Origin of the sequence: Pseudomonas sp. 09C 129, assembly GCF_002843625.1 — a bacterium.
Lineage (GTDB): Bacteria > Pseudomonadota > Gammaproteobacteria > Pseudomonadales > Pseudomonadaceae > Aquipseudomonas > Aquipseudomonas chlororaphis.
In genome coordinates this window covers 4790720-4847198 of record NZ_CP025261.1, presented here as the reverse complement: position 1 = coordinate 4847198, position 56479 = coordinate 4790720, and the positions used below count along the sequence as shown (strand labels likewise).

49 protein-coding genes and 1 pseudogene (1 of these 50 only partly in view) are annotated in these 56479 nt (G+C 63.9%); 28 read left to right on the top strand and 22 right to left on the bottom strand.

All coding sequences use genetic code 11. From position 1 onward, the window contains the following. The first annotated feature begins 47 nt into the window (after nt 1-47). From CXQ81_RS21595 to CXQ81_RS21570, 6 genes are all read left to right on the top strand, one after another. Complete coding sequence (locus CXQ81_RS21595) at nt 48-587, top strand: spore coat U domain-containing protein (RefSeq protein WP_101338505.1); 540 nt, start codon at nt 48-50, stop codon at nt 585-587. 20 nt (nt 588-607) lie between these two features. Next, complete coding sequence (locus CXQ81_RS21590; RefSeq protein WP_092421881.1) at nt 608-1141, top strand: spore coat U domain-containing protein; 534 nt, start codon at nt 608-610, stop codon at nt 1139-1141. A 4-nt stretch (nt 1142-1145) separates the two neighbouring features. Continuing rightward, entirely contained in the window at nt 1146-1646 is a 501-nt protein-coding gene (locus CXQ81_RS21585; protein WP_101338504.1) for a spore coat U domain-containing protein, read from the top strand. A gap of 27 nt (nt 1647-1673) precedes the next feature. Continuing rightward, complete coding sequence (locus CXQ81_RS21580) at nt 1674-2465, top strand: molecular chaperone (RefSeq protein WP_101338503.1); 792 nt, start codon at nt 1674-1676, stop codon at nt 2463-2465. 127 nt (nt 2466-2592) lie between these two features. Further along, on the top strand, nt 2593-4950 hold the full coding sequence (locus tag CXQ81_RS21575) for a fimbria/pilus outer membrane usher protein (protein WP_101338502.1): 2358 nt from the start codon (nt 2593-2595) through the stop codon (nt 4948-4950). A 32-nt stretch (nt 4951-4982) separates the two neighbouring features. After that, nucleotides 4983-5972 carry a spore coat U domain-containing protein gene (locus tag CXQ81_RS21570; protein ID WP_007923592.1) on the top strand — a complete coding sequence of 330 codons (990 nt, stop codon included), beginning with the start codon at nt 4983-4985 and terminating at the stop codon, nt 5970-5972. A 208-nt stretch (nt 5973-6180) separates the two neighbouring features. Here CXQ81_RS21570 and CXQ81_RS21565 read toward each other — a convergent pair whose 3' ends face one another. Both CXQ81_RS21565 and CXQ81_RS21560 read right to left on the bottom strand, forming a co-directional pair. Continuing rightward, a complete protein-coding gene (locus CXQ81_RS21565) occupies nt 6181-6933 on the bottom strand; it encodes an anti-sigma factor (protein WP_101338501.1) in 753 nt (250 codons plus the stop codon). Beyond that, a complete protein-coding gene (locus CXQ81_RS21560; RefSeq protein ID WP_007929687.1) occupies nt 6930-7436 on the bottom strand; it encodes an RNA polymerase sigma factor in 507 nt (168 codons plus the stop codon). The genes CXQ81_RS21565 and CXQ81_RS21560 overlap by 4 nt, the downstream gene beginning before the upstream one ends. A 177-nt stretch (nt 7437-7613) precedes the next feature. On the opposite strand from CXQ81_RS21560, the gene CXQ81_RS21555 reads away from it, so the two are divergent. After that, nucleotides 7614-8699: a catalase family peroxidase gene (locus tag CXQ81_RS21555; RefSeq protein WP_101338500.1), complete on the top strand. Its 1086-nt coding sequence runs from the start codon at nt 7614-7616 to the stop codon at nt 8697-8699. Continuing rightward, nucleotides 8696-9235 (top strand): cytochrome b, encoded by a 540-nt coding sequence (locus tag CXQ81_RS21550; protein WP_101338499.1) that lies wholly within the window; start codon nt 8696-8698, stop codon nt 9233-9235. Before CXQ81_RS21555 ends, CXQ81_RS21550 begins: the two co-directional genes overlap by 4 nt. 43 nt (nt 9236-9278) lie before the next feature. Here CXQ81_RS21550 and CXQ81_RS21545 read toward each other — a convergent pair whose 3' ends face one another. After that, nucleotides 9279-10490 (bottom strand): MFS transporter, encoded by a 1212-nt coding sequence (locus CXQ81_RS21545; RefSeq protein WP_101338498.1) that lies wholly within the window; start codon nt 10488-10490, stop codon nt 9279-9281. Nucleotides 10491-10587: 97 nt separating this feature from the next. Between CXQ81_RS21545 and CXQ81_RS21540 the strand changes: the two genes are divergently transcribed. Next, nucleotides 10588-11034 carry a helix-turn-helix domain-containing protein gene (locus CXQ81_RS21540; RefSeq protein ID WP_053261870.1) on the top strand — a complete coding sequence of 149 codons (447 nt, stop codon included), beginning with the start codon at nt 10588-10590 and terminating at the stop codon, nt 11032-11034. A gap of 39 nt (nt 11035-11073) precedes the next feature. Here CXQ81_RS21540 and CXQ81_RS21535 read toward each other — a convergent pair whose 3' ends face one another. Next, nucleotides 11074-12225: a M14-type cytosolic carboxypeptidase gene (locus CXQ81_RS21535; protein ID WP_101338497.1), complete on the bottom strand. Its 1152-nt coding sequence runs from the start codon at nt 12223-12225 to the stop codon at nt 11074-11076. 509 nt (nt 12226-12734) lie between these two features. Further along, on the bottom strand, nt 12735-13076 hold the full coding sequence (locus CXQ81_RS21525; protein WP_007929666.1) for a DUF6124 family protein: 342 nt from the start codon (nt 13074-13076) through the stop codon (nt 12735-12737). Nucleotides 13077-13207: 131 nt separating this feature from the next. Between CXQ81_RS21525 and CXQ81_RS21520 the strand changes: the two genes are divergently transcribed. Continuing rightward, a complete protein-coding gene (locus tag CXQ81_RS21520) occupies nt 13208-13873 on the top strand; it encodes a LexA family transcriptional regulator (RefSeq protein WP_087091641.1) in 666 nt (221 codons plus the stop codon). A gap of 56 nt (nt 13874-13929) precedes the next feature. On the opposite strand, the gene CXQ81_RS21515 is transcribed toward CXQ81_RS21520, so the two are convergent. From CXQ81_RS21515 to CXQ81_RS21500, 4 genes are all read right to left on the bottom strand, one after another. Next, nucleotides 13930-15876 carry an acetyl/propionyl/methylcrotonyl-CoA carboxylase subunit alpha gene (locus CXQ81_RS21515; protein ID WP_101338496.1) on the bottom strand — a complete coding sequence of 649 codons (1947 nt, stop codon included), beginning with the start codon at nt 15874-15876 and terminating at the stop codon, nt 13930-13932. Next, nucleotides 15876-16691 carry a gamma-carboxygeranoyl-CoA hydratase gene (locus tag CXQ81_RS21510; protein WP_101338495.1) on the bottom strand — a complete coding sequence of 272 codons (816 nt, stop codon included), beginning with the start codon at nt 16689-16691 and terminating at the stop codon, nt 15876-15878. The genes CXQ81_RS21515 and CXQ81_RS21510 overlap by 1 nt, the downstream gene beginning before the upstream one ends. A 17-nt stretch (nt 16692-16708) precedes the next feature. Beyond that, nucleotides 16709-18313 (bottom strand): carboxyl transferase domain-containing protein, encoded by a 1605-nt coding sequence (locus CXQ81_RS21505; protein ID WP_101338494.1) that lies wholly within the window; start codon nt 18311-18313, stop codon nt 16709-16711. 106 nt (nt 18314-18419) lie between these two features. Beyond that, a complete protein-coding gene (locus CXQ81_RS21500) occupies nt 18420-19583 on the bottom strand; it encodes an isovaleryl-CoA dehydrogenase (RefSeq protein ID WP_085534106.1) in 1164 nt (387 codons plus the stop codon). Nucleotides 19584-19836: 253 nt separating this feature from the next. Between CXQ81_RS21500 and CXQ81_RS21495 the strand changes: the two genes are divergently transcribed. Continuing rightward, nucleotides 19837-21531 carry an AMP-binding protein gene (locus tag CXQ81_RS21495; RefSeq protein WP_062825311.1) on the top strand — a complete coding sequence of 565 codons (1695 nt, stop codon included), beginning with the start codon at nt 19837-19839 and terminating at the stop codon, nt 21529-21531. A 661-nt stretch (nt 21532-22192) separates the two neighbouring features. Here CXQ81_RS21495 and CXQ81_RS21485 read toward each other — a convergent pair. From CXQ81_RS21485 to CXQ81_RS21475, 3 genes are all read right to left on the bottom strand, one after another. Continuing rightward, the gene (locus tag CXQ81_RS21485; RefSeq protein WP_038577780.1) at nt 22193-23092 is read right to left on the bottom strand and encodes a hydroxymethylglutaryl-CoA lyase; all 900 of its coding nucleotides are present in this window, start codon (nt 23090-23092) and stop codon (nt 22193-22195) included. 156 nt (nt 23093-23248) lie between these two features. Continuing rightward, on the bottom strand, nt 23249-23653 hold the full coding sequence (locus CXQ81_RS21480) for a MerR family DNA-binding transcriptional regulator (protein ID WP_007929654.1): 405 nt from the start codon (nt 23651-23653) through the stop codon (nt 23249-23251). A 168-nt stretch (nt 23654-23821) separates the two neighbouring features. Then, nucleotides 23822-24748, bottom strand: coding sequence for a LysR family transcriptional regulator (locus CXQ81_RS21475; protein ID WP_007929650.1), 927 nt, complete (start codon nt 24746-24748; stop codon nt 23822-23824). Nucleotides 24749-24941: 193 nt separating this feature from the next. Between CXQ81_RS21475 and CXQ81_RS21470 the strand changes: the two genes are divergently transcribed. After that, nucleotides 24942-26171: an acyl-CoA dehydrogenase gene (locus CXQ81_RS21470; protein ID WP_007929649.1), complete on the top strand. Its 1230-nt coding sequence runs from the start codon at nt 24942-24944 to the stop codon at nt 26169-26171. Nucleotides 26172-26263: 92 nt separating this feature from the next. Here the strand turns inward: CXQ81_RS21470 and CXQ81_RS21465 are convergent, their stop codons facing one another. Further along, complete coding sequence (locus CXQ81_RS21465; RefSeq protein ID WP_101338492.1) at nt 26264-27646, bottom strand: substrate-binding domain-containing protein; 1383 nt, start codon at nt 27644-27646, stop codon at nt 26264-26266. 250 nt (nt 27647-27896) lie between these two features. On the opposite strand from CXQ81_RS21465, the gene CXQ81_RS21460 reads away from it, so the two are divergent. Then, nucleotides 27897-28223: a YegP family protein gene (locus CXQ81_RS21460; protein WP_007929647.1), complete on the top strand. Its 327-nt coding sequence runs from the start codon at nt 27897-27899 to the stop codon at nt 28221-28223. A 55-nt stretch (nt 28224-28278) separates the two neighbouring features. On the opposite strand, the gene xthA is transcribed toward CXQ81_RS21460, so the two are convergent. Further along, nucleotides 28279-29091, bottom strand: coding sequence for an exodeoxyribonuclease III (gene xthA, locus CXQ81_RS21455; RefSeq protein WP_087091635.1), 813 nt, complete (start codon nt 29089-29091; stop codon nt 28279-28281). A gap of 202 nt (nt 29092-29293) precedes the next feature. Here xthA and CXQ81_RS21450 point away from each other — a divergent pair, with 202 nt between their 5' ends. The 7 genes from CXQ81_RS21450 to CXQ81_RS21420 all read left to right on the top strand — a co-directional run bounded on the left by CXQ81_RS21450 (nt 29294) and on the right by CXQ81_RS21420 (nt 40372). Then, nucleotides 29294-29944: an N-acetyltransferase gene (locus CXQ81_RS21450; RefSeq protein ID WP_007929645.1), complete on the top strand. Its 651-nt coding sequence runs from the start codon at nt 29294-29296 to the stop codon at nt 29942-29944. Between the two features lie 63 nt (nt 29945-30007). Continuing rightward, nucleotides 30008-31735 (top strand): autotransporter assembly complex family protein, encoded by a 1728-nt coding sequence (locus tag CXQ81_RS21445; protein ID WP_037035517.1) that lies wholly within the window; start codon nt 30008-30010, stop codon nt 31733-31735. Continuing rightward, a complete protein-coding gene (locus CXQ81_RS21440; protein WP_101338491.1) occupies nt 31732-35406 on the top strand; it encodes a translocation/assembly module TamB domain-containing protein in 3675 nt (1224 codons plus the stop codon). Before CXQ81_RS21445 ends, CXQ81_RS21440 begins: the two co-directional genes overlap by 4 nt. 209 nt (nt 35407-35615) lie before the next feature. Beyond that, nucleotides 35616-36089 carry a MarR family winged helix-turn-helix transcriptional regulator gene (locus tag CXQ81_RS21435; protein ID WP_007929642.1) on the top strand — a complete coding sequence of 158 codons (474 nt, stop codon included), beginning with the start codon at nt 35616-35618 and terminating at the stop codon, nt 36087-36089. Then, on the top strand, nt 36090-37559 hold the full coding sequence (locus tag CXQ81_RS21430; RefSeq protein WP_101338490.1) for an efflux transporter outer membrane subunit: 1470 nt from the start codon (nt 36090-36092) through the stop codon (nt 37557-37559). Between the two features lie 15 nt (nt 37560-37574). Continuing rightward, complete coding sequence (locus CXQ81_RS21425; RefSeq protein WP_101338489.1) at nt 37575-38777, top strand: efflux RND transporter periplasmic adaptor subunit; 1203 nt, start codon at nt 37575-37577, stop codon at nt 38775-38777. A 65-nt stretch (nt 38778-38842) separates the two neighbouring features. Then, on the top strand, nt 38843-40372 hold the full coding sequence (locus tag CXQ81_RS21420; RefSeq protein WP_101338488.1) for a DHA2 family efflux MFS transporter permease subunit: 1530 nt from the start codon (nt 38843-38845) through the stop codon (nt 40370-40372). Between the two features lie 144 nt (nt 40373-40516). Here the strand turns inward: CXQ81_RS21420 and lpxH are convergent, their stop codons facing one another. Continuing rightward, nucleotides 40517-41266 (bottom strand): UDP-2,3-diacylglucosamine diphosphatase, encoded by a 750-nt coding sequence (gene lpxH, locus CXQ81_RS21415; protein ID WP_007929635.1) that lies wholly within the window; start codon nt 41264-41266, stop codon nt 40517-40519. After that, nucleotides 41263-41766 carry a peptidylprolyl isomerase gene (locus CXQ81_RS21410; protein WP_009044603.1) on the bottom strand — a complete coding sequence of 168 codons (504 nt, stop codon included), beginning with the start codon at nt 41764-41766 and terminating at the stop codon, nt 41263-41265. The genes lpxH and CXQ81_RS21410 overlap by 4 nt, the downstream gene beginning before the upstream one ends. Before the next feature lie 277 nt (nt 41767-42043). On the opposite strand from CXQ81_RS21410, the gene CXQ81_RS21405 reads away from it, so the two are divergent. Further along, the gene (locus CXQ81_RS21405; RefSeq protein WP_101338487.1) at nt 42044-43741 is read left to right on the top strand and encodes a glutamine--tRNA ligase/YqeY domain fusion protein; all 1698 of its coding nucleotides are present in this window, start codon (nt 42044-42046) and stop codon (nt 43739-43741) included. An 18-nt stretch (nt 43742-43759) separates the two neighbouring features. Further along, nucleotides 43760-45142, top strand: a complete 1383-nt coding sequence (gene cysS / locus CXQ81_RS21400; protein ID WP_053261852.1) for a cysteine--tRNA ligase — start codon at nt 43760-43762, stop codon at nt 45140-45142. A gap of 72 nt (nt 45143-45214) precedes the next feature. On the opposite strand, the gene CXQ81_RS21395 is transcribed toward cysS, so the two are convergent. The 3 genes from CXQ81_RS21395 to CXQ81_RS21385 are packed head-to-tail and all read right to left on the bottom strand — an operon-like array spanning nt 45215 to nt 47758. Next, nucleotides 45215-45592 (bottom strand): type II toxin-antitoxin system VapC family toxin, encoded by a 378-nt coding sequence (locus tag CXQ81_RS21395; RefSeq protein ID WP_007929631.1) that lies wholly within the window; start codon nt 45590-45592, stop codon nt 45215-45217. Beyond that, nucleotides 45589-45882 (bottom strand): type II toxin-antitoxin system Phd/YefM family antitoxin, encoded by a 294-nt coding sequence (locus tag CXQ81_RS21390; protein ID WP_256593410.1) that lies wholly within the window; start codon nt 45880-45882, stop codon nt 45589-45591. The genes CXQ81_RS21395 and CXQ81_RS21390 overlap by 4 nt, the downstream gene beginning before the upstream one ends. A gap of 25 nt (nt 45883-45907) precedes the next feature. After that, complete coding sequence (locus CXQ81_RS21385; RefSeq protein ID WP_101338486.1) at nt 45908-47758, bottom strand: sigma-54-dependent Fis family transcriptional regulator; 1851 nt, start codon at nt 47756-47758, stop codon at nt 45908-45910. Nucleotides 47759-48052: 294 nt separating this feature from the next. Here CXQ81_RS21385 and CXQ81_RS21380 point away from each other — a divergent pair, with 294 nt between their 5' ends. The 6 genes from CXQ81_RS21380 to CXQ81_RS21355 are packed head-to-tail and all read left to right on the top strand — an operon-like array spanning nt 48053 to nt 54013. Then, a complete protein-coding gene (locus CXQ81_RS21380; RefSeq protein WP_007929624.1) occupies nt 48053-49147 on the top strand; it encodes an ABC transporter ATP-binding protein in 1095 nt (364 codons plus the stop codon). After that, entirely contained in the window at nt 49147-50262 is a 1116-nt protein-coding gene (locus CXQ81_RS21375) for an ABC transporter ATP-binding protein (RefSeq protein WP_101338485.1), read from the top strand. Before CXQ81_RS21380 ends, CXQ81_RS21375 begins: the two co-directional genes overlap by 1 nt. Then, nucleotides 50259-51125, top strand: coding sequence for a carbohydrate ABC transporter permease (locus CXQ81_RS21370; protein ID WP_007929620.1), 867 nt, complete (start codon nt 50259-50261; stop codon nt 51123-51125). Before CXQ81_RS21375 ends, CXQ81_RS21370 begins: the two co-directional genes overlap by 4 nt. 11 nt (nt 51126-51136) lie before the next feature. Next, entirely contained in the window at nt 51137-51937 is an 801-nt protein-coding gene (locus CXQ81_RS21365; RefSeq protein ID WP_007929618.1) for a carbohydrate ABC transporter permease, read from the top strand. 10 nt (nt 51938-51947) lie between these two features. Next, nucleotides 51948-52220 carry a DUF2160 domain-containing protein gene (locus tag CXQ81_RS21360; protein ID WP_009044596.1) on the top strand — a complete coding sequence of 91 codons (273 nt, stop codon included), beginning with the start codon at nt 51948-51950 and terminating at the stop codon, nt 52218-52220. 50 nt (nt 52221-52270) lie between these two features. Then, on the top strand, nt 52271-54013 hold the full coding sequence (locus CXQ81_RS21355) for an ABC transporter substrate-binding protein (protein ID WP_101338484.1): 1743 nt from the start codon (nt 52271-52273) through the stop codon (nt 54011-54013). A gap of 178 nt (nt 54014-54191) precedes the next feature. Here the strand turns inward: CXQ81_RS21355 and CXQ81_RS21350 are convergent. From CXQ81_RS21350 to nuoM, 3 genes and pseudogenes are all read right to left on the bottom strand, one after another. Next, nucleotides 54192-54275: pseudogene (locus tag CXQ81_RS21350) on the bottom strand (transcriptional regulator); the annotation flags it as partial. Between the two features lie 188 nt (nt 54276-54463). Beyond that, nucleotides 54464-55927: an NADH-quinone oxidoreductase subunit NuoN gene (nuoN, locus tag CXQ81_RS21345; RefSeq protein ID WP_007929613.1), complete on the bottom strand. Its 1464-nt coding sequence runs from the start codon at nt 55925-55927 to the stop codon at nt 54464-54466. A 7-nt stretch (nt 55928-55934) separates the two neighbouring features. Then, nucleotides 55935-56479 carry the final stretch of an NADH-quinone oxidoreductase subunit M gene (gene nuoM / locus CXQ81_RS21340; protein WP_101338483.1) on the bottom strand. 988 nt of this gene lie beyond the right edge of the window, so the window shows 545 of its 1533 coding nt (coding positions 989-1533); its start codon lies beyond the right edge, outside the window; it ends in the stop codon at nt 55935-55937.

Genomic DNA, 56479 nt, shown 5'->3' with positions numbered 1-56479 from the left:
CCAAGGGCGGTCAAGGTGAGAGAGCCCATGGCTCCAGGAGGGCGGCGATGACGATCAGAAGCTGGACGCTGGCCGCCCTGGGTTCGTTGCTCCTGCCGGCTGGTGACACGCAAGCGGCGATCAGCGGGCAGATACACGCGCGGCTGACCATCATCGCCGGCTGTGAAGTGACCAATGGTGCGATCCGCACGCCCGAGAATCCGGTCGACGACTTCGGCCTGCTGGATTTCGGCCAGCATGGCCCGACCTGGAGTGCGCCCCTGAGAGCCAATGTCAGCGGTAGCGGCAGCGGGCGCCTGGAGGTGGCCTGCAACCCTTCGGTGACCGGTTTCACCGTGACCATCGACGGCGGCCGCAATGGCGACGGCAACACCCGGCGCCTGAGCAATGGTCGCCAGACCATTGCCTATCGGCTGTTCCTCGATGCCTCCGGCAGCGACAGCTACAGCATCGGTCAGCAACGCAATTTCGCCGTTACCAGTGGGGCCCAGGTACCGATCCCGGTGTTTGGCTCGGTGGTCGCGAATAGCCATGCGCTGCCGGCGGGGGTCTACACCGACACCCTGACGGTGACGCTGGATTGGTAAACCCAAAGAGGACGAATGTCATGCACATGCTTGTATCCCGGATCGCCTTGTCGCTGCTTGGACTGGCCATGTTTTCCGTGGCCCAGGCCGCGACGGTCACCGGCCAGATCACGTCCAGCCTGATTCTCACCAGCAGTTGCCAGGTCAATGGCGCGGGCGGCAGCAGCGGCCTGAACTTCGGCGCCCTGAACTTCGGCACCACCGACAGCCTGTTCACCCAGGCTACGGCCCAGGTACTCGGTGGCGGCGGCGGGGCCTTGTCGATCCTCTGCTCCAGTGGCACCAGCCCGGTGGTGACGGTCCGCGCGGGCACCCATGACGGCCAGTCCGCCGGCGGCACCCGGGCCCTGGCCGATGGCAGCGGCAACTTCGTGCCTTACGACTTGTACACCGACTCCGGGCACACGCAGCTCCTGGCCATCGACGATGCCATCAACCTGGCCACCAGCACCGGCGTGGCGCAGACCGTCAATATCTACGGCAAGGCGCTCGGCAAGGCTGGCCTGCCGGCGGGCACCTACACCGATACCGTCGCCGTCGAACTGACCTTCTGACGCCATGACCCGTCACGCGTGCGCGGCGCTGGTACTGCTCGGTGCCAGCAGCCTGCCGCTGCCCCTGGCGGCGGTGACCAGCCAGAGCTTCCAGGTCAGCGCCACGGTGGTCGCCGGGTGCCTGGTGGTGGGTGGCGTGAGCAATTACGGCAACCTGAACTTCGGCAGCCAGTCGGCGTTGTCCACCAGCACGCTGCAGGTCGCCCTGGCGAACAGCGTGCAACTGCAATGCACGCCGGGGGTGAGCCTGAACATGAGCGTCGACGGCGGCCAGTACAACAGCAGCGGACGACACATGCAGCTCGATGGCGGCAGTGCGCGGGTGGCTTATCAGCTGTTTCGCGACGCGGCATTCAGCCAGAGCCTGGGCATCGGCCAGAGCGTGGCGGTGGCCTATAGCGACGCGAACAACATCAGCCTGCCGATCTACGGCCAGGTGCAATTACCAGGTAATCAGCCTGGGGGGACGTACAGCGATGTGCTGCAGGTGCAGCTGTCGTGGTGATGGGGCAAGACCATAAGGAGTAGCGGTATGTATTCGACTTCCCGGCGGTTGCAGGTCGTTGGTTGTGCCGTGCTGGCCATGGCGTTGCTGGGGGCGGTTCAGGCAAGGGCCGCCAGCTCGGTGCTGATCTGGCCGATCGACCCGGTGCTGGAGGCCGACCAGCAGGCCAGCGCGCTGTGGCTGGAAAACCGCGGCACGGAAACCGCGAACCTGCAGATCCGGGTCTTTGCCTGGAGCCAGAGCGGCTTCGAGGACCAGTACCAGAACCAGAGGGAGGTGATCGGCAGCCCGCCGGTGGCGAAGATCGCGCCCGGGCAGAGGCAACTGGTCCGCCTGACCCGGACCCGCGAAGTCCCGCCCGGCCAGGAGCTGGCCTACCGGATCATCATCGATGAAATCCCCTTGGCGCAGCCGCCGATCCCCGAAGGCGAGGGCAAGACGGCGGCGGCCATCCGTTTCCAGATGCGTTATTCGGTGCCGCTGTTCGCCTACGGTGCCGGGCTCTGGAGCAAGGAAGACAGCACTCGCCAGCGTGATCCGAAAAGCGCCGGCGTGCCCCAGCTGAGCTGGCGCAAGGTGGCGGTGGATGGCCGCAATTACGTCGAGGTACGCAACCAGGGCGCGGTGCATGCGCGCCTGACCGACGTGGCGCTCAAGCAGGCGGGGCAGACCCGGTCGCTGGTGGAAGGGCTGCTGGGCTACGTGCTGCCGGGGGCGATCATGCGTTGGCCGGTGCCCGCCGCGCCAACCGCGGACGCGGCGTTGCAGGTGCGGGTCAATGGCGCGCCGCAGGTGCAGAACGTTGCGCCGGCCCGCTGAGGCCATCTACCGCTGCGGGCAGACAAGGTTGCGGGGCTGTCCGGCGATCGGCGATTCAGGCTGACCGGTAGCGGCAGTCACTGCAAGCCATGGAAGAAAGGTGTCCATCGATGGGCGTAACGCTTCAATGAACCTCGGCGCGGCTCGTCGTTTCTGGCGCCCGGGGTGGGCGGTGAGCGGGCTGTGTTGCTGGGTGTTCGCCTCCGGCAGCCTGGGTGGCGAACTGCCGCCGCCGCCCAGCGGCATGGAAGCGATCAGCGATGCCCAACTGTTTCTGGAACTGGTGGTCAATCAGATGAATACCGGGCGAGTGATCGCCGTCGAGCAACGTGCCGGACGCCTGTTCGTACCGGCCCAGGCCCTGCGGGAAAGCGGGATGAAATTGCCCGAAGGGCTCGACGCCCAGGTCGCCCTCGACAGCCTGCAAGGGCTGCACAGCGACTACGACAGCCAGGGCCAGCGGCTGTTGCTGGAGGTGCCGCCGGACTGGCTGCCGGAGCAATTGATCGGCAGCCGCCAGGCCTATCCACGAACCCCGGCGCTGAGCAGTTTCGGCGCCTTGCTCAATTACGATCTGTACCTCAACGACACCGACGATGCCGGCACTTACCTGGCGGCCTGGAACGAGGTGCGGCTGTTCGACGGCTGGGGCACCCTGTCCAACACCGGCCAGTACCGGCGGACCTTTTCCGGCCTGGGCGAGGGCGTGCTGAACAATGGCTACCGGCGCTATGACACCACCTGGCGTTACTCCGACGACGAGCGGTTGCTGACCTACGAGGCCGGCGACCTGGTCAGTGGCGCCTTGCCCTGGAGCAACTCGGTGCGCCTGGGCGGTGTGCAACTGTCGCGCGATTTTGCCGTGCGCCCGGACCTGGTGACCTACCCCTTGCCGCAGTTCGCCGGGGAGGCGGCGGTGCCGTCCTCGGTGGACCTGTTTATCAACGGCTACAAGTCCAGCAGCGCCGACCTGCAGCCGGGGCCCTACACCCTGACCAATATCCCGTTCATCAACGGTGCCGGCGAAGCCGTGGTGGTGACCACCGATGCCCTGGGGCGACAGGTGTCCACCACCGTGCCGTTCTATGTCACCAGCAGCCTGCTGCAAAAAGGCCTGAGCGATTTCTCGGTGGCCGCCGGGACCCTGCGCCGCGACTACACGCTGCGGGATTTCAGCTACGGCCCCGGCGTCACTTCCGGCAGCCTGCGCTACGGCCTGAGCGACAACCTGACCCTGGAAGGCCACGCCGAGGCGGCGCAGTCCCTGACCCTCGGCGGTTTCGGTGGCAACCTGCGCCTGGGCAATTTCGGTGTGCTCAACAGCGCCATCAGCCAGAGCCGCTTCGACGGCCAGGGTGGGCAGCAGGTCAGTCTCGGTTATCAGTACAGCAGCCGGCGCTACAGCCTGTCCTACCAGCGCATGCAGCGCCGCGACGGCTACGCCGACCTGACGGTGGTGGACAGCCCCTACGCCAGCCTCAGCCAGCGCAGTGAGCAACTGACCCTGAGCCTCAACCTCGAGCGCTACGGCAGCCTCGGTGTTGGCTATTTCGATGTGCGCGCCACGGACGATTCGCGCACCCGCCTGCTCAACCTGACCTGGAGCAAGCCGCTGTGGCGCAGCAGCAGTTTCTACCTGTCGGCCAACCGCGAGATCGGCGACAGCAACTGGGCGGTCCAGGCCCAGCTGGTGATTCCGTTCGACCTTCACGGCAGCCTGAGCCTGAGCAGCGAGCGCAGCAAGGACGGGCAGGACCGACAGCGGGTCAACTACAGCCGGGCGGTGCCCAGCGAAGGTGGTGTCGGCTTCAATCTCGGTTATGCCCAGGGCGATGCGCCGGCCTACCGCCAGGCCGACCTGACCTGGCGTTTGCAGTCGGTGCAATTGCAGGCCGGGGTCTATGGTTCCAGCGAGGCCGAAACCCGTTGGGCCGATGCCAGTGGTTCGCTGGTGTGGATGGACCATCAGGTGTTCGCCGCCAACCGCATCGACGACGCTTTCGTGGTGGTCAGCACCGACGGCTACCGGGATATTCCGGTGCGCTATGAAAACCAGCTGGTGGGACGCACCGATAAGAACGGCCATCTGTTGGTGCCCTGGAGCAGCGCCTATTACCGCGGCAAATACGAGATCGACCCGCTGAACCTGCCGGCCAACGTGCAGAGCCCGCTGGTCGAACAGCGGGTCGCGGTGCGTCGCGGCAGTGGCTACCTGGTGGCGTTCCCCTTGACCCGCATCGTCGCCGCCAGCGTGGTCCTGGTGGACGCCCGGCACCAGGAGCTGCCCCTGGGCAGCCTGGTGACCCACGAGCAGAGCGGCGCCCAGGCAGTGGTGGGTTGGGATGGCCTGGTGTACCTGGAAAACCTGGCGCCGAACAACAGCCTGCGGGTCAGCCTGGCCGACGGCAGCAGTTGCCAGGTGAGCTTTACCCTGGAGCCGGAGCAGGAACAGGTGCCGTTGATCGGGCCTTTGCTGTGCCAGTGAGGATTCATGAACGGAATCGGGAGGCGGTGAACATGGACAGGTTGTGTCGCTATTGGGGCCAGGGGCTGTTGCTGATGGCGCTGCTGTCGCCGGGGGCGGCCCAGGCCCTGTGTTCGGTGGTCAGTACCTCGCCGGCGAGTTTCGGCACCCTCAGCTCGATCCTGGTGCGCACCACCTCGCAGTCCGCTTCCAGCACCAACGCCGGCCTGGCCTGTACCGGCTCGTTGGCGACCCTGATGGCCAGCAACGACCATTTCTACGCCACCATCACCTCCTCGCAGAGCGGGCTGTTGGGCCCCACCGGCGATGTCATCGGCTATACCATCTACGGCGACAACAGCACCAACTACCCCATCAACCGTGGCGTGCAGTTCGACTTCGCGCGCAACTCCATCGTCGATGCCCTGGGGCTGCTGGGCAGCCCGACCGTGGCCAAGGCCATTCCGGTCTACCTGGGTAGCATCACCGGCAGCAACGTCGCCGCCGGCATCTACACCGAGACCCTGAGCATCGCCTGGAGCTGGAACTACTGCGCGGGGATCGGTGTGCTGGGCGCATGCCTGGGGCGCGATATCGGCAGCGGCGTCGCCAGCCTGACGGTCAACCTGACGGTGGCCAACGACTGCGTGATCACCGCGCCCAATATCAGTTTCGGCAGTGCGCCGGTGATCAGCGCCTTCGCCACCGTCAGCGGGCAGACCATCAACCTCGCCTGTACCAAGGGCAGTGCCTACACCGTGGGCCTGGACGATGGCCAGCATGCCGTCAGCGTCGGCGGGCGGCGGCGGATGATCTCGGGGAGCAATTACCTGGCCTACGACATCTTCAAGAGTGCCGGCACCACCCGCTGGGGCAGCGTGGGCGCGGCACGGCGGGCCAGTTCCGATGCCGAGGTGAACCCGGGCAACGGCCTGGGCACCGGCAGCCAGGTGTTCAACTACAACGCCCGGATCTACACCGACCAGGCCACGCCGCCGGCGGGGACCTATATCGACAATGTGGTGCTGGATGTGGGGTTTTAAGGGAGGAGGGACCCTATTGCGCTAGTCGCAAGTGTTTGTGGCGTGGCGCAGATCCTGCGGCTGCTTCGCTGCCGATCGCAGCCTACGGCAGCGGCTACAGGAGGGGTAACGGCGTTCGGGAGAGGTGTAGCCGCTGCCGAAGGCTGCGATAGGTCCGAAGGACCTTTGGCGGTTTCAAGGCTGGCCCACGGGGTGCGGGTACTGTGGCTCAAAATTTCTGGGTGTCCTGCAGCCGCTGCGCCACCGCCGAACCACTGGGGCTGACCATGGCGTAGTTGTAGCCGCTGTCGGACCAGTAGTCGGCCTGCAGTTCGCCATCGCTGCGGCTGCCCCGGGGCAGCAGGTAGTTTTTCGGTCCCGGCGGGCGGATATAGAAGCTGATCTTGTGCCCGCCCTGGTCCTCGTACAGCACCATCGCCGCCGGTCCTTGATCGGTGCTCAGCAGGCGCCCGCTGACCGCCTGGAACCCGGATTCGCGCAGGTCCGGCAGGCGCTCGGCCTGGGTGAAGTAACGGTCGAGCCAGGCCTGCATGGCGCCATTGCCCTGGACCTTGAGGTCGGCCGGGAGGACGCCTTGCTGGGCAAACAGGCGGTAGGCCTGCAGGGCGTCGGTCATTGGCAGCGGGGCGCTGGCCAGGGTCATTTCCCGCGCCTGCCAGCCACTCAGGCCGCCGATGCCGAGGGCGATCAACAGCAGCGCGGCACTGGCCAGCTGGCGGCGCGACTGGCGCTTGAGGCGCTGGCGAATCAGCGCCGGGTCGAGGTCGGGGTTGGCCGGTTGTTGCAGGGCGCCGCCGAGGGCCGCGCGCAACTGCTGGGCGTCCTGTTGCCAGGCCTGGACCTGGGCGGCGAGCTGCGGGTGGCTGCTCAGGTAGGTTTCCAGCAGGCGCCGGTCACTCTCGTTGAGCCGATGATCGACATAGGCGTGCAGGTCGCGTTCGCTGGGGGGCAGGCTGATCATTTGAGTATCCGCAAAGAAGGGCTGCTGATTTCGCCGTCGCTGAGCTGGCGCAGGGCCTGGCGCGCCCGGGACAGGCGAGACATCACGGTGCCGGTGGGCACCTCGAGGATGGTGGCGACTTCCTTGTAGCTCAGGCCTTCCACCGAGACCCAGAGCAGCAGCGCGCGCTGCTCGGCGGGCAGGCGGTCGAAGGCTTCCAGGGTCGATTGCGCGACCACGCTGCGTTCCACCGAAGGCTGGGCGTCGTCACGCCCGGTGAAGAATTCCAGCATGCGCGCATAACGCCGTGAGCGGCGGTGCGCGTCGAGAAACTGCCGGTAGAGGATGGCGAACAGCCAGGCCCGCAGATCGCCCTCGGGGCGTTTTTCGCTCCAACTCGACAGCGCCCGTTCCAGGCTCGCCTGCACCAGGTCGTCGGCGCTGCTGGGCTGACGGCTCAGGGACAGGGCGAAGCGCCGTAGCCGGGGGATGATTTCACGCAGCTGTTCGTCGATATCGTTCATGGGTTCCTGCGGGTCGTTGGCCAGTCGCTACGCTTGCAACAGCACACTTGCGCCAGACGCCCGGCAACGCAGGTTATTCCCGTGCCGGAAAAATAAATAGCGGGCCAGGGAATAACCGCTGCCGGGGTTCGTCTGACCTGTCCTTTCCACCTGTGGCCCGCGGCCCTGGAGATATTCATGGTAGATCGCCCATCACCCCCTGATCGTCCGCCCTTGAGCGCGGCCAGCCTGAGCCTGCGTCTGGCCGGGATCGCCCTGGTGGTCGCGGCCCTGGCCGGCGCCATGGCTTATGTAAACGGCACTTTCGATCCGCAGCGCCTGACCCCCAAGGCCCTGGTGGATGTGCTGGAGAAAAACAACGGCGTGCATCCGGGCTTTCGTCGCAACCACGCCAAGGGCGTGTGCGTGGCCGGTTATTTCGAGAGCAGCGGCGAGGCCCGCAGTTATTCCAGCGCCCAGGTGTTCAACGAAGCGCGGACCCCGGTGGTCGGGCGTTTCGCCTTGCCCCCCGGCAACCCCTATGCGCCTGACGGCAGCGTGCCGATCCGCAGCCTGGCCCTGCGTTTCACCCAGGCCAACGGTCAGCAGTGGCGCACCGGGATGAACAGCATGCCGGTGTTCCCGGTGGGCACCCCCGAGGCGTTTTACCAGTTGCAGCAAGCCAGTTCGCCCGACCCGGCGACCGGCAAGCCGAACCCGGCCAGCGTGCCGGCGTTTTTCGCCGCCCACCCCGAAGCCATGCCGTTCCTGCAATGGATCAAGGGCGCCAAGCCCTCGGCCAGCTATGCCACCGAGACCTACAACGGCATCAACGCGTTTTACCTGGTGAGCGCCAGCGGGCAACGCCAGGCCGTGCGCTGGGGGGTGGTGCCGCTGACCCAGGACGCACCCGGCGCGATAGCGCCAGAGGGTAACGACTTCCTGGAAAAAGACCTGGTGCAGCGCCTGGCCGCGGGGCCGTTGCGCTGGCGCTTGAACATCACCCTGGCCAACCCGGGCGACCCGACCGACGACGCCAGCAAGGCCTGGCCCAGCGAGCGCAAGGTGCTGAATGCCGGGACCCTGGTGCTGGAGCGCAGCCAACCGCAGAACGATGGTGAATGCCGCGACATCAACTACGACCCGCTGGTGCTGCCGAGCGGCATTGTCGCCTCCGACGACCCGCTGCTGGCGGCCCGTTCGGCGGCCTATGCCAGTTCCTATCTACGCCGCACCAGTGAAGTCGGCCAATTGCCCCGCGCTGCCCAGGAGTCCCGCCCATGAGCGCCCAACCGAACCACTTCGCGCCACTGGCGCGCCTGCTGCACTGGCTGATGGCGCTGATGATCATTGCCATGCTGTTTATCGGCGCCGGCATGGTGGCCTCGGTGTCCGAGCGTCACCAATGGCTGATCCACCTGCACAAGCCGCTGGGCATTGCCATTCTGGTGCTGGTGATCGTGCGTCTGGTCGTGCGCTTTTCCACCCGGCAACCGCCCTTGCCGGCGGACCTGCCGGGCTGGCAGGCGGTGGCGGCCAAGGCCTCCCATGTGCTGCTGTACGTGCTGATGCTGATCCTGCCGCTGCTGGGCTGGGCGATGCTTTCGGCGGCGGGCGACCCGGTGATGCTCGGCAGTTCGCTGCAGTTGCCGGCGATCCTGCCGGCCAATGCCCAGCTGTTCGCCTTGCTGCGCAAGGCTCACGGCTTTCTCGCCTACCTGCTGTTTTTGACGGTGCTGCTGCATCTGGCGGCGGCGCTGTTCCATGGCTGGGTGCGCCGCGACGGGGTGTTGGAGAGCATGCTGCGCGGCAAGGAGTGAGGGTGGGGGCGGTGCGGTCGAGAAGGACCGCACGGGCCCCGTCTCAACCGGCACATACCAGGGCTTTGCGCGGGTTCAGGCTCCACAGCCAGTACAGCAGCGCCACGCCATTGATCGCGGCGCCCAGCAGGCACACCCCGGTCCAGCCCGCCCAGGCGTACATGGCGGTGGCGCCGATCGAGCCGCTGGCGCTGCCGATCGAATAGAACAGCATGTAGCCCGCGGCCAGGCGGCTCTGGGCCTCGGGGCGGGTGCTGTAGATCAGGCTCTGGCTGGTGACATGCACCGCCTGCAAGCCCAGGTCGAAGACGATCACCCCCAGCAGCAGGGCCCAGAGCGACGACTGGGTATAGGCGATGGGTAACCAGGAGGCCAGCATCAGGCTCAGTGCCAGGCCGCTGGTCCACTGGCCCAGGCCACGGTCGGCCAGGCGTCCGGCGCGCGAAGCACCCAGGGCCCCGGCCGCGCCGGCGAGGCCGAACAGACCGATCTCGGTATGGGACAACGACAGCGGCGGGGCGCTCAGGGGCAGCACCAGCGGGGTCCACAACACGGTGCCGGCGCCGAAGATCAGCATCGCCAGCACCGCCCGATCGCGCAGGATTTTTTCTTCGCGAAACAGACCGAACAGCGAGCGGATCAGCTGGCTGTAGCCGTGCAGCGCCGCCGGTTGCTCGACCTTGGGCAGTACCCGCCACAACAGCAGCGCCATGACCAGGGTCAGCCCGGCCGACAGCAGGTACACCGAACGCCAGCCGGCCAGGTCGGCCATGGTGCCCGATACCGTGCGCGCCAGCAGGATTCCGAGCACGATGCCGCTGGTCACGCTGCCCACCACCCGGCCACGTTCGCCCGGCGCGGCCAGGTTGGCGGCATAGGCCACCAGCACCTGGGTCACCACCGCGAGCAGCCCGGTCAGGGTCATGCCCAGCAACAGCCAGGTGCTGTCCGCGGCCAGCGCCACCATCAACAGGGCCGCGACCGACAAGCTCGTCTGGCCGACGATCAGCCGCCGCCGGTTCAGCAGATCGCCCAGCGGCACCAGGAACAGCAGGCCGAGGCCGTAGCCAACCTGGGTCAGGGTGATGACCAGGCCGATGGTCGCCGGCGGCATGCCCAGGCTGTGGGCCATGGCATCGAGCAGGGGTTGGGCGTAATAGACATTGCCCACCGCCAGCCCGCAGGCAATGGCAAAGAGCAGCACCACCGACGCCGGAATGGTGGCGGATGGCAGAGGGGCAATTGCGGCTGTCATGCTCGGCTCCGTGAGTTATGGTTGCGTTATGAAACCAGTTGTACGGTAGAGAGGCTGGTTTTATATTGCAACCACTTTCCTGTCGCGAGTCTGCATCATGGTCAAACGCACAAGCCTGGAGGGCGCCGAATGCCCGGTGGCCCGTTCCCTGGACGCTATTGGCGACTGGTGGTCGCTGCTGATCATTCGCGATGCCTTCGACGGTATCCGCCGCTTCAGCGAGTTCCAGCGCAACCTGGGGATGGCCAAGAACATCCTCGCCGCCCGCCTGCGCACCCTGGTGGCCCATGGCATCTTCGAGGTGCTACCGGCGTCGGATGGCAGTGCCTATCAGGAGTATGTGCTGACGCAGAAGGGCAACGGCCTGTTCAACCTGATCATCGGTCTGCGGCAGTGGGGCGAGGCGTATTTCTATGAGGCGGGGGAGGCGCATTCGCTGATGGTCGACCGCGAGCAGGGGCAGCCGCTGCGACCGCTGGAATTGCGCTCGGCGGACGGGCGCCTGCTCGGGCCCGAGGATTGCCGGCGGGTGCCGGTGCAATAGGCACTGGCCGCGGTTCGAGCCGCGGCCAGCACAGCAGGATCAGCGCAGGATGCCGACCATGTCGGCCACGGTGCTGAGGACGTCCTTGCCCAGCTGCATCGAGCGTTTGCCCGACCAGCCGGTGAGCGGGTTGGGGTTGTCGTCGTGGTCCTTGAACGGCATTTCCAGGGTCAGCGACAGGCAGTCGAACTTCTCGCCGACGCTGTTGCAGGCCAGGGTCATGTTGGCTTCGCCGGGTTTGTCCCTGGTGTAGCCGTGGGTGGTCTGGAAGTCCCGGGTCTTGTGTTTCAGGTGGCTGCGGAAATGCTCCTCGAGCTTGGCCAGGCGCGGCGTGTAGCCCGGGTTGCCTTCGCAGCCGGCGGTGAACACATGGGGGATTTCTTCGTCGCCGTGCACGTCGAGGAACAGGTCGACACCGTACTGCTCCATCTGCTGCTGGACGAACAGCACTTCCGGGCTGAGCTCCTGGCTGGCGCTCTGCCAGGCGCGGTTCAGGTCCTGGCCCATGGCATTGGTGCGCAAATGACCGTGGAAAGCGCCGTCGGGGTTCATGTTCGGCACCAGGTACAGGTCGGCGCTGGCCAGCAGCCTGTTCAGCTCGGCATCGTCACGGTGCTGCAGGCGCTCGATCACGCCCTCCATGAACCATTCGGCCATGTGCTCGCCAGGGTGCTGCTGGGCGATGATCCAGACCTTGCGCCGGCCTTCGTCGCCGTTGCCTTTGCGCAGCAGCTGGATGTCACGACCCTCGACGCTTTTGCCGGTGGCCAGCAGTTCGGCGCCGGCCTTGGTCAGTGCCTGATCGATCAGCCAGTCGTGCCGACCGCGGCTGTAGGGTTCGAAGTAGGCGAACCAGGCGTGGGTCTGGGTGGCTTCCAGGCAGAAGCGCAGGGTGTCGCCTTCAAAAATCGTCGGCACGCGGAACCAGTTGACGTGATCGTAGGAGGCCACCGCCTGATAGCCGCTCCAGGCCTTGTTGTACGAGGATTTGCTGGCATTGCTCAGGCGGAACCAGTGTTCCTGGCCGACATGCAGGCCGCTGGCCTTGAAGTGGAACCACTGGAAATGCGCGCTGCGGGTGTCGGGCTTGATGGCCAGCAGGACTTGCGAGGGGTTGCTGGCATCCAGTACTTCGATATTGCCGCTGTCGAAATTGGCAGAGATTTGAAACGAGCTTTGGGCCACGGTCATGATTCCTGAGCAGGATTTTTATGGCCGTTACTTTAGCAAGGCGGGGGAGTTACAGGGGGGCAATTTCGGCGGGAGAGGGGGGGCGTCGTCCTTGACGCGAAAGCAGCTTAGAAGCTATGCGATTGATTCTCAAGCGCTGTTTTTGCATTTGCGAGCCGTTGCGGCGGGCGTCGGCTTGCAATGAGGCATTCTTTTGCTATCATCGCCGCCAATTCAGCGGTACCCAGTCTTCATTAGCCTGAAGCCAAGCCAGAAAAACTGGCAGAAAAAAAAGACCCGGCAAAAAGCCGGGTCAAAAACCGTGATTAGCCTGATGAGGAGATAATCCAGGAGTCCGACCTAAGGTCTCTTGGGTTATCGACTGATCTCGCGACCAGTTGCTTGCAATAATAATCATTATCATTTGCAAGTCAAATGTTTTTCCCCGCCTTTTGGAAAATAATTTCCTGCCCCTGTTGCCAGCCCTGTTCATCGGCCGGATCGCCCGTGGGCGAATTCTGCCGTGGCGCTCATTCCGGGCGATGGCTGTCCAGCGAGCGATCCACCAGCGCCTTGGCCATGTCGATCATGTGCACCACGGAAAACGCCAGGTCGCGCCGGGTACCCCGCAGGTGGTCGGCGGCCTCGTAGGCACTGGCCGCGGCGCAACGCAGCAGGTCGGAAGCGTGGATCATCGCTTCCTCGCTGCTGATGCTGTGTTTGACCTCGAAGAACTTCTCGTCGATCGACGATTCTGCAATAGCCGGTTTCAAGTAGTAGTCCATGGCCCGGCGAGCGGCCTCGCTGTCCTTGAGGGCGTTGAAGCCGACATCGGTTTCCAGTTCCGGTGCATCTTTGCTGGTTGTGCTCATGAGCGGTTCCATCCTTTGACGTGGAATAAGAGGGTCTGAGGAATGGTAATACTTAATGTATTTGTGACTAGGTTTCAAATACTACAACTTGTGTGTTGAGGGCCGAAATACACAACGTATTGTTCCGCTCCATGGACAAATGGATCGAGTTGGTTAAATCCAACATGAAGGACCGCAAGGTCACACAAGAAAAGCTCGCGGAACGCCTGGGCATGTCCCAGGGCGGCATCGGCCACTGGCTGAGCAAACGGCGCCAGCCGAAGATCGAAGACATGAACCGGGTGCTGGAAGAAATCGGCCTGGGTTTTCTCGAAGTCGCGCTGGTGATCCGCGAAAAACCACAGGTGGATGACGAGGGCCAATTGCTGCTGGAAGGGCCGTCGTTGGTGCAGAAGTACAACCCGTACTTCCGCTATCCGGTCAGCGACTGGCGGGGCGTTGGCGAGGTGCGCGAGGCCGGTGGCGTGGGCTACGCCAGCGAGCGTTACGAGCTCTCTGACTACCAGGCCGAAGGCTCGGCTTTCTGGCTGGTCGTGGTGGGCGACGCGATGATTGCCCCCAGTGGCCTGAGCATCGCCCAGGACATGTTGATCCTGGTGGATCCGGCGGTGGAGGCGGTTCCCGGCAAGCTGGTGATCGTGCAATGCCCGGGCAGTACCGAAGCGATTTTCCGCAAGCTGGTGGAGGAGGGTGGGCAACGCTATCTGGTGCCGCTGAATCCGACTTACCCGAAGGTGCTTTACAGCGATGACTGTCGGATTATTGGTGTCGTGGTGCAGGCTACCGCTAAATTCTGACGTAAAAATACGATCGTTCCCGCAAGGCTGCGGGAACGATCTTCTGCCTCAGGAGCTTATTCCAGCTCCACCAGGGCACTTCCCTCACTGACCATCTCGCCTTCCTGGCAATACAGCGCCTTGACCACCCCGGCTTGCGGTGCGCGGATGCTGTGTTCCATCTTCATCGCCTCCAGGACCACCAGTTGCGCGCCGGCTTCGACACTCTGCCCGGCCTGCACCAGGACCCGCACGATGCTGCCGTTCATGGGCGCGGTCAGGCCGCCATGATGACTGTGGCTGGCCTCCACCGCGGCAATCGGGTCATAGGCCGTGACCCGGTGCATCTCGCCCTGCCACTGCAGGTACAGGCTGTCGCCCTGGCGAATCGCCCGATGCTGCTGGCGCAGCCCCTTGTGTTCGATCGACAGCTGCTCGCCGTGCAAGGCCATGGCCGCGTTGTGGGGGTCCAGCTTGATCGCCCGGTCCTGGCCCTCGCAGTCGAGGTGCAGCACGGTTTCCCGCGGCAGGCCGATGCGCAGGCCGCTGGCCTTGGCCCAGGGGGAATAGCGGTCGTCGGCGCGCGTCTGGTCCGGCTGGCTCTGGGCGAACGCCTGGGCGGCGGCTTGCCAGAACTCGTCGCTCAAGGCGCTGGCCGGTGGCAGCAACTGGTCCTGATAGCGCGGGATAAAACCGGTATCCAGCTCGGCGGCGGCGAAGGCCGGGTGGGCGATGATGCGCCGCAGGAACGCCAGGTTGGTCTTCAGCCCGCCAATGGCGAACTCGTCGAGCATGCCCAGCAGGCGCAAACGCGCCTGCTCGCGGTTTTCGCCCCAGGCGATCAGCTTGCCGAGCATCGGATCGTAGAACGGCGACACGCTGTCGCCTTGCTCGACACCGCTGTCCACCCGACGTCCAGGACCCGCCGCCGATTCGCGGTACAGCGCCAGGCGCCCGGTGGCCGGGAGGAAGTCGTTGCCCGGGTCCTCGGCGTACAGCCGCACTTCGATCGCGTGCCCGATCAGCGGCACCTGGTCCTGGGTGATCGGCAGCGCTTCGCCCTGGGCCACGCGGATTTGCCAGGCCACCAGGTCCAGCCCGGTGATGGCTTCGGTGACCGGGTGCTCCACTTGCAGGCGGGTGTTCATTTCCATGAAGAAGAATTCGCCGCGCGAATCCAGCAGGAACTCCACGGTGCCGGCGCCGACGTAACCGATGGCCTGCGCCGCGCGCACCGCGGCTTCGCCCATGGCCTTGCGCTGCTCGACGCTCAGGCCGGGGGCCGGGGCTTCTTCGACGACTTTCTGGTGGCGCCGCTGGATCGAGCAATCGCGCTCGTTGAGGTACAGACAGTTGCCGTGCTGGTCGGCGAACACCTGGATCTCCACGTGACGCGGCTTGAGCACGTACTTTTCCACCAGCATCCGCGAATCGCCGAAGGACGACTGCGCCTCACGCTGGGCCGAGGCCAGGGCTTCGGCCAGCTGGCTGACGTCCTCCACCACTTTCATGCCCTTGCCGCCACCGCCGGCGGTGGCCTTGAGCAGCACCGGGTAGCCGATGCGTTCGGCGGCGACGCGGAAGGTTTCCAGGTCCTGGGCTTCGCCGTGGTAACCGGGGACCAGGGGCACGCCAGCGGTTTCCATCAGTGCCTTGGCCGCCGATTTGCTGCCCATGGCGTCGATGGCCGACGCCGGCGGGCCGAGGAAGATCAGGCCAGCGGCTTCGATGGCGCGGGCGAAGCCGGCGTTCTCCGACAGAAAACCGTAGCCCGGGTGAATCGCCTGGGCGCCGCTGGCCTTGGCGGCGGCGATCAGTTTGTCGATCTGCAGGTAGCTGTCGGCGGCCTTGCTGCCGCCCAGGTCGATGCGCAGGTCGGCTTCGCGGCTGTGGCGGGCGTCACGGTCGGTGGCGCTGTGCACGGCCACGGTGGTCAGGCCCAGGGCCTTGGCGGTGCGCATCACGCGGCAGGCGATCTCGCCGCGGTTGGCCACCAGCAGGGTGGTCAGGACAGGGGCGCTCATTAACGCGACTCCTTGGTGATCTGGTCGGGCTGCCAGTTGGGCGAGCGCTTTTGCAGAAAGGCGCGCAGGCCTTCCTGGCCTTCGGGGCTGACGCGGATGCGGGCAATGGCGTTTTCGCAGTAACGGCGCAGGGCCGGGGTCAGGGCGCCGTTGCCGACTTCGCGCAGCAGGTCCTTGCTGGCGCGCATGGCGCACGGGCTGTTGAGCAGCAGGTTGTCGATCCACGACGCCACTTGCTGTTCCAGCTCGGCCGCCGGGTAGCTTTCCGCCAGCAGGCCGATTTCCCGGGCCCGCTGGCCGCTGAAGCGCTCGGCGGTCAGGGCATAGCGGCGCGCCGCGCGTTCGCCGATGGCTTGCACCACGAACGGGCTGATCACCGCCGGGGCCAGGCCGATGCGGACTTCCGACAGGCAGAATTGCGCATCGTCGGCTCCGATGGCCATGTCACAGCAACTGATCAGGCCCAGGGCCCCGCCAAAGGCCGCGCCTTGCACCACGGCCAGGGTCGGGATCTTCAGCTTGGCCAGGTTGTACATCAGCTCGGCCAGCTCGCGGGCGTCGTCGAGGTTGGTGTGGTAGTCGAGTTCGGCCGACTGCTGCATCCAGGCCAGGTCGGCGCCGGCGCTGAAGTGCTTGCCGCGGCCGCGCACCAGCAAAAAGCGCAGGGCCGGATCGCTTTGCACCTGATCCAGGGCGAGGATCAGCTCGCGGATCATTTCGGCGTTGAAGGCGTTGTTCTTTTCCTCACGGCTGAGCCACAGGGTGGCAAAACCACGCGGGTCCTTCAGCAGTTCCAGGGTGTTGAAGTCGTTCATGTCGGTTTCGCTCCGGGTCACATGCGGAACACGCCGAAGCGGCTCTGTTCGATAGGGGCGTTGAGGGACGCGGACAAGGCCAGCGCCAGGACGTCGCGAGTCTGCGCCGGGTCGATGACGCCGTCGTCCCACAGCCGGGCGCTGGAGTAATACGGATGGCCCTGGTGTTCGTACTGGTCGAGGATCGGCTGCTGGATCTCGGCTTCCTGGGCGGCGCTGAACGTCTGTCCGCCGCGTTCGGCCTGTTCGCGCTTGACCTGCACCAGCACCCCGGCGGCTTGTTCGGCGCCCATCACGCCGATCCTCGCGTTGGGCCACATCCACAGGAAACGTGGGTCGTAGGCGCGGCCGCACATGCCGTAGTTACCGGCGCCGAAGCTGCCGCCGATGATCACCGTGAACTTCGGCACCTTGGCGCAGGCCACCGCGGTCACCAGCTTGGCGCCGTGCTTGGCGATGCCGCCGGCTTCGTATTTCTGCCCGACCATGAAGCCGGTGATGTTCTGCAGGAACAGCAGCGGGATGCCGCGCTGGCAGGCCAGTTCGATGAAGTGCGCGCCTTTCTGCGCGGCCTCGGCGAAGAGGATGCCGTTGTTGGCGAGGATGGCGATCGGGTAACCGTGCAGGTGGGCGAAGCCGCACACCAGGGTGGTGCCGAACAGCGCCTTGAACTCATCGAAGACCGAAGCGTCCACCAGCCGCGCGATGACTTCGCGCACATCGAAAGGTTGTTTGGCGTCCGCCGGGATCACTCCGTACAGCTCGTCGCTGGCATACAGCGGGGCGATCGGCGCGCGTTGCTGCAACTCGCCCTGTTTGCGCCAGTTGAGGTTGGCGATGCTGCGCCGGGCCAGGGCCAGGGCGTGTTCATCGCTGTCGGCGTAGTGGTCGGCGACACCGGAGATCTTGCAGTGCACATCGGCGCCGCCGAGGTCTTCGGCGCTGACCACTTCACCGGTGGCGGCTTTCACCAGCGGCGGGCCGGCGAGGAAGATGGTGGCCTGCTCGCGGACCATGATCGCTTCGTCGGCCATGGCCGGCACGTAGGCGCCACCGGCGGTGCAGGAGCCCATGACCACGGCGATCTGCGGGATGCCCAGGGCGCTCATATTGGCCTGGTTGAAGAAGATCCGCCCGAAGTGTTCGCGGTCGGGGAACACCTCGTCCTGGCGCGGCAGGTTGGCGCCGCCCGAATCCACCAGGTAGATGCAGGGCAGGCGGTTCTGCTGGGCGATGGTCTGGGCGCGCAGGTGTTTTTTCACGGTCAGCGGGTAATAGGAGCCGCCTTTCACCGTGGCGTCGTTGGCCACGATCATGCATTCGACGCCTTCGACCCGGCCGATGCCGGCAATCACCCCGGCGGCCGGCACGTCTTCGCCATACACCTGATACGCCGCCAGCTGGCTGACTTCGAGGAAGGGCGAGCCCGGGTCGAGCAGGCGGTTGATGCGCTCGCGCGGCAGCAGTTTGCCACGCGAGGTATGCCGTTCCTGGGCCTTGGCGCCACCGCCTTGCTGGACCTGGGCGAGCAGGGTGTGCAGGGCGTCGACCTGGGCCAGCATGCTGGCAGCGTTCTGCGCGAATTCCGGCGATCTTGGGTTTAACTGAGATTTCAGAATCATTGAGGCTCCCAGCGCAGCTCGAAGCGACAAGCTTCAAGCTGCAAGAGTAAATCGGCGTTACGGCAGCTATGGCTTGCCGCTTGTAGCTCGCAACTTGCAGCTGCTCTTACTTGGTTTCGTTGAACAGTTCGCGACCGATCAGCATGCGGCGGATTTCGCTGGTGCCGGCGCCGATTTCATACAACTTGGCGTCACGCAGCAGGCGGCCGGCGGGGAACTCGTTGATGTAGCCGTTGCCGCCAAGGATCTGGATTGCGTCCAGGGCCATCTGGGTGGCGCGTTCGGCGCTGTAGAGGATCACCCCGGCGGCGTCCTTGCGCGTGGTCTCGCCGCGCTCGCAGGCCTGGGCCACGGCATACAGGTAGGCGCGGCTGGCGTTGAGCTGGGTGTACATGTCGGCGACCTTGCCCTGGATCAGCTGGAACTCGCCGATGCTCTGGCCGAACTGCTTGCGGTCATGGATGTAGGGCACCACCAGGTCCATGCAGGCCTGCATGATCCCGGTCGGGCCGCCGGAGAGCACTACGCGCTCGTAGTCCAGGCCGCTCATCAGCACCTTAACGCCGCCATTGAGCACGCCGAGGATGTTCTCTTCCGGCACTTCCACATCGTCGAAGAACAGCTCGCAGGTGTTGGAGCCGCGCATGCCCAGCTTGTCGAACTTGTTGCTGCGGCTGAAGCCTTTCCAGTCGCGCTCGACGATGAACGCGGTGATGCCGTGCGGGCCCTTTTCCAGGTCGGTCTTGGCGTAGATCACATAGGTGTTGGCGTCGGGGCCGTTGGTGATCCAGGTCTTGCTGCCGTTGAGCACGTAGCGATCGCCACGCTTGTCGGCGCGCAGCTTCATCGAGACCACGTCGGAGCCGGCGTTGGGTTCGCTCATGGCCAGGGCGCCGATGTGTTCGCCGCTGATCAGCTTGGGCAGGTAGTGGCTTTTCTGTTGGTGGTTGCCGTTGCGGTTGATCTGGTTGACGCAGAGGTTGGAGTGGGCGCCGTAGGAGAGGGCGACCGAGGCCGAACCGCGGCTGATTTCTTCCATGGCCACCACGTGGGCCAGGTAGCCCAGGCCGGCGCCGCCGTATTCTTCCGGCACGGTGATGCCCAGCAGGCCCATGTCGCCGAACTTGCGCCACATGTCGGCGGGGAACAGGTTGTCGATGTCGATCTGTGCCGCCCGTGGCGCCAGCTCGGCCTTGACGAAGGCCTGCACCTGGTCGCGGAGCATGTCGATGGTTTCGCCGAGGGCAAAGTTCAGGGTCGGATAGCTCATGGGGGCACCTTCAAACTTGTTTTTATGTAAGGGAGTCGGGCTGTGGAGAGCGGCTGATTCGGCTCTCACCTTTACGTTAACGTAAGCCTGCGACGGGTGGCTGTCAATCACCCTTTACGTAAACGTCAACTTGCGCGAATCTGTAGGAGCCGAGCTTGCTGGCGATGAAGGATAACGCGGTCGTATAGCGACACCGCGGCGCTCCAATCGCGGGCAAGCCTCGCTCCTACAATAAAGACAATAGGGGGTCATCATGGATCAACCCGCATCCGCGCCGGGGCGCAGCTACACTCGCGGCACGCAGGACAAGGCCTTGCTGGCGCTGACCATCGGTCAGGCGTTCGATCGCACGGTGGCGTCATACCCTCGGGGCGAAGCCCTGGTGGTGCGTCATCAGCAGCTGCGCTACAGCTGGCAGCAACTGGCCGAAACCGTCGATCTGCATGCCCGGGCGCTGCTGGCCCTGGGGCTCAAGACCGGCGACCGGCTGGGCATCTGGGCCCCCAACTGTGCCCAGTGGTGCATCAGCCAGTTCGCCAGCGCCAAGATCGGCGCGATCCTGGTGAACATCAATCCGGCCTATCGCAGCTCCGAACTGGAATACGTGCTCAAGCAGTCCGGCTGCCAGTGGCTGGTATGCGCCGGCGCGTTCAAGACCTCCGATTACCACGCCATGCTCCAAGGCCTGGCGCCCGAACTGGCGCAGCAGTCCATCGGCCAGCTGCAAAGCGAGCGCCTGCCGGATTTGCGCGGCGTGATCAGCCTCGATGCCCAGCCGCCGTCGGGCTTTCTGCCCTGGTCGCAGCTGGCCGACCTGGGGGCCGGCGTCAGCGTCGAAGCGCTGCGCGAACGCCAGGACAGCCTGGACCCCGACCAGGCGGTGAATATCCAGTACACCTCCGGCACCACCGGTTTCCCCAAGGGCGCGACCCTCAGCCACTACAACATCCTCAACAACGGTTACATGGTCGGCGAGAGCCTGGGCCTGGGCCACGAGGACCGCCTGGTGATCCCGGTGCCGCTGTACCACTGCTTCGGCATGGTCATGGGCAACCTGGGCTGCGTGACCCACGGCACGACCATGATCTACCCCAACGATGCCTTCGATCCGCTGCTGACCCTGGGCGCCGTGGCCGAGGAAAAGGCCACCGGGCTGTACGGTGTGCCGACCATGTTCATCGCCATGCTCGACCAGCCACGGCGGGCCGAGTTCGACCTGTCGAGCCTGCGCACCGGGATCATGGCCGGGGCCACCTGTCCGATCGAGGTGATGCGGCGGGTGATCAGCGAGATGCACATGAGCGAAGTGCAGATCGCCTACGGCATGACCGAAACCAGCCCGGTGTCGTTGCAGACCGGCCCGGCGGACGACCTTGAGCTGCGCGTGACCACGGTCGGGCGCACCCAGCCGCAGCTGGAAAGCAAGATCATCGACGAGGCGGGCAATATCGTGCCGCGCGGCACCATCGGCGAGCTGTGCACCCGCGGTTACAGCGTGATGCTGGGCTACTGGAACAACCCCCAGGGCACGGCCGAAGCCATCGACCAGGCCGGCTGGATGCACACCGGCGACCTGGCGACCATGAACGAGCAGGGTTACGTGTGCATCGCCGGGCGTAACAAGGACATGATCATCCGCGGCGGCGAGAACATTTATCCGCGCGAGCTGGAGGAGTTTTTCTTCACCCACCCGGCGGTGGCCGACGTGCAGGTGATCGGCATCCCGTGCTCGAAATATGGCGAAGAGATCGTCGCCTGGATCAAGTTCCACCCCGGCCACAGCGCCAGCGAGGAGGAACTGCAGGCCTGGTGCAAGGCGCGTATCGCTCACTTCAAGACGCCGCGGTACTTCAAGTTCGTCGAGGAATTCCCGATGACCGTGACCGGCAAGATCCAGAAGTTCAGGATGCGCGAGATCAGCATCGAGGAGTTGCGCGGGCGTTCCTGACCCTGTTCCAGCAGGCTCCCGCACGTGAATACCTGCGGGAGCGGCTCGCGAGCCGTTTTGGAGGCCGCAGCCGAGCCAGGAGAGGGGGGAAACAGGAAGGCCGGAAAGCACAAAGGGGAGCCGAAGCTCCCCTTTAATTTTTGTCGTTGCGTGCTCTTTTTTTATTATTGAGGGGCGGTCTGTTGTTGTTTTTGGCAACCGTTACCCTTTACCGCTGTTTTTGGCGATCCCCATCCGGGATCAAGAGCAAACGTATTTTTTTGAGCGCTGATCTATTTTCTCGCTTGAGCGACCAACCAGTTCGGGAGCTACCTTGGGGTAGTTTTATTGTTCTCTGCCCGGTTGCGGGTGGCTCTTATTGTTAAAGACACCCTGGAAAACACATCCTCTCCAAAAAAATCTGTTAGCTGCGTCTCTGCCGTGTTGTTTTTGTTATGTCAGAGTCGTTTCGTCTTATTTTTATTAGCTTTGCTGCTTTTTATTCTTGTTATGCCAGAGATATAGCAGAAGCCATGCCAACTTTTTAAAATCCTTTAAAATCAATGGTTTGATAAAATTGGTCTTTCATCTGTACCGCTAGAAAATCGACAAACTGTTTCCGTGTTACCCGTTTCGAGCGTGCGCCAGGGCGGCCGGTAACACCCTGAAACAGGCGTGCCCCTCAACCTGGGTAACGGGCCTTGGCGACGCGCGAGCCGGTGGGCCGCCCCAGCACCGAGCAGATCTGCTGGCCGGCGAGGATCAGGCGCTCCATGTCGATACCGGTTTCGATGCCCAGCCCGTTGAGCAGGTACAGCACGTCCTCGCTGGCGACGTTGCCGCTGGCGCCCTTGGCATAGGGGCAGCCGCCGAGCCCGGCGATGGAGCTGTCGAACACCGCGATGCCTTCCAGCAGGCTGGCGTAGATATTGGCCAGGGCCTGGCCATAAGTGTCGTGGAAGTGCCCGGCGAGCTTGTCCCGCGGAACATGGGCGGCCACCACCTCGAACATGCGGCGGGTAGCGCCGGCGGTGCCGGTGCCGATGGTGTCGCCCAGGGACACTTCGTAGCAGCCCATGCTGTAAAGCTCGCGGGCGACCACGGCGACCTGTTCCGGCGCCACCTCACCTTCATACGGGCAGCCCAGCACGCAGGACACGTAACCGCGCACGGTAACGCCGTGCTGTTTCGCTGCCTCCATGATCGGCACGAAGCGTTCCAGGCTCTCGCTGATGGAGCAGTTGATGTTGCGCTGGGAAAACGCCTCGGAGGCGGCGGCGAACACCGCGACTTCCTTGACCCCGGCGGCCAGGGCGTCTTCGAAACCGCGCAGGTTCGGGGCGAGGGCGCCGTAGGTCACCCCCGGCTTGCGCTGGATCTGCGCGAACACTTCGGCGGACCCGGCCATCTGCGGCACCCATTTGGGCGAGACGAAACTGCCGACTTCTATATAGCCGAGCCCGGCCGCGCTCAGGGCATCCACCAGTTGCACCTTGTCGGCGACGCTGATGGGCTGGGCTTCGTTCTGCAAACCGTCGCGAGGACCGACTTCGACCAGGCGGACATGGGTGGGGAGGGACATGAGAGCTTTACCTATATTAAGTGGGCACTAATGTAGCCGCTGCCGCAGGCTGCGCTCGGCGACGAAGTCGACGCAAAACCAGGCGCTACGGTCTGTCTGGCAGATTGTCTGCGTTGCTGGCGCGGCCGCTTTGCGAGCGATCGCCGCCTGGGGTGGTTACTGCACGGCGCTTTTCTGATTCTGGATGGTCTGCTCCAGCGCCTGGGTGCAGCGCTCTTCCGCGGTGTCCAGCTCCAGCTTCATCTGTTCGATGTCCAGCAGCTGCTGTTCCAGCTGTTCGCGGCGCTCGGCGATTTTCGCCAGCATGCTGTGCAGCTGTTTCAGGTTGCCGCTGCTGGGGTCGTAGAGTTCGATCAGCTCGCGGCATTCGGCCAGGGAGAAGCCGATGCGCTTGCCGCGCAGGATCAGTTTCAGGCTGACCTTGTCCCGTGGCGAGTAGATGCGTTCCTGGCCACGGCGTTCGGGGGCGAGCAGGCCTTGTTCTTCATAAAAACGGATGGCCCGGGTGGTGATGTCGAGCTCGCGGGCGAGGTCGGAAATGCTGTAGGTCTGGCTGCTCATGGGGGCACTCGAAAAAGGTCTTGGCGTTAAGCTAATTCGAGGTTGACGTATACGTCAAGCAGGATGCCGCCCTATCCGTAGGAGCGAGGCTTGCCCGCGATGGGCACGCTGAGGTTTCCCTGAACCATCACGTTCTCCCTTATCGCGGGCAAGCCTCGTTCCTACCGGTCACTTCTCGAGTTTTTTCTCGTGGGCCGTCACCTGCTGGCACAGCTCGATCATCTGCTCGCGCATCCAGCGGTTGGCCGGATCCTGGTCGGTGCTTTCGTGCCAGTAGAGGTGGGTTTCCAGCGGCGGCACGTCGTTGACCGGCAGGTTGAACGCCAGCAGGTCATGGCGCCGGGCGAAGCGCTCGGGCACGGTCATGACCATGTCGGTCTGCTGCAGCACTTGCGAAGCCATCAGGTAATGCTGGGAACGCAGGGCGATCTTGCGCTGGATGCCCATCTTGCCCAGGGCCAGGTCGACGTAACCCAGGCCGCTGCGACGGCTGGAAATATGGATGTGGGTCAGCGACAGGTAGTCGTCGAGGCTGAGTTTTTCCTTGTTCGCCAGCGGGTGGCTCTTGCGCATGGCGCACACATAGCGGTCTTCCATCAGCTTGACGTGGCGGACCTGCGGGTCGGTGTTGAGCGGGGCATCGACGGCGAAATCCAGGCGGCCGGCGGCCAGTTCCTTGGTGGTTTCCCGGCGTTTGGACAGGAAACTCTCGATGATCACCGTGGGCGCCAGGCGCCGCAGGCGCTGGAACAGCGGCGGCAGGATCACTGCCTCGGTCAGGTCGGTCATGCTGATGCGGTAGGTCTTGACCGCCTGCAAGGGGTTGAAGATGCGGCTTTCCTGCACCGACACCCGCAGCAGCGAAAGGGCGTTGCGCACCGGGCCGATGATGTTCTGCGCCATGGGCGTGGGCACCATGCCCTGGGCGGTCCGCACGAACAGCGGGTCGTTGAAGGTCTCGCGCAGACGGGCCAGGGCATTGGAGACAGCGGGCTGAGTGATGCCGACGATTTGCCCGGCGCGGGTCAGGTTGGCTTCGGTGTAGATCGCGTCGAAGACGATGAAAAGGTTGAGGTCGACCTTGCTCAGATTCATTGCGCTGCACTCTTATTGTTAGGGGCCGGTATTGTCAGGGGCCGGAGGCTGGACTGATTGGCCTGTCCAATCAGTCAATCATATATCGGTGATGAATGTTAATACACGCCGAGAATAGGCTAGGTAAATTTTCGTAAGCTGTTCTAGCATCGGTTCCATGCCCTCAACCACCTCGCCAAGAAGGTAGCTGCCCATGGATTTCGCCTATTCACCCAAGGTTCAGGAACTGCGTGAGCGCGTGACCGCGTTCATGGACACCTATGTCTATCCGGCTGAAGCGGTGTTCGAGCGCCAGGTCGCCGAAGGCGATCGCTGGCAGCCGACGGCGATCATGGAAGAGCTCAAACTCAAGGCCAAGGCCGAGGGCCTGTGGAACCTGTTCCTGCCCGAGTCGGAACTCGGCGCCGGCCTGACCAACCTGGAATACGCGCCGCTGGCGGAAATCATGGGCCGCTCCCTGCTGGGGCCGGAACCCTTCAACTGCTCGGCACCGGACACCGGCAACATGGAAGTGCTGGTGCGTTACGCCAATGAAGAGCAGAAGCAACGCTGGCTGGAGCCGCTGCTGCGCGGCGAGATCCGCTCCGCCTTCGCCATGACCGAGCCGGACGTGGCGTCGTCCGACGCCACCAACATGGCGGCCCGCGCCGTGCGCGATGGCGACGAATGGGTGATCAACGGGAAGAAGTGGTGGACCTCGGGGGCCTGCGACCCGCGTTGCAAGATCCTGATCTTCATGGGCCTGAGCAACCCGGACGCGCCGCGCCACCAGCAGCATTCGATGATCCTGGTGCCGGTCGACACCCCCGGGGTGAAGATTGTCCGGCCGCTGCCGGTGTTCGGTTACGACGACGCGCCCCACGGCCATGCCGAAGTGCTGTTCGACAATGTGCGGGTGCCATACGAGAACGTGCTGCTGGGCGAAGGCCGTGGTTTCGAGATCGCCCAGGGCCGCCTTGGCCCGGGCCGGATTCACCACTGCATGCGTTCGATCGGCATGGCCGAGCGCGCGCTGGAACTGATGTGCAAGCGTTCGGTAAGTCGTACCGCATTCGGCAAGCCACTGGCGCGCCTAGGCGGCAATATCGACAAGATCGCCGACTCGCGGATGGAGATCGACATGGCACGCCTGCTGACCCTGAAGGCGGCATACATGATGGACACCGTCGGCAACAAGGTGGCGAAAAGCGAGATCGCGCAGATCAAGGTGGTGGCGCCGAACGTGGCCTTGAAGGTGATCGACCGGGCCATCCAGATTCATGGCGGGGCCGGGGTCTCCAACGATTTCCCGCTGGCCTACATGTACGCCATGCAGCGTACGCTGCGCCTGGCCGACGGCCCGGACGAAGTGCACCGCGCGGCCATTGGCAAGTTCGAAATCGGCAAGTACGTGCCCAAGGAAATGCTGCGCAGCGGGCATTAAAGTGATCGCGGGCAAGCCTCGCTCCTACGGAAGAATCTGTAGGAGCGAGGCTTGCCCGCGAAGCGGCCTCGATTACACCGCTGGTTTCTCTCTCAATACACCCAGACTTCCACCCGCCGATTCTTGATCCGCCCCTCGTCCGCGGTATTGGCCGCGACCGGCATCTGCGCGCCAAAACCGCGGATCTCGCGCAACACCACACCGTTTCTCACCAGCTCCCGGCGCACGGTCATGGCTCTGAGCTTGGACAACAGCGCCGCGCGTGCCGGATCGTTCTTGGCATCGCCGAAGCCGACCAGGGTCACGCGCTTGGCCAGCTTGTCGTGCCGCTTGAGAAAGTCCAGGACCCGTGGCAGGTCCTGGCGCGCCTTGTTGTCGAGGGTGGCGCTGCCTTCCTCGAAACGAAAATTCACGGTCAGGCGCTGCGCCTGCCGGGCGATGGCCTGGTAACCCTCGGGCATCTGCGGGGCGGGGGCGACACTCATGGCCAGCACCGTCTGGGCAATAAAACCGTTGGCCGCGACTATGGCCTGACCCCTGGCACTTTGGGCGAAACGCACCAGGGCCCTGGCCCAGGGGTTTTGCTCATCGGGCGGCAGGTAGAAGTACAGGCGCCGTGACAGTGGGTAGTCCTCGGTGGCGATCAGGCTGTCGAGGGGCAGCATCGGTTGCGAGCCGCCATCGACAATCGCCACGGTCTTGGCCTGGCGCACATAAGGCAGGCCGATAAAACCGATGCCCTGGGGATCGCGGCTGACCGCGTCGGAGAGTCGTTCGCTGGACTCGAAGCGTTTCGCCGTGGCGCTCAGGTTCTTGTTGCGGCGTGCCAGCACCAGTTCCTTGAAGGTGTCGTAGGTGCCGGAGCGGTCATCGCGGGCGTACAGGTGAATGGCGCCGCCGACGCCGCCCAGTTCTTCCCAGGTTTTCACCTCGCCGCTGAACACCCGCGCCAGTTGTTCGGTGTCCAGCCGCGTCAGCGGGTTGTGCGGGTGGAGGATGATGGCCAGGCCGTCGATGGCGATCACCTGTTCGGCGTCGGGGTCTTTCAGGTCGCCGAGGGCTTCCAGCTCCACCAGTTCGCTGTCCTTGATCGGCCGTGACGCGGCGGCGAGGTCGGCGCTGGCGTTCTTCAACGCGGCAAAGCCGGTACTGGAGCCATGCGCGGCGATCTCGACGACAACGCGCTGGCCTTGGGCACTCTGGCCGGTCACCCGACGTTCGTTGTCTTTACCCGTCGCCTCGATCCGTATGTCGAGCAAACCCTGTTCTTGCATCAGGCCCTTGACCAGGGCCGGGCCCAGCGCGGCACCGATGGTGTTGGAGCCCTGGATGCGCAGCACCGGCTGGTCGTCGCCGGCCAGGGGCAGGGCGGCGAACACCGACCAGGGCAGGGCGTAGCAGACGAAGCCGACCAGCAGCAGGCAGAGGGTTCGGCACCAGAGGTCCGGTTCACTGACGGTACAAACGCGTGACATGCGGCAATGGCCTTCTATGGCGGGAGCGAGTGCGGCGAGATTAAGTCAGGGAGGTGACGGGGATGTGACGGTTGATGGGGGGAATCGGAGCGTTCCCCAGGCTTTTCAGAATGCTCTTAAAGACCCGGCAGGGCGGGCTCAGTAGAGTTGAAAACTTTGTCTGGAGGGGAATTGGCGCACGCCGACTCTCGTCGTCACCAGGCGTCGATGCAGCCCTGGCTGCAATTTGCTTGTGTCAAAGGAGTATGAAATGAGTGGCTGGTTCGAGCTGAAGCAATATGGCAGCGGTGGTTTCAGGTTCTTGCTGAAGTCCAAGGACGCGCAGACCATGCTTCAAAGCGACCGTTACCCTTGTCGTGAGAGTGTCGAGGCAGCCATTGCGCTGCTCCGCAAGCACTGCACGTCCCCGGGTAGTTACGAAAAGAAGATCGCCCCCGGTGGCAAACCTTACTTCAATCTCAAGGCCGGCAAGGAGGTGATCCTGGTCAGCCACTTGTATGACTCGGAGCCGACCCGTGAGTCCGCCATCGAGGCCATCATGCAGGCTGGCACCAGCACCCGGATCGAGCTGTGTTGAGACGCTGAAGCATTAAAAAAGCCCATCTCAGGATGGGCTTTTTTGTGCCGGGCGATCAGCTCAGCTCGAGCCAGATCGGTGCGTGGTCGGAAGGTTTCTCCATGCCGCGCAGGTCGTAGTCGACCCCGGCATCCTTGATCCGTGGCAGCAGGCCGCGAGAGGCCATGATCAGGTCGATGCGCAGGCCGCGCTTGGGCTCGTCCTCGAAACCGCGGCTGCGGTAGTCGAACCAGCTGAAACGATCGGCCACCTCGGGATTGAGGTGACGGAAACTGTCCACCAGGCCCCAGTTCTTCAGGCGGGCCATCCACTCGCGCTCTTCCGGCAGGAAGCTGCACTTGCCGGTTTTCAGCCAGCGTTTCATGTTGTCCGGGCCGATGCCGATGTCGCAGTCTTCCGGGGAAATGTTCACGTCGCCCATGACCAGCAGCGGCTGCTCGTTGCTGAAGCGGGTTTCCAGCAGGTGCTGCAGGTCGCTGTAGAAGCGCTGCTTGGCCGGGAACTTGGTGGGGTGGTCACGGCTTTCGCCCTGGGGGAAGTAGCCGTTCATGATGGTCACCGGGGTGCCATCGGCATCGGCGAAGGTGCCCCAGATAAAACGTCGCTGGGCATCTTCATCGTCGCCATCGAAGCCTTTGTACAGGTCCAGCGGCGCCTGGCGCGAGAGCAGGGCGACGCCGTAGTGGCCTTTCTGCCCGTGGTAATGCACGTGATAACCCAGCGCCTGGACTTCGGCCAGGGGGAACTGGTCGTCCGACACCTTGGTTTCCTGCAGGCCGATGACGTCCGGTTGATGCTTTTCGATCAGCGCCGCCAACTGATGGGGGCGGGCGCGCAGCCCGTTGATGTTGAACGAGACGATCTTCATGGTCGGCAGTCCTGGCAAAACTGCGATGCTAGCCGACAAGTCGCGCGGCGGCCAGCGTGGCGGCAGGGCAGATGCGCTGCTAAGGTCCATGGGCGGTGGAACGATCACGAGCCTGAAAGGCTCGTAGCTATAACAACCGCGCAGAAGAACGCCGTCACCCAGCGCGGCCACTTCAAGCCGGGCCCAGGGGAGACCAATCGCCATGCCTGAAACCTCGACTGCCATCGCCGACATTCACATGCTCGACAGCGGCTATGCCCGCGAAGCCCGTTCCCTGCTGTATCAGGCTTATCGCCACGAGCCGACCTTCGCTTATCTGTTCGAGTCCGAACGCCCGGGATACGAACAACGGGTGCGGGCCACGGTACGGGAGCTGGTCAAGCAGCACTTCATTCAGGACCTGCCGGCCATCGGCCTGTTGGTCAATGACCGGCTGATCGGCATCGCCCTGATCGCGCCGCCCCAGCGTCGCCTGGGCATTACCGAGAGTTGGGCCTGGCGCCTGCGGATGGTGCTCAGTACCGGTTTCCGTTGCACCCGGCGTTACCTGGACTATCACGCCGCGGTGCTGGGTTGCCTGCCCAGCGATTCGGTGCACGTCCTGCCCTTGCTGGGGATTCATCCGCAATTCCAGGGCAGGCACTTCGGTGAGCAGTTGCTGCAGGCGGTGCACAACTGGTGCGCGGTGGACGAACACTCCCAGGGTGTGGTGCTGGACACCGGCAACCCGCGTTACCTGGCGTTCTATGAGCGCCAGGGTTATGAAGAGATTGGCGAGATCGCCGTCGGTCCGGTCCGCGAGCACGTTTTCTTTCACGCCAACCCGCAGGTTCTGCAAAGCGCTACCGGCTGAACAGAACTTTCCTCACATTTGTGCGCTCTATCGGGCTCCCAGCTCGTGATAGCATTCGCGCCTATGAAGTTTTCAGGAAGATTCACCAGCGGCTTGTTGCTGCTGTTCACAAGCTGTGCGGCACTGGCGCAAAGCGAATTGGACGTCAGGGTCAAACCCTCCAACGATGAACTCAAGGCCAATGTGGAAGGCTACATCGGCGGGGTGGGCGATCGCGACGAGGAAGCCCTGCTGCGTTTCAGCCGTGGCGCCGAGGAGCAGGCCCGCAAGGCCGCCCAGGCCCTGGGCTACTACCAGCCGCAGATCAGCAGCGAAGTCAAAGGCGGCGAAAAGCCGCGTTTGGTGCTGAATATCGATCCTGGCGAGCCGGTGCACCTGCGCAACGTCACCATCCGGGTCGACGGCCCGGCGGCCTCCCTCAAGGGCTTTCGGGTGCCCAGGAGCGACCAGCTGAAAAGCGGCGCGGTCCTCAATCACGGTCATTACGAAGACGCCAAGCGGCTGATCCAGAACCAGGCGTCGCGCTATGGCTTTTTCAGTGGGCGTTTCACCCGGCAGAAGCTGGCCGTGGACCCCCAGGCCGGGGTGGCGGATATCGAGCTGGTCTACGAAAGCGGTCCGCGTTACGCCCTGGGCAAGGTCAGTTTTGCCGGCGATACACCGTTCGACGAAGACCTGCTGCAACGCATGGTGCCGTTCAAGGCCGGCACTCCCTACGATTCCGAGCTGATCGCCGAGCTTAACCAGGCATTGCAATCGAGCGGTTACTTCGAGGGCGTGCGGGTCGACGCGGCGCCGACCGCGGCCGCCGCCGAGGTGATTCCGGTGGCGGTCCAGCTGGAAACCCGCAAGCCGCGCACCATGGGCCTGGGCCTGGGCTTTTCCACCGACGTCGGGCCGCGGGCCAAGGCCAACTGGACCCGGCACTGGGTCAACGCCCAAGGCCACAGCTACGGCTGGGAGGCGGAAGTCTCCGCGCCGCGACAGAACGTCGGCCTGTTCTACGACATACCGCTGGACCCGCCGCTGACCGACAAGCTGCGTTTTGCCGGCGGCTACCAGAACGAAGAAATCGCCAATACCGACACCCTGAGCAAGCTGCTCACCCTCGGTCCCGAGTGGCACAGCAAGTTGCCCAGCGGCTGGCAGCGAGTCATCTCGTTGAAGTGGCAACGCGAGGAATACCGCCTGGGCGACGACTCGGGCCTGAGTACCCTGTTGATGCCCGGCATCAGCTATTCCTACCTGCGCAGCGATAACCGCATCGACCCGCACAACGGCTATCGCCTGCAATTCGACAGCAAGGTGGCCAAGGAAGGGCTGGGTTCGGACACCAACCTGTTATATGGCACCGTGCTGCTCAAGGGCCTGACCACGGTGTGGGACAACCATCGCTTCCTCGGCCGGGTGCAGTTCGGTGGCAGTGCCACCAACGGTTACAAGAAGATCCCGCCGTCGCTGCGCTTTTTCGCCGGTGGCGACCAGAGCGTGCGCGGTTACGACTACCAGAGCCTGTCGCCGGAGAACTCCGACGGCGACCGGATCGGCGGGCGCTACATGGTGGCCGGCAGCGTCGAGTATCAGTACTCCATCGCGGAAAAATGGCGCCTGGCGACCTTTGTCGACCAGGGCAACTCCTTCGACAAACTTGAACTGCCGAACCTCAAGACCGGGGTCGGTGTCGGCGTGCGCTGGGTGTCCCCGGTGGGGCCGATCCGCCTTGACCTGGCCCATGCGCTGGACGATGACGGCGGCATTCGTTTGCACTTTTCCATGGGGCCTGAGCTGTGAAGCGTGGTTTGAAGATCGCGGCGCTGGCGCTGCTTGTGCTGGTGGCGGTGCTGGTACTGGCGCTGGCTTCGATACTCGGCACCCAGGCCGGCAGTCGCTGGGCCCTGGGCCTGGTGCCGGGCTTGAGCGTGGATAACTTCGCCGGCCACTTAGGGGGACAATGGAGCGCCGATCACCTGTTGTGGCAGCAGGACAGCAGCCGGGTCGAACTCCAGGCGCCGAAATTCGCCTGGTCGCCGGCGTGCCTGATGCGCATGACCCTGTGCATCGAGCAACTGGACGTGGAGCAGGTCAGCCTGCAATTCCCGCCGGGCGCGGAAGAACAAAGCAGCGGCCCGATCAGCCTGCCGGATCTGCAGTTGCCTGTGGCTATCGAGCTGGGGCAGGTACGGGTCGGCAGCCTGCAGTTCAATGGCAGCGAGGAACTCAAGGGCTTGCAGCTGGCGGCGCAGTGGACGGCCAAGGGCCTGCAGATCGACTCGGTGAGCCTGCAACGCGACGACCTCAGCCTGAATCTTTCGGGGTTGTTGTCGCCCAGCGGCGACTGGCCACTGAGTGCCGCCGGTACCCTGACCCTGCCGGCGCCGGGCAGTGAACCCTGGGCGCTGGCGCTGAAGGTCGATGGCGACCTGTTGAAGACCCTCAAGCTTGCGGCCGACAGCAGCGGTTACCTGCAAGGCCGGTTGAGCGGTGAGCTGCAACCGTTGGCGGAGAACCTGCCGGCCGAGGTGCGGATCACCGCTGATGGCTTCAAGGCCAGCGCCGAGCTGCCCGATACCCTGATGCTCAACCAGCTGGAACTGACCGGCAAAGGCGACCTCAAGGCGGGTTACCAACTGCTGGGCAAGGCCAGCCTGCCGGCCGAGCAGGGGCCGGTGGCCCTGGCGCTGCAAGGCAAGGTCGACGCCAAGGGCGCGCAGATCGCCGCGCTGGACCTGAGCGCCAACGACAAGCAGAACCTCAAGCTGACGGGCCAGCTGGACTGGAGCCAGGGCCTGAACGCCGAAGCCAGGCTCGACTGGCTGGATTTCCCCTGGCATCGCCTGTACCCGCTGATCGAAGAGCCCGCGGTGGCGGTGCGCCGCTTCACTGCCGAGGTCGCCTACCGCGATGGCAACTACCTGGGCAACTTCAAGGGTGACCTCGATGGCCCGGCGGGGGCGTTCAGCCTCAGCAGCCCGTTCAGCGGCGACCTGACGAAAATCTTCCTGCCCCAGTTCAAGCTGGCCGCCGGCCAGGGCAAGGCTGAAGGCCACCTGAACCTGCAATTCGCCGACGGCATCGCCTGGGATACCGCCCTGGATCTGTCGGCGATCAACCCGGCGTACTGGGTCGCCGAGCTGCCGGGCACTTTGGCCGGGCCGCTGCGCAGCCAGGGCGAAATGAAGAACGAGCAACTCAAGCTCAACGCCGACCTCGACCTCAAGGGCAAGCTGCGCGGCCAGCCCGCGGTGCTGCAGGCCAAGGCCGATGGCGCTGGCGAGCAGTGGAACCTGAATACCCTGGACATCCGCCTGGGCGACAACCGCATCAACGGTTCCGGCCGCCTGCAACAGCGTTTGGCCGGGCAACTCGATATCAAGCTGCCGCGTCTCGGCCAGCTGTGGCCCGAGCTGCGTGGCCAGCTCAACGGCCGCCTCGATGTGGCGGGCACCCTGAAGGCGCCGCAGGGCAAGCTCGACCTGCAAGGCCAGCAACTGGTGTTCGTCGACAATCGCCTGCAGAGCCTCAAGCTCGATGCCAGCCTGGACAGCGCGCAACGGGCGCAAATCGACCTCAAGGGGGCCGGCATCCAGGTCGGTGAAACCGCGCTGGGCACGCTGACGGCCAGCGGCCAGGGCGATATCAAGAGCCAGAAGCTGCAACTGGACTTGCAAGGCCCGCAGCTCAAGCTGGCACTGGGCCTGGACGGCAAGCTGGACCAGGGCAACTGGCGCGGGCGCCTGGCCAGCGGCGATATCCAGACCGGTGGCCAGGACTGGAGGCTGCAAGCCCCGGCCAGGCTCGAATACCTGGCCGACGGCAAGCTCAACTTCGGCGCCCATTGCTGGGCCAGCGGCGATGCCAGCCTGTGTGGCGAGGATCAGCGGCTGATGCCCGAGCCCAAGTTGCGCTACCACCTCAAGCAGTTCCCGATCGACAGCCTCGCGCAGTGGTTGCCCAAGGACTTCGCCTGGAAGGGCCGGCTCAATGCCGATATCAAGCTGGACGTACCGGCTGGCGGCCCGCAGGGGCGGATCCTGCTGGACGCCAGCGGCGGCACCTTGCGGGTCAAGGAAAAGCAGCAGTGGCTGGACTTCCCGTACCAGACGCTGAAACTCGACACCACCCTCAACCCCAAGCGTATCGACACCCAGCTGGCGTTCAGTGGCGGCAAGCTCGGTGAGCTGATGCTGCAGGCGCAGATCAATCCGCTGCCGAAAAACAAGCCGCTGTCCGGCGAGTTCCGCCTCAGCGGCCTGGACCTGGCGGTGGCGCGGCCGTTCGTGCCGATGGTCGAAAAGCTCACCGGCACCCTCAATGGCAGCGGGCGCATCTCCGGCGGTCTGCTGGCGCCGCAGGTCAATGGCAACCTGGCCCTTAGTGGTGGCGAAGTTTCCGGCCCTGAATTGCCCATCAGCCTCCAGGACCTGCAATTGCAGGCGCTGATCGCCGGTGAAAGCGTGCAGTTGAACGGCGGCTGGAAGAGCGGCAAGGCCGGCCAGGGTAGCCTGAACGGCAATATCGCCTGGGGCCAGGCGCTGGTGGTGGACCTGAGCCTGAAAGGCTCGCAACTGCCGGTCACCGTCGAGCCCTATGCGGTGCTGGACGTGGCGCCGGACCTGAAGATCTCGATGAAGGACGACAAGCTGGCGATCGCCGGCAAGGTCCATGTGCCCAAGGGTGAAATCACCATCCGTGAATTGCCGCCATCGACGGTCAAGGTGTCGGACGACACGGTGATCATCGGCCACCAGACCGAGGAGGGCAAAGCACCGATGGCCATGGCGATGGACATCGATGTGGTGGTCGGCGAGGACAAGCTCAGCTTCACCGGTTTCGGCCTGACCGCCAACCTGCAAGGCCACGTGCACATCGGCGACAACATGGACACCCGTGGCGAGTTGTGGCTCAACGACGGCCGCTACCGCGCCTACGGCCAGCGCCTGACCGTACGCCGGGCGCGCCTGCTGTTCGCCGGGCCGATCGACCAGCCGTACCTGGACATCGAGGCGATCCGCCAGACCGATGACGTGATCGCCGGTATCCGCCTCAGTGGCAGCGCCGAACAGCCGACCACGCAGATCTTCTCGGAGCCGGCCATGAGCCAGGAGCAGGCGCTGTCCTACCTGGTGCTCGGGCGTCCCTTGAGCACCACCGGCGAGGACAACAACATGCTGGCGCAAGCTGCCCTGGGCCTGGGCCTGATGGGCAGCTCGAACATCACCGGCGGGCTGGCCAAGGACCTGGGGATCGACGACTTCCAGCTCGACACCCAGGGCAGCGGCAACACCACCAGCGTGGTGGCCAGCGGCAATATCTCCGAGCGGCTCAGCCTGCGTTACGGGGTGGGGGTCTTCGAGCCGGCCAACACCATCGCCCTGCGCTACAAGCTGAGCAAAAAGGTCTACCTGGAAGCGGCCAGCGGCGTCGCCAGCTCGCTGGATATCTTCTACAAGCGCGACTTCTAGCTCGTCGGCAATCCAGTCCCCTTTGGCGAGGGGGCTGGTGTTCACCACGCCGCCCCTCCAGCCGGTATTTCTCCCGCCGATTTTCGACTTCAAGGCTTTCCCATTAATTAGCTTAATAGTAAGCATGCTAATTATTGTTTGGATATTGGCTGCCTAGGCAGTAACATCTCGACATACTTTCGCTGCCTAGGCAGCTAACAGGTGGTCAGATGAAGCACTTCACCCCAGACGATTTCCACAATTGCCACCTCGGGCTCTTGCTGGGCCGCGCGGCCCTGCTCAAGGACCGGATCATCGACACCCACATGGAACCCCACGGCATCACCGCCGCGCAGTTCAAGGTGCTGATCATCATGGCCCAGTTCGGCGTCGACACCCCGGCCGAGCTGTGCCGCCACCTGTCCCTGGACAGCGGTTCCATGACCCGCATGCTCGATCGCCTGGAGCAGAAGGACTTCCTCGCCCGCCAACGCTCGGAGCACGACCGTCGTCAGGTGCGCCTGGTGCTCACCGAGGAGGGCCAGAAGCTCGCCGACTGCCTGCCGCACATCGGCGCCAACGCCATGAACCAACTGGCCGGCGCCATCACCCCCGAAGAGTTGAAAACCCTGGAACAGATCCTCAAGAAAATTTTGCTGGCGGCCGGTGACCCGATCACCGTGTTGCGGGTAGGTGATAAGTAAATGAGCAGTAAAACCTTGCGTGCCCGTTTGAGCCTGGTGCTGCTGGCCATGAGCCTGGCGGGATGTGCCAACTACAGCGGCCTGACAACCGAAGGCGTGAGCCTCGATGCCAAATCCCTCAAGGCCGGACAATCCCTGAGTGGCGTGACCCTGTCGCCGGCGGCCTGGCCGAAGAGCGACTGGTGGAAGAGCCTGGGCGATCCACAGCTCGACGGCCTGATCCGCGAGGCCCTGCACGACAGCCCCGACATGCAGATCGCCCGCGCCCGCGCCCACCAGGCCAGCGCGGCGGCCTATGCCGCGGACGCGGCACGCATGCCGACCCTGGACGCCAGCGGCAGTGTCAGCCGCTCGCGCCTGTCCCGTTCGCAGGACCCGAGCGGGCAGGGCGACAACTACAGCACGATGCGCAGCCTGACAGGCAACTTCAATTACACCTTCGACCTCTGGGGCGGCCAGCGCGATACCTGGGAAGCCGCCCTGGGCCAGGCGCGCGCCGCCGAGATCGATCGCCAGGCCGCGCAACTGACCCTGGCCGCCGACGTGGCTCGGGCCTACAGCGACCTGGGCCAGGCGCATATCGTCCATGACCTGGCCACTGAAGACCTCAAGCGCACCCGGCAGATGCTCGACCTGAGCCAGAAGCGCCTGAGCTCGGGCATCGACAGCCAGTACCAGTACCAGCAGACCGAAAGCCTGGAGGCCAGCTCCGAAGCCAGCCTGATCGACGCCGAGAAAAACCTGCAGAGCGCCAAGATCGCCCTCGCGGTATTGCTCGGCAAAGGCCCGGACCGGGGCAACGAAATCGCCCGGCCGAAAGTCCTGCAGGCCAGCGCGGTGGCACTGCCGTCGGTGCTGCCGGCGGAACTGCTGGGCCGCCGTCCGGACCTGGTGGCCGCGCGCTGGCGGGTCGAGGCGGCGAGCAAGAGCATCGACGCCGGCAAGACCAACTTCTATCCCAACCTCAACCTGAGCGCCGCTGCCGGCACTCAAGCGTTGCTGGGGGACGCGATGTTCGGATCGGCCAGCCGCTTCTTCAACATCGCCCCGACCGTGTCGCTGCCGATCTTCGACGGTGGCCGCCTGCGCGCCGACCTGGATGCCCGGGACGCCGACTACGACCTGGCCGTGGCGCAGTACAACAAGAGCCTGGTGAATGCCCTGGGGGATGTCAGCGACACCATTTCCCAGCTGCGTGACATCGGTCGGCAGATCGCCGCCCAGCAACACGCCACCGACATCGCCCAGGACTCCTACGACACCGTGGTCCAGCGCTACGGCTCGGGGATCGGCAATTACCTGGACGTGCTCAGCATCGAGCAGCAGTTGCTGCAGGCCCAGCGTCAGCTGGCGACCCTGAATGCCCAGCAGATCGACCTGTCGATCCAACTGATGCAGGCCCTGGGCGGTGGTTTCCAGACCGACAATCTGGCCGCGGCCACCCCGACCCCAGCCTCGCGCACTCAATAATTCAAGGTACTCATCATGGCCACTGCCGCAACCAACAACGCTCCTGAAAACACCCCGGACACCGCCAACCCGCGCAAGCGCAAGGTCATGCTGCTGGGCCTGGTGGCGCTGATCGTCCTGGGCGGGCTGGGGGTCTTTGCCTGGTATGAACTCTACGGACGCTGGAACGAAGGCACCGACGACGCCTATGTGAACGGCAACGTGGTGGAAATCACCCCGCTGGTCACCGGTACGGTGGTCAGCATCGGTGCCGACGATGGCGACCTGGTCCACGAAGGCCAGGTGCTGATCAACTTTGACCCCAACGATGCCGAGGTCGGCCTGCAAAGCGCCGAGGCCAACCTGGCCCGCACCGTGCGCCAGGTGCGCGGGCTGTACAGCAATGTCGACGGCATGCGCGCCCAGGTGGCGGCGCAGAAGGCCGAAGTGCAGAAGGCCCAGGACAACTTCAACCGTCGCCGGACCCTCGCCAGCAGCGGGGCGATTTCCCAGGAAGAACTGTCCCACGCCCGCGACGACCTGACCTCGGCGCAGAACGCCCTGGCCAATGCCCAGCAGCAGCTCAACACCACCAACGCGCTGGTGGACGACACCGTGGTATCGAACCATCCGGACGTGCAGGCGGCCGCCGCGCAACTGCGCCAGGCCTACCTGACCAACGCCCGCAGCACCCTGATCGCCCCGGTGACCGGTTATGTCGCCAAGCGCACCGTGCAACTGGGCCAGCGGGTACAGCCGGGCACCGCGTTGATGGCGGTGATCCCGCTCGACCAACTGTGGATCGACGCCAACTTCAAGGAAACCCAGCTGCGTGACATGCGCATCGGCCAGCCGGTGGACATCGAGGCCGATATCTACGGCAGCGACGTCAAGTACAGCGGCACCATCGACAGCCTGGGCGCCGGTACCGGCAGTGCCTTCGCCCTGTTGCCGGCGCAGAACGCCACCGGCAACTGGATCAAGATCGTGCAGCGGGTACCGGTGCGCATCCATGTGAATGCCGAAGAACTGGCCAGGCACCCGCTGCGGGTCGGCCTGTCGACGGTGGTCAACGTCGACCTGCATGACCAGAGCGGCCCCGTGCTGGCCCAGCAGCCGCCACAAAAGGCGTCGTTCAGCACCAGCGTCTACGACCGCCAGCTGGGCGAGGCCGATGCCCTGATCGCTCGCCTGATCCACGACAACAGCGCCGCCATCGGCAAGACCGCGCAGCGCTGATTCGCCGATCCCTCTGCTGCGGCCGTTAGCGGCCGCGGCGCCTGCCTCGCTTCATAGGATTCGCGATGAGCAATAACGCCTCTTTCACGCCGCCCAGCCTGTTGCTCAGCACCATCGGCCTGTCGCTGGCGACCTTCATGCAGGTGCTCGATACCACCATCGCCAACGTGGCCTTGCCGACCATCTCGGGCAACCTCGGGGTGAGTTCGGAGCAGGGCACCTGGGTGATCACCTCGTTTGCCGTGAGCAACGCCATCGCTTTGCCGCTGACCGGCTGGCTGAGCCGGCGCTTCGGCGAAGTGAAGCTGTTTATCTGGGCTACCCTGCTGTTCGTGCTGGCCTCGTTCCTCTGCGGGATTTCCACTTCCATGCCCGAGCTGGTGGGCTTTCGTGTGCTGCAAGGGGTAGTGGCCGGGCCGTTGTACCCGATGACCCAGACCCTGCTGATCGCGGTCTACCCGCCGGCGAAAAGGGGCATGGCCCTGGCGCTGCTGGCGATGGTCACGGTGGTGGCGCCGATTGCCGGGCCGATTCTCGGTGGCTGGATCACCGACAGTTACAGCTGGCCGTGGATCTTTTTCATCAACGTGCCGATCGGCCTGTTCGCCGCCTGGGTGGTCAAGCAGCAACTGAAGGCGCGGCCGGTGGTGACCAGTCGCCAGCCGATGGACTACATCGGCCTGCTGAGCCTGATCGTCGGCGTCGGTGCCTTGCAGATCGTGCTCGACAAGGGCAACGACCTGGACTGGTTCGAATCCAACTTCATCGTTATCGGCACGCTGATTTCGCTGATCGCCCTGGCGGTGTTCGTGATCTGGGAAATGACCGACCGCCATCCGGTGGTCAACCTGCGGCTGTTCGCCCACCGCAACTTCCGCATCGGCACCATCGTGCTGGTGGGCGGTTATGCCGGCTTCTTCGGCATCAACCTGATCCTGCCGCAGTGGTTGCAGACCCAGATGGGCTACACCGCGACCTGGGCCGGCCTGGCGGTGGCGCCGATCGGCATCCTGCCGGTGCTGATGTCGCCTTTCGTCGGCAAGTACGCGCACAAGTTCGACCTGCGCTTGCTGGCCGGTCTGGCGTTCCTGGCGATCGGCCTGAGCTGCTTCATGCGCGCCGGCTTCACCAACGAGGTGGACTTCCAGCACATCGCCCTGGTGCAACTGTTCATGGGCATCGGCGTGGCGCTGTTCTTCATGCCGACCCTGAGCATCCTGATGTCGGACCTGCCGCCGCAGCAGATCGCCGATGGCGCCGGCCTGGCCACCTTCCTGCGGACCCTGGGCGGCAGCTTCGCCGCGTCGTTGACCACCTGGATCTGGATCCGCCGGGCGAACGAGCACCATGCCTACATGAGTGAACACATCAGCAGCTTCGAGCCGGCCACCCGCGATGCCCTGAACGCCTTGGGCGGTGCCAGCAACCAGGCCTACGCGCAGCTGGACCAGGTGCTGATCGGGCAGGCGTACATGATGTCCACCGTGGACTACTTCACGCTGCTGGGCTGGAGCTTCATGGTGCTGATCCTGTTGGTGTGGCTGGCCAAGCCACCGTTCACCGCCAAGGCCGGGCCGGCGTCGGCGGGGCATTGATGGTGCGGTAGGGCAGAGGAATTATCACGAGCAAGCTCGCTCCTACAGAGGGACGTACCTTTTTGTAGGAGTGAGCTTGCTCGCGATAGAACGCGCAACGTTCGCCTGGAAGGCCTTGGAAGGCCCTTCGGGCCTGCGGCGGCGCTACAGGCGGGGCAATGCCTGCTGTGACGGCACGAAGTCGAAAGCCGCCAGCTGGAAGCCCTGTTCATCCACCTGCAAGGCCCAGCCCTGACGGTCCCAGTCCCCCAGCACGATGCGCTTGGCGGCCTGGTCGCCGATCTGCAACTTGTGGATGGCCGGGCGGTGGGTGTGGCCGTGGACCAGGGTCCGCACTTTGAACGCCTGCATGATCCGCGGCACTTCGTCCGGGGTCACGTCGACGATGTCGTTGGCCTTCATGCGGGTTTGCGCGCGGCTTTCATTGCGCAGCTTGCGCGCCAGCTTGTGCCGGGTGCGCAGCGGCAGGTGCCTGAGGATCCACAACGAAACCGGGTTGCGCAGGTAGCGGCGCATGCGCATGTAGGCTTCGTCGCGGGTGCACAGGCTGTCGCCGTGCATCAGCAGCACCGGCTCGCCGTAGAAGTCGACCACGCTCGGGTCCTTGAGCAGGGTCGCGCCCGCGGCTTTGCAGAAGGCCTTGCCGAGCATGAAGTCGCGATTGCCATGCATCAGGAAAACCTGCGTGCCGCTGTCGCTGAGCTCGCGCAGTGCCTGGCAAATGGAAAGCTGGTAGGGGGTCATGGCGTCGTCGCCGATCCAGACCTCGAAGAAATCTCCCAGGATGTACAGCGCCTGCGCCGAGCGGGCACGCCCGCCCAGTAAATCCAGAAACGCCCGGGTAATGTCCGGGCGCTCCTCTTCCAGATGCAAATCTGAAATCAGCAGTATCACTCAACGATCTCGGCTTTCTCGATGATCACGTCTTCTGCCGGTACGTCCTGGTGGCCGGCCTTCATGGTGGTGGCCACGCCTTTGATCTTGTCGACCACTTCGGTGCCGGCAACCACTTTGCCGAATACCGCGTAGCCCCAGCCCTGCACGGTCTTGCCGCTGTGGTTGAGGAAGCTGTTGTCAGCGACGTTGATGAAGAACTGCGCGGAAGCCGAATGCGGCTCCATGGTGCGGGCCATGGCGACGGTGTACTTGTCGTTGGAAAGACCGTTGTCGGCTTCGTTCTGGATGCTTGGACGCTTGTCTTTCTTTTCTTTCATGCCTGGCTCGAAACCGCCGCCCTGGATCATGAAGTTACCGATGACGCGGTGGAATACGGTGTTTTCGTAATGACCGGCTTTAACGTATTCGATGAAGTTGGCCACGGTGACCGGGGCTTTCTCGGCGTTCAGTTCCAGCACGATGTCGCCGTGGTTGGTGGTCAGTTTGACTTGGGTCATGATCGGTACTCTTTATAAGGAGGAGCGTTTTCAAGGAATTCCCGGGTTCCGGGAGACAGGCATGGGGCCCGCAGGCCGGAACCGCGCTGGCAAAAATCCGCCAAGGTGCGCAGTTTAGCGTGCCGGGCGTGAAATTCGAGGCTGTTTTTTCATTTGCGACGGATTAATCGCGGCAGATTTAAAGCCCGCTCTGTCAGGGGCTTGACCGCATCGGCTATGATATCCGTTTTGATTTATCAGGCCGCACCGGCCGCGCACTTGTACGTTCAAGGATCCTATGAGCAAGCCCACTGTCGACCCTACCTCGAATTCCAAGACCGGACCGGCCGTTCCGGTCAACTTCCTGCGCCCGATCATCCAGGCGGACCTGGACTCGGGTAAGCACACACAGATCGTGACCCGCTTCCCGCCGGAACCCAACGGCTACCTGCACATCGGTCACGCCAAGTCGATCTGCGTGAACTTCGGGCTGGCCCAGGAATTCGGCGGCGTCACCCACCTGCGTTTCGACGACACCAACCCGGCCAAGGAAGACCAGGAATACATCGACGCCATCGAAAGCGACGTCAAGTGGCTGGGCTTCGAGTGGTCCGGTGAAGTGCGCTACGCCTCGCAATACTTCGACCAGCTGCACGACTGGGCGGTGGAGCTGATCAAGGCGGGCAAGGCCTATGTCGACGACCTGACCCCCGAGCAGGCCAAGGAATACCGTGGCAGCCTGACCGAGCCGGGCAAGAACAGCCCGTTCCGCGATCGCAGCGTCGAAGAGAACCTGGACCTGTTTGCCCGCATGCGCGCTGGCGAATTCCCGGACGGTGCACGTGTGCTGCGGGCCAAGATCGACATGGCCTCGCCGAACATGAACCTGCGCGACCCGATCATGTATCGCATCCGCCATGCGCATCACCACCAGACCGGCGACAAGTGGTGCATCTACCCGAACTACGACTTCACTCACGGTCAGTCGGACGCCATCGAAGGCATCACCCACTCGATCTGCACCCTGGAGTTCGAAAGCCATCGCCCGCTGTACGAATGGTTCCTGGAGAACCTGCCGGTGCCGGCACAGCCGCGCCAGTACGAGTTCAGCCGCCTGAACCTGAACTACACCATCACCAGCAAACGCAAGCTCAAGCAACTGGTGGACGAGAAGCACGTCAACGGTTGGGACGACCCGCGCATGTCGACCCTGTCGGGCTTCCGTCGTCGTGGCTACACGCCGAAATCCATCCGCAATTTCTGCGAAATGGTCGGCACCAACCGTTCCGACGGCGTGGTGGACTTCGGCATGCTGGAATTCAGCATCCGTGACGACCTCGACCACAGCGCCCCGCGCGCCATGTGCGTGCTGCGTCCGCTGAAGGTGGTGATCACCAACTACCCTGAAGGCCAGGTCGAGAACCTCGAATTGCCGCGTCACCCGAAAGAAGACATGGGTGTGCGGGTGTTGCCGTTCGCCCGTGAAATCTACATCGATCGCGACGACTTCATGGAAGAGCCGCCAAAGGGCTACAAGCGCCTGGAGCCGGCCGGCGAAGTGCGCCTGCGCGGCAGCTACGTGATCCGCGCCGACGAGGCGATCAAGGACGCCGACGGCAACATCGTCGAGCTGCGTTGCTCGTACGACCCGGACACCCTGGGCAAGAACCCGGAAGGGCGCAAAGTCAAGGGCGTGATCCACTGGGTGCCGGCCGCCGCCAGCGTCGAGTGCGAAGTGCGCCTGTACGATCGCCTGTTCCGTTCGCCGAACCCGGAGAAGGCCGAGGACAGCGCAAGTTTCCTGGACAACATCAACCCTGACTCCCTGCAGGTCCTCACTGGTTGTCGTGCCGAACCCTCGCTGGGCAACGCACAGCCGGAAGACCGTTTCCAGTTCGAGCGCGAAGGTTACTTCTGCGCGGATATCAAGGACTCGAAACCGGGCGCACCGGTATTCAACCGTACCGTGACCCTGCGCGACTCCTGGGGTCAGTGATCAGTTAAGGAACTCCTTGTGCTAACGATCTACAACACGCTCACCAAGAGCAAAGAAGTCTTCAAGCCGCTCGATGGCAACAAGGTGCGCATGTACGTGTGCGGCATGACCGTGTACGACTATTGCCACCTGGGCCACGGCCGCAGCATGGTCGCCTTCGACCTGGTGACCCGCTGGCTGCGCTTCAGCGGCTACGACCTGACCTATGTGCGCAACATCACCGACATCGACGACAAGATCATCAATCGGGCCAACGAGAACGGCGAATCGTTCGAGGCGTTGACCGAGCGCATGATCGCGGCGATGCACGAAGACGAAGCGCGCCTGAACATCAAGAAGCCGGACATGGAACCGCGTGCCACCGACCATATCGCCGGCATGCACGCGATGATCCAGACCCTGATCGACAAGGGCTACGCCTACGCGCCGGGCAACGGCGACGTGTACTACCGGGTCGGCAAGTTCCTCGGTTACGGCAAGCTGTCGCGCAAGAAGATCGAAGACCTGCGCATCGGCGCGCGCATCGAAGTCGACGAGTCGAAGCAGGACCCGCTGGACTTCGTGCTGTGGAAAGCCGCCAAGCCGGGCGAGCCGAGCTGGGAATCGCCATGGGGCGCCGGGCGTCCGGGCTGGCACATCGAATGCTCGGTGATGTCGACTTGCTGCCTGGGCGAGACCTTCGACATTCATGGCGGCGGCAGCGACCTCGAGTTCCCGCACCATGAAAACGAGATCGCCCAGAGCGAGGCGGCCACCGGCAAGACCTACGCCAATGCCTGGATGCATTGCGGCATGATCCGCATCAATGGCGAGAAGATGTCCAAGTCCTTGAACAACTTCTTCACCATCCGCGACGTGCTCGACAAGTACCATCCGGAAGTGGTGCGTTACCTGCTGGTGTCGAGCCACTACCGCAGCGCGATCAACTACTCGGAAGACAACCTCAAGGACGCCAAGGGCGCCCTGGAGCGTTTCTACCACGCCCTCAAAGGCCTGCCGACTGTACCGGCCGCCGGTGGCGAAGCCTTCGTCGAGCGTTTCACCGAGGTGATGAACGACGACTTCGGCACGCCGGAAGCCTGTGCGGTGCTGTTCGAGATGGTGCGCGAGATCAACCGTCTGCGCGAGAGCGATCTCAATGCGGCGGCCGGTCTGGCGGCGCGCCTGCGGGAACTGGCGGACGTGCTGGGTGTGCTGCAGCTGGACGCCGATGACTTCCTGCAGGCCGGTGCCGAAGGCCGGGTCGACGCGGCGCAGGTCGAAGCGTTGATCCAGGCGCGCCTGGCTGCCCGGGCCAACAAGGACTGGGCCGAGTCCGACCGCATCCGCGACCAGATCACCGCCATGGGCGTGGTGCTGGAAGACGGCAAGGGCGGGACTACCTGGCGCCTGGCTGACTGATCGTTGTACTGGCGACAAACAGAAACCCGCCTTGTGCGGGTTTTTGTTTGCCTGCGATTTATCTGTGCGGGATCAAACCAGAATGGCCAGGGAGCTGTACTTGGCGACTAGCGGGTCGGCGGTCAGCAGTTTCATCGGTTCGCTGATCGCGGTGGCCACAATCAGCCGGTCAAAGGGATCGCGGTGGTGATGTTCAAGGTCTTTGACCGCAATGGCGTGTTCCGAGGTGATGGCCAGTTCGATGAAACCGCTCGCCAGGCAATATTCGCGAATCTCTTCCAGGTCCACATCAAGCTTGCCCAGGCCAACCTTGATGGCCATCTCCCAGAAAGACGCGGCGCTGATATAGATTTCGGCAGCGCTTTCAATCAGCTTTCGGGCCTTGGCCGACAACTTCGGATCGTCGCTGAGGGTCCAGAGCAGAATATGCGTGTCGAGCAGGACTCTCACTCCCGGGTACCTTCGAAGGCGTCGAGCATGTCGTCCGGCAGCGGGGCGTCAAAGTCGTCGGGAAGCACCAGTTTGCCTTTCATTGCACCAATGCGCTGCCCCGACGGTTTGCCGACGGGAACCAGGCGGGCGAGGGCACGACCGTGTTTGGCGATGGTAATGACCTGTCCTGCCGCGGCATCGTCGACCAGTTTGGACAGGTTGTTTTTGGCTTCTGCCAGCGGGACAGTGATCATGAGGTTTCTCCAATATTCTGGACAAATATAGCCAGAATATTCGATCCCGGCCAAGCCGAGGCAGACGGCAGGTCAGGTTTTATGTATCCAGCTGTCGCAAGCGCTTGTACAGGGTATTGCGACTCACCCCCAGGCGCCGGGCCAATAGGGAGATGTTGCCACCCACGGCCTTGAGCTGGCGGTGCAGGTCGGGGGTGTCTTGCAGGTCGATGTCGCCGGGCGGTTCGTGGCTGGTGGCTGGCTCCATGTCCAGGTCGACAAAAAAGTCGTCCGGCAGGTGCTCGGCGCGGATCGGCTGTTCTTCGGCCATGGCCAGTGCTACCTGCATCACACTGCTGACCTGGCGCAGGTTGCCCGGCCAGGGATGGCGCTCGAACAGTTCCTGGACATCGCGGCTGAGCCCGGCCCATTGGCCGGACTCGCGATGCTGTTCCCAGATGCGCTTGAACAGCGCCTGTTTGTCGCTGCGTTCGCGCAGGGGCGGCAACTCCAGGGTCAGGCCGCCGATGCGGTAATACAGGTCCTCGCGAAAACGCCCGAGTTGTACCTGTTCGCGCAGGGAGCGGTTGGTCGCCGAGATGATGCGGATGTCCACCGGGAACAGCTCGCTGCTACCCACCGGTTGTACGCAGCGCTCCTGCAGCACACGCAACAGGCGGGCCTGGGTCGGCAAGGGCATGTCGCCGATTTCGTCGAGGAACAGCGTGCCTTTGTCGGCCTTGCGGATCAGGCCGATGCTGCCTTTCTGGCTGGCGCCGGTGAAGGCGCCTTTCTCGTAGCCGAACAACTCGGACTCCACCAGTTCGGCGGGAATCGCCGCGCAGTTGACGGCAATGAACGCCTGTTTGCTCCGCGAGCTGGCTTGGTGCAGGGCCTTGACGAAAACTTCCTTGCCGACGCCGGTTTCGCCGTGGATCAGCAGCGGAATGTCCTTTTCCAGCAGCCGTTCGGCCTGGCGCACGGCTTTCTCCACCCGGCTGTCGCCGAAGTGCAGGGTGTTCAGGCTGATGGCATCTGTGTTGGCGGGAGCCGGACGGGAAGGTGGCTCGACGAAGACTCGGGCCTGGATCGGCATCTGCCTTGGACGCTTGAGCAGGCAATGGAAGCGGTTGCGACCGGCAGCCTGCAGGGCGAAGGGCAGGCCTTCGGGCTGGTTGAGCAATTCCAGCAGTGACACCTTGAACAGGCTTTCGATGCCGACCCGCGACAGGCTGATGCCCAGCAGGTTGTCGGCGCGGCGGTTGGCCGAAAGCACCTGGCCGCTGTCATCGAAGATCAGCAAGCCGGCCCACTGGCTGTCGAGGTTGTTCAGGCCGGTGTTGAAGGTCAGCTGGAAATGCCGGCCTTCAAACAGGTTGAGGATCAGCCGGTTCTCCACGGTCTGGCTCATCATCTTGACCATGCCCAGGGTGTGGGAGGGCGGCAGGTAGCTGTCGCTGGAGACGTCCAGCACCGCGATCACCCGGCGCTCGGCATCGAAGATCGGCGCGGCCGAGCCGGTCATGAAGCGGTTGGCCTTGAGAAAGTGTTCATCGTGCTCGATATGCACCGCCTGTTCGCAAGCCAGGGCGGTGCCGATGGCGTTGGTCCCGCTGCAGTGTTCCAGCCAGCTGGCGCCGGCGCTGAAACCACGGGCCAGGCTCGGCTGGATAAAACGCTGGGTGCCCCAGGACGTCAGCACCTGGCCCTGGTTGTCGGCGAGCATGATCAGGCAATTGGAGTTGCTGAGGATGTTCTCGTAGTAGGGCAGGACTTCCTGGTGAGTGGTCTGCACCAGGGCATGCTGGCTCTCCAGCAACTGGGCGATGCGCTCGGCGGGCAGTTGGTCGAAGGCGGGCGCGCTCTGGTGGCTGAGGCCAAAGGCCCGGCAGCGACTCCAGGAGTCCTTGATGATGGTCTCGTGAGACAGCGGTGAGGCAGGTGCGCTCATGGCGGTAGGTCTCTGAAAACGCTTTTATTGTTGTTATTGGCCTAGGCCCGGGACTGTGGCGTTTACGGGCAAAAGCGTCCATCCAGTGTTGTTCACTCTTGTTCATTGTCAACCGCCGGACTGTTCAGTTGTTCAGTGCGGGTTGTTCATTTCTGTTCAGCTGTGAACCTTCCAATAGCCGGTCTTTTAATAAATATCAGGCTTATCAGTGGCTTGGTTTGGTGCCGCGGTTCTGGCACGAAAGTCGCTCTGCTGCTGCGGTCGCTTGACTCCAATAATAAAAAAGGCCGAGCCATGTCATTAACGCTGGAGCACGTCAGCCGTGTCGTCGAGGGCCAGACCTGGATCGATGACATCTCGCTGCGCTTTGAACCCGGTTCCTTCAATGTCCTGCTGGGGCGCACGCTGTCCGGCAAGACCAGCCTGATGCGCTTGATCGCCGGGCTCGACAAGCCCGCCAGCGGGCGCATCCTGATGAACGGCGTGGACGTCACCGGGCGCCCGGTGCGGTTGCGCAACGTGTCGATGGTCTATCAGCAGTTCATCAACTACCCGACCATGACCGTGTTCGAGAATATTGCCTCGCCGCTGCGCCAGGCCGGCGTTTCGGCGCAACTGATCGAGAGCAAGGTGCTGGAGACGGCGAAGATGCTGCGGATCGAGAAGTTCCTGCAGCGCCATCCGCTGGAGCTGTCCGGCGGCCAGCAGCAGCGCACGGCGATGGCCCGGGCGCTGGTCAAGGATGCCGAGCTGATCCTGTTCGACGAACCGCTGGTCAATCTCGACTACAAGCTGCGCGAAGAGCTGCGCCAGGAGATGCGCGAGCTGTTCCAGGCCCGCCACACCATCGCCATCTATGCCACCACCGAGCCCAACGAGGCGCTGGCCCTGGGCGGCACCACCACCATCCTCCACGAGGGGCGTCTGGTGCAGAGCGGCAAGACCGCCGAGGTCTATCACCAGCCCCAGACCGTGCTGGCCGCCGAGCTGTTCTCCGAGCCGCCGATCAACCTGATGCCGGGGCGCATCGCCGGCAATGAAGTGAGCTTCGCCAATTTCGTGCACTTTCCGCTGAACGTCGATCTGCGCCCGGTCGGCGAGGGCGAGTTCCGCTTCGGCGTGCGGCCCAGCCATATCTCCCTGGTGCCGAGCAACGACGACGACCTGGAGCTGGCGGTGACCGTCGAGGTGGCGGAAATCAGCGGCTCGGAAACCTTCCTGCATGTGCGCAACGAACAATTCCTGTTGGTGCTGCACCTGCCCGGCGTGCACGAATACGACGTCGACGCGCCGATCCGTATCTATATCCCCACCCACAAACTGTTCGTCTTCGATGCCCAGGGCCGTCTGGTCCAGGCGCCGGGGCGGCGCGTCGCGAGGGTTGCCTGATGGCCGAGATCCGTTTGCACAACCTCGCCCACAGTTACACCAGTAGCCCGGCCGGTCCCGAGGACTATGCGATCCGCGAGATGAACCACGTCTGGGAGCAGGGCGGCGCCTATGCCTTGCTCGGGCCGTCCGGCTGCGGCAAGTCGACCTTGCTCAACATCATTTCCGGGCTGCTCAGCCCGTCCCAGGGGCAGGTGCTGTTCGATACCCGGGTGGTCAACGAGCTGACTCCCGAGAAGCGCAACATCGCCCAGGTTTTCCAGTTCCCGGTGGTCTACGACACCATGACGGTGTTCGACAACCTGGCCTTCCCGCTGCGCAACCAGGGCCTGGCCGAGGCCAGGGTGCACAGCAAGGTGCAGGAGATCGCCGAGGTCCTCGACTTGCAGGCGCTGCTGAACAAGAAGGCGCGCAACCTCAGCGCCGACGAAAAGCAGAAGGTTTCCATGGGCCGCGGCCTGGTGCGCGATGACGTATCGGCGATCCTGTTCGACGAGCCGCTGACGGTGATCGACCCGCACTTGAAGTGGAAGCTGCGGCGCAAGCTCAAGCAGATCCACGAGCAGTTCAACATCACCATGGTCTACGTCACCCACGACCAGCTCGAAGCCTCGACCTTCGCCGACAAGATCGCGGTGATGTACGGTGGGCAGATCGTCCAGTTCGGTACCCCGCGGGAGCTGTTCGAGCGGCCGAGCCACACCTTTGTCGGCTACTTCATCGGCAGCCCGGGGATGAACCTGATCGAGGTCCGGGCAGAGGCCGGCGGTGTCAGGTTCGCCGGCACCCATCTGGCCTTGCCCGAAGCCTTGCAGCAGCGGATCGCCGAGATCGATTACCAGAGCCTGAAAGTCGGCATCCGCCCGGAGTTCATCCATGTCTGGGACGAGCCTTATGAGGAGGCGCTGCAGGCCGACGTGGTCCACATCGAGGACCTGGGTACCTACAAGATCATGACCCTGAACCTCGACGGCGCGGTCTTGAAAGTGCGGCTGGCCGAAGACAAACCGGTGCCGCAGGGCAGGGCCTGCATCAGCTTCCCCGCGCAGTGGCTGATGGTCTACGCCGACGAATACCTGCTGGAGGCCCACGCCACGAACGAGGTTCAGCCATGAACAAAGTGCAGAACAACAAAGCCTGGTGGCTGGTATTGCCGGTGTTCCTGCTGGTGGCCTTCAGTGCGGTGATCCCGATGATGACCGTGGTCAACTATTCGGTGCAGGACATTTTCGACCAGTCCAGCCGCTATTTCGTCGGCGCCGACTGGTACCGCCAGGTGCTGCTCGACCCGCGCCTGCACGACTCGCTGCTGCGCCAGTTCATCTATTCGGCCTGCGTGCTGTTGATCGAAATTCCCTTGGGCATCGCCATCGCCCTGACCATGCCGAGCAAGGGGCGCTGGTCGTCGGTGGTGCTGATCATCCTCGCCATTCCGCTGCTGATCCCATGGAACGTGGTGGGCACCATCTGGCAGATCTTCGGCCGCGCCGACATCGGCCTGATGGGCTCGGCGCTGAATGCCCTGGGCATCGATTACAACTACGCGGCCAATACCATGGATGCCTGGGTCACGGTGCTGGTGATGGACGTGTGGCACTGGACCTCGCTGGTGGCGCTGCTCTGCTTTTCGGGACTGCGGGCGATCCCGGACGTGTATTACCAGGCGGCGCGCATCGACCGGGCGTCGAACTGGGCGGTGTTCCGCCATATCCAGTTGCCGAAGATGAAAAGCGTGCTGCTGATCGCGGTGATGCTGCGCTTCATGGACAGCTTCATGATCTACACCGAGCCGTTCGTGCTCACCGGCGGCGGGCCGGGCAACGCCACGACCTTCCTTAGCCAGACCCTGACCCAGATGGCGATCGGGCAGTTCGACCTGGGCCCGGCCGCAGCGTTCTCCCTGGTGTACTTCCTGATCATCCTGCTGGTGTCCTGGCTGTTCTACACCGCCATGACCCACTCCGACGCCAATCGCTGAGGACGGCCGCCATGACCAAGCGCAAGCTGATACCGCTGCTGATCTACATCCTGTTCCTGCTGGTGCCGATCTACTGGTTGCTGAACATGTCGTTCAAGAGCAACAACGAGATTCTCGGCAGCCTGACCCTGTGGCCCCAGGACTTCACCTGGCACAACTACAAGGTGATCTTCACCGACCCCAGCTGGTACACCGGCTACCTCAACTCGCTGTATTACGTCAGCTTGAACACGGTGATTTCCCTGAGCGTGGCGCTGCCGGCGGCCTATGCCTTTTCGCGCTACCGCTTCCTCGGCGACAAGCACCTGTTCTTCTGGCTGCTGACCAATCGCATGGCGCCGCCGGCGGTATTCCTGCTGCCGTTCTTCCAGCTGTATTCGTCCATCGGCCTGTTCGATACGCACATTGCCGTGGCCCTGGCCCACTGCCTGTTCAACGTGCCGCTGGCGGTATGGATTCTCGAAGGCTTCATGTCTGGGGTGCCGAAGGAAATCGACGAGACCGCCTACATCGACGGCTACAGCTTTCCCAAATTCTTCGTGAAGATCTTCGTCCCGCTGATCGGTTCGGGGATCGGCGTGACGGCGTTCTTCTGCTTCATGTTTTCCTGGGTCGAGCTGTTGCTGGCGCGGACTTTGACCTCGGTGAACGCCAAGCCGATCGCCGCGGTGATGACCCGCACCGTGTCCGCCTCCGGTATCGACTGGGGCGTGCTGGCGGCCGCCGGGGTGCTGACCATTCTGCCGGGCATGCTGGTGATCTGGTTTGTTCGCAACCATGTGGCCAAGGGCTTTGCCCTGGGCCGGGTATGAGGAACCGTTGATGGAATGGATGAACTGGACCGCCCCGACGGCGGCATTCTTCGGTGTCATTGCCTTGATCCTGCTGGGCATGACCACTTGGGAGCTGCGTTCGCCGAGCATCCCTCGGCGCGGCTTCCTGCCGATTGCCACCACCCGTGGCGATCGTCTGTTTATCGGTCTTCTCGGCAGCGCCTACCTGCATCTGCTGGTAATCGGCGCCACCGACTGGAGCATCTGGGTGGCGTTCGTGCTGTCCCTGGTGTGGCTGTTGGCTGTGATGCGTTGGGGCTAGCCGGGCGCGTGCGCGGCGGTCCTGCTTCGAAATTCAACCGGGAGGTCTCTATGTTCGACAAAAACAATAAGCTGCGACATAGCGTTTCATTGGCGGCCATGCTGGCATTGAGCTGCCTGAGCGCGACGGCCTGGGCCGACGCCTATGAGGACGCCGCGAAAAAATGGATCGGCAGCGAGTTCAAGCCATCCACCCTGACCGCGGAACAACAGCTGGAAGAGCTGAAGTGGTTCATCAAGGCGTCCGAGCCGTTTCGCGGGATGAAGATCAACGTGGTCTCGGAAACCATCGCCACCCATGAATACGAGTCCAAGGTGCTGGCCAAGGCTTTCAGCGAAATCACCGGGATCAAGCTGACCCACGACCTGCTGCAGGAAGGCGACGTGGTGGAGAAGCTGCAGACCCAGATGCAGTCGGACAAGAACATCTATGACGGCTGGGTCAACGACTCCGACCTGATCGGCACGCACTTCCGTTATGGCAAGACCGAATCCATCACCGACCTGATGGCCAACGAGGGCAAGGACTATACCTCGCCGACCCTGGACATCAAGGACTTCATCGGCATCTCCTTCACCACCGCGCCGGACGGCAAGATCTATCAGTTGCCCGACCAGCAGTTCGCCAACCTGTACTGGTTCCGCGCCGACTGGTTCGAGCGGGCCGACCTGAAAGCCAGGTTCAAGGAGAAGTACGGCTACGAGCTGGGTGTGCCGGTGAACTGGTCGGCCTATGAGGACATCGCCAAGTTCTTCAGCGAGGACGTCAAGGAGATCGACGGCAAGCGGGTCTATGGGCATATGGACTACGGCAAGAAGGACCCGTCCCTGGGCTGGCGCTTCACCGATGCCTGGTTCTCCATGGCCGGCGGTGGCGACAAGGGCTTGCCCAACGGTTTGCCGGTGGACGAGTGGGGGATCCGCGTCGAGGATTGCCATCCGGTGGGCTCCAGCGTGACCCGCGGCGGCGACACCAACGGCCCGGCGGCGGTGTTCGCCACCACCAAATACGTCGACTGGATGAAAAAGTACGCGCCACCGGAAGCGGCGGGCATGACCTTCTCCGAGTCCGGGCCGGTGCCGTCCCAGGGCAATATCGCCCAGCAGATCTTCTGGTACACCGCCTTCACCGCCGACATGACCAAGCCGGGCCTGGCGGTGATGAACGCCGACGGCACGCCGAAATGGCGCATGGCGCCGTCGCCGCGTGGACCGTACTGGGAGGAGGGCATGAAGCTGGGCTATCAGGACGTGGGGTCCTGGACCTTCATGAAGTCCACCCCGGAGAAGCAGAAACTCGCGGCCTGGCTCTATGCCCAGTTCGTGACCTCGAAAACCGTGTCGCTGAAGAAAACCATCGTCGGCCTGACACCGATCCGTGAGTCGGACATCAACTCCCAGGCGATGACTGACCTGGCGCCGAAGCTCGGCGGCCTGGTGGAGTTCTATCGCAGCCCAGCCCGGGTGCAGTGGACGCCGACCGGCACCAACGTGCCGGACTATCCACGCCTGGCGCAGTTGTGGTGGAGCCATATCGCCGAAGCCGCCAGCGGCGAGAAAACCCCGCAACAGGCGCTCGATGGCCTGGCCAAGGACCAGGACGCGATCATGACCCGGCTCGAGCGCTCGAAAGCCCAGGCCACCTGCGCGCCGAAAATGAACCCCGAGCGCGACGCGCAATACTGGTTCGACCAGCCGGGCGCGCCGAAACCGAAACTGGCCAACGAGAAACCCAAGGGGGAAACCGTGAGCTACAACGAACTGCTCAAGTCGTGGGAGGCAGCGCGCAAATAAGGTTGTGGATCGGTAATACGCAACGGCACCTTCGGGTGCCGTTTTTTCGAGGCGCGCGATGATTGCGTTGTCGCTTTCGCGAGCAAGCCTACCCTGGCTGTTTCGTGGCGCAGGTGCCGGCGGTCTTCAGTTCTGTAGGTGTAGAGGGTTGCCGCTCGATTGCTCGCGACAGCGTCCTGGTGGGTAGTGTGATCTTGCCGTGACGTTCATCTGCCAGCGCTTCAAGGCCTTCGACCAACTCGGAAAAGATGTCTCGTCTCATCGTTCTTCCTTGCCTCTATTTGAGTGTGACGTGTGGAGTTCACTTTAAAGCCAGGCACAGTTCGGGTATGTCAGGCATCACGGATTTGCTTGAAGGGCAATTCGCAGGGCAGGGGAGGGCCGTTCCCATAAATGCAAAACGGCGCCCGAAGGCGCCGTCTTGTTTTACCGCGGATCGTGCTTGAGCGATCAGCCCGCCAGACCGGATTGCTGGACCAGGATCAGCAGCGGTTGTGGGTAGACGCCGAGGAAGAACGCCAGGACCGCGATGGCCAGCAGCATTACGCCGCCGGCTTTCTGTTCCCAGTGCAGCTGGGCATCGACGCGGCGCAGGTTTGGCTCGATCAGGTACAGGGTGACCATGACGCGCAGGTAGTAGAACACGCCGATGGCGCTACCCAGGACCAGGGAGCCGACCAGCCACCATTGGTGCGCTTCGACACCGGTGGCGATGATGTAGAACTTGCCGATGAAGCCCGCGGTCAGCGGGATGCCGGCCAGGGACAGCATCATCACGGTCAGTACGGCGGTCAGGTACGGACGGCGCCAGAACAGGCCGCGGTACTCGTACAGGGCATCCGCGTCGCGACCCTTGTAGGGCGAGGACATCAGGGTGATCACGCCGAAGGCGCCGAGGCTGGTGATCACGTAGGTGACCAGGTAGACGCCGATGGCTTCCATCGCCAGGCCCTTGCTCGCCACCAGGGCGATCAGCAGGTAACCGAAGTGGGCGATGGACGAGTAACCCAGCAGACGCTTGAGGTTGCTCTGGGTCAGCGCCAGCAGGTTACCGAACAGGATCGAGGCAATCGCGATCAGGGTCAGCACGGTGTTCAGGACACCGCTGCTGGCCACCGGCGAGATCTGGAACAGACGCACCATCACCGCGAATACCGCCACCTTGCTCGCGGTGGCCAGGAAGGCCGCCACAGGCGCCGGGGCCCCTTCGTAGACGTCCGGGGTCCACAGGTGGAACGGTACCAGCGACAGCTTGAACGCCAGGCCGATCAGCATCATGCCCAGGCCCAGTTGGGCCAGCGGGCTAGGCAGGCCGGTCGCGGCCAGGGCCTGACCGATGCCGTTGAAGCTCAGGCTGCCGGCTTCGGCGTAGAGCAGGGCCATGCCGAACAGCAGGAACGCGGAACCAGCGGCCGACAGCACCATGTACTTGATGCCGGCTTCCAGCGAGCGCTTGTTGAAGAAGGCATAAGCCACCAGGCCGTAGACCGGTACCGAGAGCAGCTCCAGGCCGATGAACAAGCCGGCCAGGTGCTGTGCGCTGACCAGGACCAGGCCGCCGGCGGCGGCCATCAGGATCAGCAGGTACAGCTCTTCGCGGTTGCCTGGGTAGCCGGTGCCGCCGTCGCCCAGGTAGGCGTGGGCGAGGGTGACGCAGGCCAGGGTGGCCACCAGGATCAGCGCCATGTACAGGCAGGCGAACTGGTCGATCTGCAGCAATGGAGTCACCGCCAGAGGGGTGACTTTCAGGGCCGGCAGAATCGACAGCAACGCCAGGTTCAGACCGGCGACCGACAGCAGGAAGGTTTGCGAATGGTTGCGACGCCAGGCGATAGCCAGCATCACCACAATGATGGTGAGGCTGGTGATCAACAGCGGCGCAAGCGCGATAAAGTGTTGAATCGTAAAGTCCATAGCGCTCTTACCGGGCCGAAGCGAGTTGAGTGAAGGCGGTGCCGAGCCATTGCTGCACGCCACTCATGGTGGCGGCAGAGGTATCGAGGAACGGTTGCGGGTAGATGCCGATGTAGATCAGCAGCGCCGCCAGTCCGACCACCATGATCAGTTCGCGAGCGTCCATGCCGTGCAGGACCGCGTCCGACTTGGCCGGGCCGAAGTAGGCGCGGTGAATCATGATCAGCGAATAGACCGAACCGAACACCAGGCCGGACGTCGCGAGCACGGTGACCCATGGCGCGCTGGCGAAGGTGCCGATCAGGATCAGGAATTCGCCGACGAAGTTACCGGTCGCCGGCAAGCCCAGCGAGGCCGCGGCGAAGAACAGGCTGATGGCTGGCAGGTAGGCGATCTTCGACCACAGGCCGCCCATTTCACGCATGTCGCGGGTGTGGGTGCGTTCGTACAGCTGGCCGCACAGGATAAAGAGTGCTGCCGCCGACAGACCGTGCGCGAGCATCTGGATCACCGCGCCCTGCAGGGCCAGCTGGCTGCCGGAGTAGATGCCGA

Excerpts from the sequence above, each read along its gene's own strand:
- CXQ81_RS21360 (WP_009044596.1), top strand. The coding sequence starts at position 51,948 with ATGGAATGGATGAACTGGACCGCCCCGACGGCGGCATTCTTCGGTGTC.
- CXQ81_RS21420 (WP_101338488.1), top strand. The coding sequence starts at position 38,843 with ATGAGCAATAACGCCTCTTTCACGCCGCCCAGCCTGTTGCTCAGCACC.
- CXQ81_RS21540 (WP_053261870.1), top strand. The coding sequence starts at position 10,588 with ATGGTCAAACGCACAAGCCTGGAGGGCGCCGAATGCCCGGTGGCCCGT.
- CXQ81_RS21585 (WP_101338504.1), top strand. The coding sequence starts at position 1,146 with ATGACCCGTCACGCGTGCGCGGCGCTGGTACTGCTCGGTGCCAGCAGC.
- CXQ81_RS21425 (WP_101338489.1), top strand. The coding sequence starts at position 37,575 with ATGGCCACTGCCGCAACCAACAACGCTCCTGAAAACACCCCGGACACC.
- CXQ81_RS21380 (WP_007929624.1), top strand. The coding sequence starts at position 48,053 with ATGTCATTAACGCTGGAGCACGTCAGCCGTGTCGTCGAGGGCCAGACC.
- CXQ81_RS21385 (WP_101338486.1), bottom strand. The coding sequence starts at position 47,758 with ATGAGCGCACCTGCCTCACCGCTGTCTCACGAGACCATCATCAAGGAC.
- CXQ81_RS21515 (WP_101338496.1), bottom strand. The coding sequence starts at position 15,876 with ATGAGCGCCCCTGTCCTGACCACCCTGCTGGTGGCCAACCGCGGCGAG.
- CXQ81_RS21430 (WP_101338490.1), top strand. The coding sequence starts at position 36,090 with ATGAGCAGTAAAACCTTGCGTGCCCGTTTGAGCCTGGTGCTGCTGGCC.
- CXQ81_RS21475 (WP_007929650.1), bottom strand. The coding sequence starts at position 24,748 with ATGAATCTGAGCAAGGTCGACCTCAACCTTTTCATCGTCTTCGACGCG.
- CXQ81_RS21485 (WP_038577780.1), bottom strand. The coding sequence starts at position 23,092 with ATGTCCCTCCCCACCCATGTCCGCCTGGTCGAAGTCGGTCCTCGCGAC.
- CXQ81_RS21435 (WP_007929642.1), top strand. The coding sequence starts at position 35,616 with ATGAAGCACTTCACCCCAGACGATTTCCACAATTGCCACCTCGGGCTC.
- CXQ81_RS21445 (WP_037035517.1), top strand. The coding sequence starts at position 30,008 with ATGAAGTTTTCAGGAAGATTCACCAGCGGCTTGTTGCTGCTGTTCACA.
- CXQ81_RS21565 (WP_101338501.1), bottom strand. The coding sequence starts at position 6,933 with ATGATCAGCCTGCCCCCCAGCGAACGCGACCTGCACGCCTATGTCGAT.
- CXQ81_RS21495 (WP_062825311.1), top strand. The coding sequence starts at position 19,837 with ATGGATCAACCCGCATCCGCGCCGGGGCGCAGCTACACTCGCGGCACG.
- xthA (WP_087091635.1), bottom strand. The coding sequence starts at position 29,091 with ATGAAGATCGTCTCGTTCAACATCAACGGGCTGCGCGCCCGCCCCCAT.
- CXQ81_RS21555 (WP_101338500.1), top strand. The coding sequence starts at position 7,614 with ATGGTAGATCGCCCATCACCCCCTGATCGTCCGCCCTTGAGCGCGGCC.
- CXQ81_RS21500 (WP_085534106.1), bottom strand. The coding sequence starts at position 19,583 with ATGAGCTATCCGACCCTGAACTTTGCCCTCGGCGAAACCATCGACATG.
- CXQ81_RS21460 (WP_007929647.1), top strand. The coding sequence starts at position 27,897 with ATGAGTGGCTGGTTCGAGCTGAAGCAATATGGCAGCGGTGGTTTCAGG.
- CXQ81_RS21370 (WP_007929620.1), top strand. The coding sequence starts at position 50,259 with ATGAACAAAGTGCAGAACAACAAAGCCTGGTGGCTGGTATTGCCGGTG.
- CXQ81_RS21355 (WP_101338484.1), top strand. The coding sequence starts at position 52,271 with ATGTTCGACAAAAACAATAAGCTGCGACATAGCGTTTCATTGGCGGCC.
- CXQ81_RS21470 (WP_007929649.1), top strand. The coding sequence starts at position 24,942 with ATGGATTTCGCCTATTCACCCAAGGTTCAGGAACTGCGTGAGCGCGTG.
- CXQ81_RS21465 (WP_101338492.1), bottom strand. The coding sequence starts at position 27,646 with ATGTCACGCGTTTGTACCGTCAGTGAACCGGACCTCTGGTGCCGAACC.
- CXQ81_RS21550 (WP_101338499.1), top strand. The coding sequence starts at position 8,696 with ATGAGCGCCCAACCGAACCACTTCGCGCCACTGGCGCGCCTGCTGCAC.
- CXQ81_RS21560 (WP_007929687.1), bottom strand. The coding sequence starts at position 7,436 with ATGAACGATATCGACGAACAGCTGCGTGAAATCATCCCCCGGCTACGG.
- CXQ81_RS21480 (WP_007929654.1), bottom strand. The coding sequence starts at position 23,653 with ATGAGCAGCCAGACCTACAGCATTTCCGACCTCGCCCGCGAGCTCGAC.
- CXQ81_RS21545 (WP_101338498.1), bottom strand. The coding sequence starts at position 10,490 with ATGACAGCCGCAATTGCCCCTCTGCCATCCGCCACCATTCCGGCGTCG.
- CXQ81_RS21580 (WP_101338503.1), top strand. The coding sequence starts at position 1,674 with ATGTATTCGACTTCCCGGCGGTTGCAGGTCGTTGGTTGTGCCGTGCTG.
- CXQ81_RS21525 (WP_007929666.1), bottom strand. The coding sequence starts at position 13,076 with ATGAGCACAACCAGCAAAGATGCACCGGAACTGGAAACCGATGTCGGC.
- CXQ81_RS21575 (WP_101338502.1), top strand. The coding sequence starts at position 2,593 with ATGAACCTCGGCGCGGCTCGTCGTTTCTGGCGCCCGGGGTGGGCGGTG.
- CXQ81_RS21505 (WP_101338494.1), bottom strand. The coding sequence starts at position 18,313 with ATGATTCTGAAATCTCAGTTAAACCCAAGATCGCCGGAATTCGCGCAG.
- CXQ81_RS21520 (WP_087091641.1), top strand. The coding sequence starts at position 13,208 with ATGGACAAATGGATCGAGTTGGTTAAATCCAACATGAAGGACCGCAAG.
- CXQ81_RS21570 (WP_007923592.1), top strand. The coding sequence starts at position 4,983 with ATGGACAGGTTGTGTCGCTATTGGGGCCAGGGGCTGTTGCTGATGGCG.
- CXQ81_RS21535 (WP_101338497.1), bottom strand. The coding sequence starts at position 12,225 with ATGACCGTGGCCCAAAGCTCGTTTCAAATCTCTGCCAATTTCGACAGC.
- CXQ81_RS21595 (WP_101338505.1), top strand. The coding sequence starts at position 48 with ATGACGATCAGAAGCTGGACGCTGGCCGCCCTGGGTTCGTTGCTCCTG.
- CXQ81_RS21450 (WP_007929645.1), top strand. The coding sequence starts at position 29,294 with ATGCCTGAAACCTCGACTGCCATCGCCGACATTCACATGCTCGACAGC.
- nuoN (WP_007929613.1), bottom strand. The coding sequence starts at position 55,927 with ATGGACTTTACGATTCAACACTTTATCGCGCTTGCGCCGCTGTTGATC.
- CXQ81_RS21510 (WP_101338495.1), bottom strand. The coding sequence starts at position 16,691 with ATGAACGACTTCAACACCCTGGAACTGCTGAAGGACCCGCGTGGTTTT.
- CXQ81_RS21405 (WP_101338487.1), top strand. The coding sequence starts at position 42,044 with ATGAGCAAGCCCACTGTCGACCCTACCTCGAATTCCAAGACCGGACCG.
- CXQ81_RS21375 (WP_101338485.1), top strand. The coding sequence starts at position 49,147 with ATGGCCGAGATCCGTTTGCACAACCTCGCCCACAGTTACACCAGTAGC.
- CXQ81_RS21365 (WP_007929618.1), top strand. The coding sequence starts at position 51,137 with ATGACCAAGCGCAAGCTGATACCGCTGCTGATCTACATCCTGTTCCTG.
- CXQ81_RS21590 (WP_092421881.1), top strand. The coding sequence starts at position 608 with ATGCACATGCTTGTATCCCGGATCGCCTTGTCGCTGCTTGGACTGGCC.
- CXQ81_RS21410 (WP_009044603.1), bottom strand. The coding sequence starts at position 41,766 with ATGACCCAAGTCAAACTGACCACCAACCACGGCGACATCGTGCTGGAA.